General features: G+C 33.7%; 61 protein-coding genes (1 of these 61 only partly in view). 44 read left to right on the forward strand and 17 right to left on the reverse strand.

Annotated features, from left to right (window positions below):
- Positions 1-221: 221 nt before the first annotated feature.
- From DFQ06_RS17445 to DFQ06_RS17455, 3 genes are all read right to left on the reverse strand, one after another.
- The gene (locus DFQ06_RS17445) at positions 222-1,289 is read right to left on the reverse strand and encodes a Rossmann-like fold-containing protein (RefSeq protein WP_133969153.1); all 1,068 of its coding nucleotides are present in this window, start codon (positions 1,287-1,289) and stop codon (positions 222-224) included.
- A gap of 308 nt (positions 1,290-1,597) precedes the next feature.
- Positions 1,598-2,485, reverse strand: coding sequence for an NAD kinase (locus DFQ06_RS17450; protein ID WP_074938972.1), 888 nt, complete (start codon positions 2,483-2,485; stop codon positions 1,598-1,600).
- A gap of 4 nt (positions 2,486-2,489) precedes the next feature.
- Positions 2,490-3,149: a CBS domain-containing protein gene (locus DFQ06_RS17455; protein WP_042499084.1), complete on the reverse strand. Its 660-nt coding sequence runs from the start codon at positions 3,147-3,149 to the stop codon at positions 2,490-2,492.
- 88 nt (positions 3,150-3,237) lie between these two features.
- On the opposite strand from DFQ06_RS17455, the gene DFQ06_RS17460 reads away from it, so the two are divergent.
- The 6 genes from DFQ06_RS17460 to clpX all read left to right on the forward strand — a co-directional run bounded on the left by DFQ06_RS17460 (position 3,238) and on the right by clpX (position 8,929).
- Positions 3,238-3,951, forward strand: coding sequence for a pyridoxine 5'-phosphate synthase (locus tag DFQ06_RS17460; RefSeq protein WP_042505236.1), 714 nt, complete (start codon positions 3,238-3,240; stop codon positions 3,949-3,951).
- A gap of 84 nt (positions 3,952-4,035) precedes the next feature.
- Entirely contained in the window at positions 4,036-4,809 is a 774-nt protein-coding gene (locus DFQ06_RS17465) for an alpha/beta fold hydrolase (protein WP_042499087.1), read from the forward strand.
- 18 nt (positions 4,810-4,827) lie between these two features.
- On the forward strand, positions 4,828-5,181 hold the full coding sequence (locus tag DFQ06_RS17470; protein WP_042499089.1) for a phage holin family protein: 354 nt from the start codon (positions 4,828-4,830) through the stop codon (positions 5,179-5,181).
- A 292-nt stretch (positions 5,182-5,473) separates the two neighbouring features.
- Positions 5,474-6,802: a trigger factor gene (gene tig / locus DFQ06_RS17475; RefSeq protein WP_042499091.1), complete on the forward strand. Its 1,329-nt coding sequence runs from the start codon at positions 5,474-5,476 to the stop codon at positions 6,800-6,802.
- A gap of 146 nt (positions 6,803-6,948) precedes the next feature.
- Positions 6,949-7,623, forward strand: a complete 675-nt coding sequence (gene clpP / locus DFQ06_RS17480) for an ATP-dependent Clp endopeptidase proteolytic subunit ClpP (RefSeq protein ID WP_042499093.1) — start codon at positions 6,949-6,951, stop codon at positions 7,621-7,623.
- Positions 7,624-7,696: 73 nt separating this feature from the next.
- Entirely contained in the window at positions 7,697-8,929 is a 1,233-nt protein-coding gene (gene clpX, locus DFQ06_RS17485; protein ID WP_042505233.1) for an ATP-dependent Clp protease ATP-binding subunit ClpX, read from the forward strand.
- 146 nt (positions 8,930-9,075) lie between these two features.
- On the opposite strand, the gene DFQ06_RS17490 is transcribed toward clpX, so the two are convergent.
- Complete coding sequence (locus DFQ06_RS17490) at positions 9,076-10,491, reverse strand: fasciclin domain-containing protein (RefSeq protein WP_133969155.1); 1,416 nt, start codon at positions 10,489-10,491, stop codon at positions 9,076-9,078.
- 150 nt (positions 10,492-10,641) lie between these two features.
- Between DFQ06_RS17490 and DFQ06_RS17495 the strand changes: the two genes are divergently transcribed.
- On the forward strand, positions 10,642-11,520 hold the full coding sequence (locus DFQ06_RS17495; protein WP_042505231.1) for a MerR family transcriptional regulator: 879 nt from the start codon (positions 10,642-10,644) through the stop codon (positions 11,518-11,520).
- Positions 11,521-11,565: 45 nt separating this feature from the next.
- Here DFQ06_RS17495 and DFQ06_RS17500 read toward each other — a convergent pair whose 3' ends face one another.
- Positions 11,566-13,089, reverse strand: coding sequence for a GH3 auxin-responsive promoter family protein (locus DFQ06_RS17500; RefSeq protein WP_133969157.1), 1,524 nt, complete (start codon positions 13,087-13,089; stop codon positions 11,566-11,568).
- A 43-nt stretch (positions 13,090-13,132) separates the two neighbouring features.
- Here DFQ06_RS17500 and DFQ06_RS17505 point away from each other — a divergent pair, with 43 nt between their 5' ends.
- Entirely contained in the window at positions 13,133-13,924 is a 792-nt protein-coding gene (locus DFQ06_RS17505; protein WP_133969159.1) for a DUF2797 domain-containing protein, read from the forward strand.
- Between the two features lie 63 nt (positions 13,925-13,987).
- On the opposite strand, the gene rpsU is transcribed toward DFQ06_RS17505, so the two are convergent.
- From rpsU to DFQ06_RS17565, 12 genes are all read right to left on the reverse strand, one after another.
- Positions 13,988-14,182, reverse strand: a complete 195-nt coding sequence (gene rpsU / locus DFQ06_RS17510; protein ID WP_042499099.1) for a 30S ribosomal protein S21 — start codon at positions 14,180-14,182, stop codon at positions 13,988-13,990.
- Positions 14,183-14,219: 37 nt separating this feature from the next.
- Complete coding sequence (locus DFQ06_RS17515; RefSeq protein WP_042499100.1) at positions 14,220-15,083, reverse strand: sigma-70 family RNA polymerase sigma factor; 864 nt, start codon at positions 15,081-15,083, stop codon at positions 14,220-14,222.
- Between the two features lie 20 nt (positions 15,084-15,103).
- Entirely contained in the window at positions 15,104-15,442 is a 339-nt protein-coding gene (locus DFQ06_RS17520) for a hypothetical protein (protein ID WP_042505228.1), read from the reverse strand.
- A gap of 33 nt (positions 15,443-15,475) precedes the next feature.
- On the reverse strand, positions 15,476-16,990 hold the full coding sequence (locus DFQ06_RS17525; RefSeq protein ID WP_133969161.1) for a RagB/SusD family nutrient uptake outer membrane protein: 1,515 nt from the start codon (positions 16,988-16,990) through the stop codon (positions 15,476-15,478).
- Between the two features lie 16 nt (positions 16,991-17,006).
- Positions 17,007-20,264: a SusC/RagA family TonB-linked outer membrane protein gene (locus DFQ06_RS17530; RefSeq protein ID WP_133969163.1), complete on the reverse strand. Its 3,258-nt coding sequence runs from the start codon at positions 20,262-20,264 to the stop codon at positions 17,007-17,009.
- A 989-nt stretch (positions 20,265-21,253) separates the two neighbouring features.
- Complete coding sequence (locus tag DFQ06_RS17535) at positions 21,254-22,147, reverse strand: hypothetical protein (RefSeq protein ID WP_133969166.1); 894 nt, start codon at positions 22,145-22,147, stop codon at positions 21,254-21,256.
- Positions 22,148-22,158: 11 nt separating this feature from the next.
- On the reverse strand, positions 22,159-23,652 hold the full coding sequence (locus tag DFQ06_RS17540) for a SusD/RagB family nutrient-binding outer membrane lipoprotein (RefSeq protein WP_133969168.1): 1,494 nt from the start codon (positions 23,650-23,652) through the stop codon (positions 22,159-22,161).
- Between the two features lie 10 nt (positions 23,653-23,662).
- The gene (locus DFQ06_RS17545; RefSeq protein WP_042505224.1) at positions 23,663-26,770 is read right to left on the reverse strand and encodes a SusC/RagA family TonB-linked outer membrane protein; all 3,108 of its coding nucleotides are present in this window, start codon (positions 26,768-26,770) and stop codon (positions 23,663-23,665) included.
- Positions 26,771-27,240: 470 nt separating this feature from the next.
- Positions 27,241-28,380 carry a hypothetical protein gene (locus DFQ06_RS17550; protein WP_042499110.1) on the reverse strand — a complete coding sequence of 380 codons (1,140 nt, stop codon included), beginning with the start codon at positions 28,378-28,380 and terminating at the stop codon, positions 27,241-27,243.
- A gap of 26 nt (positions 28,381-28,406) precedes the next feature.
- Positions 28,407-29,834, reverse strand: coding sequence for a SusD/RagB family nutrient-binding outer membrane lipoprotein (locus tag DFQ06_RS17555; protein ID WP_074938986.1), 1,428 nt, complete (start codon positions 29,832-29,834; stop codon positions 28,407-28,409).
- An 11-nt stretch (positions 29,835-29,845) separates the two neighbouring features.
- Entirely contained in the window at positions 29,846-33,100 is a 3,255-nt protein-coding gene (locus DFQ06_RS17560) for a SusC/RagA family TonB-linked outer membrane protein (RefSeq protein ID WP_133969170.1), read from the reverse strand.
- A 117-nt stretch (positions 33,101-33,217) separates the two neighbouring features.
- Positions 33,218-34,912 carry a POTRA domain-containing protein gene (locus DFQ06_RS17565; protein WP_133969172.1) on the reverse strand — a complete coding sequence of 565 codons (1,695 nt, stop codon included), beginning with the start codon at positions 34,910-34,912 and terminating at the stop codon, positions 33,218-33,220.
- 281 nt (positions 34,913-35,193) lie between these two features.
- Here DFQ06_RS17565 and rpsL point away from each other — a divergent pair, with 281 nt between their 5' ends.
- The 36 genes from rpsL to DFQ06_RS17745 all read left to right on the forward strand — a co-directional run.
- Complete coding sequence (gene rpsL, locus DFQ06_RS17570; RefSeq protein ID WP_042499114.1) at positions 35,194-35,568, forward strand: 30S ribosomal protein S12; 375 nt, start codon at positions 35,194-35,196, stop codon at positions 35,566-35,568.
- A gap of 21 nt (positions 35,569-35,589) precedes the next feature.
- Positions 35,590-36,066 carry a 30S ribosomal protein S7 gene (gene rpsG, locus DFQ06_RS17575; RefSeq protein WP_042499115.1) on the forward strand — a complete coding sequence of 159 codons (477 nt, stop codon included), beginning with the start codon at positions 35,590-35,592 and terminating at the stop codon, positions 36,064-36,066.
- 3 nt (positions 36,067-36,069) lie between these two features.
- Positions 36,070-38,196, forward strand: coding sequence for an elongation factor G (gene fusA / locus DFQ06_RS17580; RefSeq protein ID WP_042499117.1), 2,127 nt, complete (start codon positions 36,070-36,072; stop codon positions 38,194-38,196).
- 12 nt (positions 38,197-38,208) lie between these two features.
- Positions 38,209-38,514 (forward strand): 30S ribosomal protein S10, encoded by a 306-nt coding sequence (gene rpsJ, locus DFQ06_RS17585; protein ID WP_007650482.1) that lies wholly within the window; start codon positions 38,209-38,211, stop codon positions 38,512-38,514.
- Between the two features lie 388 nt (positions 38,515-38,902).
- Positions 38,903-39,520 (forward strand): 50S ribosomal protein L3, encoded by a 618-nt coding sequence (gene rplC, locus DFQ06_RS17590; RefSeq protein ID WP_042499120.1) that lies wholly within the window; start codon positions 38,903-38,905, stop codon positions 39,518-39,520.
- Positions 39,520-40,149, forward strand: coding sequence for a 50S ribosomal protein L4 (rplD, locus tag DFQ06_RS17595; RefSeq protein ID WP_042499122.1), 630 nt, complete (start codon positions 39,520-39,522; stop codon positions 40,147-40,149). Before rplC ends, rplD begins: the two co-directional genes overlap by 1 nt.
- Positions 40,150-40,154: 5 nt before the next feature.
- Positions 40,155-40,445, forward strand: coding sequence for a 50S ribosomal protein L23 (gene rplW, locus DFQ06_RS17600; RefSeq protein WP_042499124.1), 291 nt, complete (start codon positions 40,155-40,157; stop codon positions 40,443-40,445).
- Positions 40,446-40,455: 10 nt separating this feature from the next.
- Positions 40,456-41,283 (forward strand): 50S ribosomal protein L2, encoded by an 828-nt coding sequence (gene rplB / locus DFQ06_RS17605; protein WP_042505216.1) that lies wholly within the window; start codon positions 40,456-40,458, stop codon positions 41,281-41,283.
- A 3-nt stretch (positions 41,284-41,286) separates the two neighbouring features.
- Positions 41,287-41,565, forward strand: coding sequence for a 30S ribosomal protein S19 (rpsS, locus tag DFQ06_RS17610; protein WP_042499126.1), 279 nt, complete (start codon positions 41,287-41,289; stop codon positions 41,563-41,565).
- A gap of 6 nt (positions 41,566-41,571) precedes the next feature.
- Positions 41,572-41,979, forward strand: a complete 408-nt coding sequence (rplV, locus tag DFQ06_RS17615) for a 50S ribosomal protein L22 (RefSeq protein ID WP_042499128.1) — start codon at positions 41,572-41,574, stop codon at positions 41,977-41,979.
- Between the two features lie 9 nt (positions 41,980-41,988).
- Positions 41,989-42,717, forward strand: coding sequence for a 30S ribosomal protein S3 (gene rpsC / locus DFQ06_RS17620; protein WP_042499130.1), 729 nt, complete (start codon positions 41,989-41,991; stop codon positions 42,715-42,717).
- Between the two features lie 20 nt (positions 42,718-42,737).
- Complete coding sequence (gene rplP, locus DFQ06_RS17625; protein WP_042499131.1) at positions 42,738-43,157, forward strand: 50S ribosomal protein L16; 420 nt, start codon at positions 42,738-42,740, stop codon at positions 43,155-43,157.
- Positions 43,158-43,170: 13 nt separating this feature from the next.
- The gene (gene rpmC / locus DFQ06_RS17630; protein WP_034043309.1) at positions 43,171-43,362 is read left to right on the forward strand and encodes a 50S ribosomal protein L29; all 192 of its coding nucleotides are present in this window, start codon (positions 43,171-43,173) and stop codon (positions 43,360-43,362) included.
- Positions 43,363-43,374: 12 nt separating this feature from the next.
- Positions 43,375-43,632 carry a 30S ribosomal protein S17 gene (rpsQ, locus tag DFQ06_RS17635; RefSeq protein ID WP_034043311.1) on the forward strand — a complete coding sequence of 86 codons (258 nt, stop codon included), beginning with the start codon at positions 43,375-43,377 and terminating at the stop codon, positions 43,630-43,632.
- A 2-nt stretch (positions 43,633-43,634) separates the two neighbouring features.
- A complete protein-coding gene (gene rplN, locus DFQ06_RS17640) occupies positions 43,635-44,003 on the forward strand; it encodes a 50S ribosomal protein L14 (RefSeq protein WP_042499135.1) in 369 nt (122 codons plus the stop codon).
- A gap of 16 nt (positions 44,004-44,019) precedes the next feature.
- A complete protein-coding gene (gene rplX / locus DFQ06_RS17645; RefSeq protein WP_042499137.1) occupies positions 44,020-44,331 on the forward strand; it encodes a 50S ribosomal protein L24 in 312 nt (103 codons plus the stop codon).
- Between the two features lie 2 nt (positions 44,332-44,333).
- Positions 44,334-44,885 (forward strand): 50S ribosomal protein L5, encoded by a 552-nt coding sequence (gene rplE / locus DFQ06_RS17650; protein WP_042505214.1) that lies wholly within the window; start codon positions 44,334-44,336, stop codon positions 44,883-44,885.
- A 3-nt stretch (positions 44,886-44,888) separates the two neighbouring features.
- Entirely contained in the window at positions 44,889-45,158 is a 270-nt protein-coding gene (rpsN, locus tag DFQ06_RS17655) for a 30S ribosomal protein S14 (RefSeq protein WP_042499141.1), read from the forward strand.
- A 70-nt stretch (positions 45,159-45,228) separates the two neighbouring features.
- Positions 45,229-45,627 (forward strand): 30S ribosomal protein S8, encoded by a 399-nt coding sequence (gene rpsH, locus DFQ06_RS17660; RefSeq protein WP_042499143.1) that lies wholly within the window; start codon positions 45,229-45,231, stop codon positions 45,625-45,627.
- Positions 45,628-45,645: 18 nt separating this feature from the next.
- Positions 45,646-46,188 carry a 50S ribosomal protein L6 gene (rplF, locus tag DFQ06_RS17665; RefSeq protein WP_042499145.1) on the forward strand — a complete coding sequence of 181 codons (543 nt, stop codon included), beginning with the start codon at positions 45,646-45,648 and terminating at the stop codon, positions 46,186-46,188.
- A gap of 10 nt (positions 46,189-46,198) precedes the next feature.
- Positions 46,199-46,555, forward strand: a complete 357-nt coding sequence (rplR, locus tag DFQ06_RS17670) for a 50S ribosomal protein L18 (protein WP_042499147.1) — start codon at positions 46,199-46,201, stop codon at positions 46,553-46,555.
- Between the two features lie 6 nt (positions 46,556-46,561).
- Complete coding sequence (gene rpsE, locus DFQ06_RS17675) at positions 46,562-47,086, forward strand: 30S ribosomal protein S5 (RefSeq protein WP_042499149.1); 525 nt, start codon at positions 46,562-46,564, stop codon at positions 47,084-47,086.
- 11 nt (positions 47,087-47,097) lie between these two features.
- Complete coding sequence (gene rpmD / locus DFQ06_RS17680) at positions 47,098-47,280, forward strand: 50S ribosomal protein L30 (protein WP_042499151.1); 183 nt, start codon at positions 47,098-47,100, stop codon at positions 47,278-47,280.
- Between the two features lie 11 nt (positions 47,281-47,291).
- A complete protein-coding gene (rplO, locus tag DFQ06_RS17685) occupies positions 47,292-47,744 on the forward strand; it encodes a 50S ribosomal protein L15 (RefSeq protein ID WP_042499153.1) in 453 nt (150 codons plus the stop codon).
- Positions 47,745-47,758: 14 nt separating this feature from the next.
- Positions 47,759-49,105, forward strand: coding sequence for a preprotein translocase subunit SecY (secY, locus tag DFQ06_RS17690; RefSeq protein ID WP_074938996.1), 1,347 nt, complete (start codon positions 47,759-47,761; stop codon positions 49,103-49,105).
- 8 nt (positions 49,106-49,113) lie between these two features.
- The gene (gene infA / locus DFQ06_RS17695; protein WP_007094967.1) at positions 49,114-49,329 is read left to right on the forward strand and encodes a translation initiation factor IF-1; all 216 of its coding nucleotides are present in this window, start codon (positions 49,114-49,116) and stop codon (positions 49,327-49,329) included.
- Positions 49,330-49,339: 10 nt separating this feature from the next.
- A complete protein-coding gene (gene ykgO / locus DFQ06_RS17700; RefSeq protein WP_013305171.1) occupies positions 49,340-49,456 on the forward strand; it encodes a type B 50S ribosomal protein L36 in 117 nt (38 codons plus the stop codon).
- Between the two features lie 2 nt (positions 49,457-49,458).
- Positions 49,459-49,833 carry a 30S ribosomal protein S13 gene (gene rpsM, locus DFQ06_RS17705; RefSeq protein ID WP_042499155.1) on the forward strand — a complete coding sequence of 125 codons (375 nt, stop codon included), beginning with the start codon at positions 49,459-49,461 and terminating at the stop codon, positions 49,831-49,833.
- A gap of 99 nt (positions 49,834-49,932) precedes the next feature.
- On the forward strand, positions 49,933-50,316 hold the full coding sequence (gene rpsK, locus DFQ06_RS17710) for a 30S ribosomal protein S11 (protein WP_042499157.1): 384 nt from the start codon (positions 49,933-49,935) through the stop codon (positions 50,314-50,316).
- 192 nt (positions 50,317-50,508) lie between these two features.
- Positions 50,509-51,114 carry a 30S ribosomal protein S4 gene (gene rpsD / locus DFQ06_RS17715; protein ID WP_042499160.1) on the forward strand — a complete coding sequence of 202 codons (606 nt, stop codon included), beginning with the start codon at positions 50,509-50,511 and terminating at the stop codon, positions 51,112-51,114.
- Positions 51,115-51,208: 94 nt separating this feature from the next.
- Positions 51,209-52,201 (forward strand): DNA-directed RNA polymerase subunit alpha, encoded by a 993-nt coding sequence (locus DFQ06_RS17720; RefSeq protein WP_042505212.1) that lies wholly within the window; start codon positions 51,209-51,211, stop codon positions 52,199-52,201.
- 58 nt (positions 52,202-52,259) lie between these two features.
- The gene (gene rplQ / locus DFQ06_RS17725) at positions 52,260-52,730 is read left to right on the forward strand and encodes a 50S ribosomal protein L17 (protein WP_042499162.1); all 471 of its coding nucleotides are present in this window, start codon (positions 52,260-52,262) and stop codon (positions 52,728-52,730) included.
- Positions 52,731-52,840: 110 nt separating this feature from the next.
- Entirely contained in the window at positions 52,841-53,947 is a 1,107-nt protein-coding gene (carA, locus tag DFQ06_RS17730) for a glutamine-hydrolyzing carbamoyl-phosphate synthase small subunit (protein WP_042499164.1), read from the forward strand.
- 155 nt (positions 53,948-54,102) lie between these two features.
- Positions 54,103-55,395, forward strand: coding sequence for a phosphopyruvate hydratase (eno, locus tag DFQ06_RS17735; protein WP_042499166.1), 1,293 nt, complete (start codon positions 54,103-54,105; stop codon positions 55,393-55,395).
- 172 nt (positions 55,396-55,567) lie between these two features.
- Positions 55,568-56,854 carry a citrate synthase gene (locus DFQ06_RS17740; RefSeq protein WP_042505209.1) on the forward strand — a complete coding sequence of 429 codons (1,287 nt, stop codon included), beginning with the start codon at positions 55,568-55,570 and terminating at the stop codon, positions 56,852-56,854.
- Between the two features lie 69 nt (positions 56,855-56,923).
- A protein-coding gene (locus tag DFQ06_RS17745) for a dimethylarginine dimethylaminohydrolase family protein (protein WP_133969174.1) crosses the window boundary here: on the forward strand, positions 56,924-57,671 show its 5' portion. The gene runs 167 nt beyond the window's last position; the window shows 748 of its 915 coding nt (coding positions 1-748); it begins with the start codon at positions 56,924-56,926; its stop codon lies beyond the right edge, outside the window.

Raw genomic sequence — 57,671 nt, forward strand, 5'->3', positions numbered from 1 at the left:
TGTTTTTATTTGAAATTATTGTTTTACGAATAATTAGAATTATGCTTTGGCTATTATGTTTTAGTAGAAGACAAGAGTTTTACATCGATGTAATAGGAGGCATTAATTGCTCTGAAAAGATAATAGATGAGTGGGTTTTTGAATTGAATTAACTTTAAGATGTTCTAGTTTTTAATAAATGAAAGCTCATTTTTGTTTTACATTGAATGAAGTAAGGATGGTTACATATTGGTTAATACCCATAGTTCAACTTCTTCAGTGCTTCTCCAATATTGATCCCTTTTTGTTTTAGATGAAGCCTTTTTTACCGATTTTTTATAACATTTTTCCAATTGAAATCTATTGCCATCAGCTAATTCTGTTTCTATTGGGTGTTCTTGTGATGCGTTTGTAATTTGTGCTAAGTTTGAAAATATAAGGACGAGCTTTCCTTGAGGTGCTAATCTTTGTTTTGCCGCTTCAAAAAAATCTGGGAATAAGGTTTTGTTGTAGTAAATAGCATTATCTATACTATTTATGTTATGAGTTTCTGGTAACCAAGGCGGGTTGAAAATAATAAGTTCGGTTTGGTTTTTCCATTTGCCAAATAAGTTTCCGAAGTCTAATTCTATTTTCCGAGAGAGTTTGGTGTTGCCCATGAACTCGCTTAGGGCAAAAATGGCATTTGGGTTTATATCGGTTGCAAATACTTTTTGAAAACCGTGTTGTACCATTAATAAAGATAGCACGCCACAACCTATGCCAATATCTATTGCCGATTTTTTTGCTCCGCTGTAGTGTTTTAGCCAGTTATCGAAAAGTGATAAATGCTCAAAACGTGTTGGGAAATACGTTCCATAATAAGGATGCATTTTATTGCGAAGTACTGGTATGGAAACACCGTTTTTATACCATTGCCAAGCACTATTTAAACCTTGTATTTGTGGAAACGTTAAAAAGAAGTGGTTGTTTTCGGGATAAAATTTTTCTAACCAGCCAATACTAGGCGATTTTTTTGCCGATAGTTTTTGGTCTGTAACCTCTAATAAAATAAGATTTGAAAGTTTAAAGTACTCCGAGCGATAGGCTTGCTGTTCTATAAATGATTTGTTTGGTAGTTTTAAGTTTAGATGGGTGTGAAGGTCTTTTAGTAGCGCCATGCCATCGCTATAAAAATCTTTTATAAGTATGGGTTTTCCTTTTACAAGGTTTTCAATAGTAAGTGCGATGTCGGTATCTCGCTTAAAGGATTTTAATGTTTTGCTAAAAGCAATAGGTGTGGGTTTATTTACTTTTAGATCGGTAAGCATAGGCGGATTTGGTTTTTCGATAAGGTAGGTAAACCATAATGCCTATTACTGCTATTTGAAATTAATTGAGTTCTTTCTTTTTTTGAAGGTATTGTGTAGGTGGTTGTAAATATTCTGAAAATCTAAAAACATTGCAAGTACCCGCGTTAGGGATTGATGCGGCATCCTTTTTTGTGCGCGCCTTATGTTTGCAAATGAAGACGCGCCTTATGGTTTAAGACTGTTTTATAGTTTTTGGCTAGGTGTATTGTGCACAATAAAAGATATAGCGGAAAGCCCGACCCTTGTGGTAACGCCCAAAAAGTGAATTATTGATTACGTTTATCTTCGCCCCAAAGTAGTTTTTTTCTAAGGGTTACTAGGAAGCTTTCGCTAGGTAAATCGATCATTTTTATTCTGAAATCGGCCTTTTTTATGGTGATTAATGTGCCATTATCTAAGGTTGCAATTCTAGAATCTAGAGAGACTAGGTGTTGTTCTTCACGACCATTTACTTTAAGTTGTATTTCGGTAGAATCTGGTATTATTAATGGGCGTGCACTTAAATTGTGCGGTGCTATTGGTGTTAATGCAAAACTGTTAGCTCCTGGTGTTATTACTGGTCCGCCGCAACTTAATGAGTAACCTGTTGAGCCAGTTGGTGTCGATACAATGAGGCCGTCGCTCCAATAGGAGGTTAGGAGTTCGCCGTCTAAATAAGTTTCTACGGTTATCATTGAGGTGGTGTTTTTTCTGCTTACTGCAATTTCGTTTAAAGCGAAATTCATAGATAATATATCGTCGTTTTCTGGCGATGTTTCTACAGAAAGTAAAGTGCGTTCGGATATTTTATAATTGCCATCTATAATGTTTTGCATGGCATTTTCTATCTGGTTTACTTGTATGGTTGCTAAAAAACCAAGGCGACCTGTGTTAATGCCAATTATTGGGATATCTAGATTTTTCACATAGGTTATGGCACGTAAAATTGTACCATCGCCACCAATACTTACTAGTAAATCGAAGGAGTTATCGAGTTTGTCGAAGGTTTTAAATGATGAATAGTCGCTTTCGTTTTGCGATTCACTTTTTATAAGATTCGAGAATTCGGTTTCAATATAGGCATCGAATTCTTTTTTGAGTAAATAGTTTAGAAGCGTTTCTACAGAGGTGGTAGTTGTTTTGTTGTAAAAACGTCCAAAAATTGCAACTTTCATAAAATTATATATCTAAGTACTTGTTTAAATAATCCGATCGTTCTTTTAGGCTTTCAATATAGCTGTCCTCTTCGTGGCCAGAAATAATATTATAACTGTAACGCCTGAAGGTTTGTATAATTTCGTTTAGGCCTGTGTTCCCTATTTTAAGCGTAACTTGTACTAAGTCGCTATTCATTTTAGATATAAATGCGCCAAGTAGTTTACCATCGTTAGATTCTACAATTTGGCTAATTTCACTAAAAGAGTAATCATTCACTCCTTTTTCAATAACCAACACCCCTCCAACTTCGGAGAAAAAAGGCGATTCGTTAAAAAGGCTAATCACATCGTTAAGTTCATAATACCCAAGATATTTATTTTGCTCACTTAAAACGGGCATAATATTGGTTGAGTTTTTAGCAAATGCTTCTAAAACATCGAGCCAAAGCGTATCGTGACGTACAAAGAAATCTTCGAAGGCGTATGGGTATTCCGATAGAGGTTTAGTGCTATCAAAACAATGTGCATCGGTTTCCGATAAACTGCCTAAATATGTTCCGTTTTTATCAGACACTGGAATATGCGAAAACGTTAACTGATTGAACAGTAATTGTAGTTCACTAATTTTACTAGTGTTCTGTAGTGGTTTTATATCGTTTATAATGTATTCCGAAAGTTTCATAACGCCCTTTTAATAGGTATGCAAATTAATCAAAAAAATAGCAATTATGCTTGTTCTACTTTGTATTTTTGTGTTTTAAAATGTATTTATGACAAAGTTAAGTGTTAATATAAATAAGATTGCCACGTTAAGAAACTCTAGAGGTGGTGATGTGCCTAATGTTGTTGGGTTTGCAAAAGATGTACAACGTTTTGGGGCAGAAGGTGTTACTATACATCCCAGGCCAGATGAACGACACATTAGATATCAAGATGCACGCGATTTAAAACCAGAAGTTTACACTGAATATAATATTGAAGGTAACCCTGTAGAATCGTTTTTAAAACTAGTTTTAGAGGTAAAACCAACACAGGTTACTTTGGTGCCGGATGCTGAAGATGCTATTACAAGTAATGCCGGTTGGGACACTATAAAACACAAAGATTTTTTAGTTGATGTTATTAAGGAATTCCAGAATAACGGTATTAGAACATCCATTTTTGTCGACCCTGTTTTAAAACAAATTGAAGGTGCTAAAGCTACCGGAGCAGATCGAATTGAACTATATACCGAGGCCTTTGCGCATCAATATGGTTTGGGTAACGAGGCTGCAATAAAACCTTACATTGAAAGTGCCGAATTGGCAAATAGTTTAGGTTTGGGTATAAACGCAGGTCACGATTTATCTTTAGATAATACAGCGTTTTTTAAGCAAAATGTACCGGGATTATTAGAAGTTTCTATAGGTCATGCTTTAATTGCAGAAAGTTTATATTTAGGCGTAGAGAATGTAATACAAATGTATTTACGTAAATTGAAGTAAATTATAGAGTTTAGATTTAGAAAATAGAATATATAGAAATAGGAGTGAGGTGCTGTTTGTACTTTAGAAGGATTTAAGACGTATATGGAAGAGAAAAGATTGTTACATTCAAATATTTTAGGTGAAGGAAAACCATTTGTAATTCTTCATGGATTTCTAGGAATGAGTGATAACTGGAAAACACACGGAAAACATCTTTCTGAACAAGGGTTTGAGGTGCATTTAGTAGATCAAAGAAATCACGGTAGAAGTTTTTGGGATGCTAATTTTAGTTATGAAGTGCTTGCTGAAGATTTGAAAACATATTGTGAAGCGCATAACTTAAAAGATATTACATTACTTGGCCATTCTATGGGTGGTAAAACCGCAATGCTTTTTGCTTGCGAATATCCCGAATTGGTCTCTAAATTAATAGTAGCCGATATATCTCCACGTTTTTACCCAGTACATCACGATGGGATTTTAGCAGGATTAAGTGCTTTAAATTTTGATGTTATAAAAACAAGAGGAGAAGCTGATACTGCTTTAAGTGGTTATGTTGATGATATTGGCACCCGACAGTTTTTATTGAAAAATTTGTATTGGATTGAAAAAGGAAAATTAGCATTGAGAATAAATCTTGATGTTTTAAAAGAAGAAGTATCAGAAGTTGGTGAAGCTTTACCAAGTTATTCTAATTTCGATAAGCCTGCGTTGTTTATGCGTGGTGATCGTTCGGAATATATAGGTGTTGGTGATGAAGCTATTATTAAAAATCATTTTTCTGATTTTGAAATCGTTACTATTGCAAACGCAGGGCATTGGTTGCATGCAGAAAACCCGAAAGACTTTTTTGCGGCTCTACTTAATTTTATTTAATCTTAAAATAAAAACATTATGAACACAATAATTAAACTTTTAGTAAACGCTATAGCTGTATTTGTATTAGCAAATGTGCTTTCCGGAGTTCAGGTAGATGGTTATCTTTCTGCAATAATAGTAGCATTGGTATTATCTATTTTAAACTTATTAATTAAACCTATTTTGGTTATTTTTACTTTGCCAGTAACAGTTATTACATTAGGCTTGTTTTTGTTAGTAATTAATGGGTTAATTATTCTTCTAGCCGATGAGTTTATTAGTGGTTTTTCTGTAGATAATATTTGGTGGGCTATATTGTTTAGTGTGCTTTTATCTATTCTTCAATCTATATTACAATCCTTTTTTACTACCGATAAAAAGAGCTCATAAATAAAGAAGAATTATTCAATTTGAAGTTAAGAAAACGCGAAGTGAATTAAAATGCTTGTGTTGGCGTGGTGTCCGTAAAGGAAACCTCATAAAATCAGCAAATTAAAAACTTTGTTAGGATGTAAAAATATTGTACTTTTGCATCCCGATTTTAGTTGCTAAAAAATCTAAGAATTATACAGATTAAATTTTTTACTAAAATTTGGTTTTTCTATTAACTTAGAAGAATTCAAAGAAATATAAGGTTTTAGACCTAATTGTTAAATGCCTTTTCAGGCTTATATCATTAAAAATGAATATTACAAGAGAAAACGTTGATGCATTAAATGCAGTGGTAAAAGTAGATATCGCTAAAGAAGATTATAGCGATAAAGTTGAAAAAATCTTATTAGATTACCGCAAAACAGCAAATATTCCTGGATTTAGAAAAGGGCATGTGCCAATGGGAATGGTGAAAAAACAATACGGAAAAGCAGTTTTGGTTGATGAAGTAAACAAACTTTTGCAAGATGCTTTAAACAAGTATTTAACTGAAGAGAAATTAGATGTTCTTGGACAGCCGTTACCTAAAACACAAGATGAAATTAATTGGGATGCCGATCAATTTTCATTTGAATTTGAATTAGGTTTAGCACCACAATTTGATGTTGAATTAAAGAGCAAAAAAGCCATCACACAATATAATATTGTTGCTGATGATAAAATGATTGATGAACAAATTGAACGTATTCAAAAACAATACGGAAAATTAATTCCTCAAGATGTTGTAGAAGCAGATAGTGAAATTACTGGTGCTTACACAAACGAAGAAAAAGAAATTGATAACACAGTAACTTTAACTTTAGATAAATTTAAAGGAAAAGCAACAGCAAAGCAGTTTGTTGGAGCTAAAGCTGGAGATGTTATTGTTTTAAAAACAAAAGGTCTTTTTGAAGATGATCACGATTTAATGCATGCATTAAAATTAGGTCACGATGAAGTACATGGTTTAGATATTGAAGTATCTTTTACTATTACTGAAGTTAACAAAAGAGAATTAGCTGATTTAGACCAAGAATTATTTGATAAGCTTTTTGGTGAAGGAGCAGTTAAATCTGTATCAGAAGTAAGAGCAAAAATTAAAGAAGATGCTGAAAAGCAATTCGTACAACAAGCAGATCAAAAGTTATTAAACGATGTAACAGAGCATTTAGTTGAAAATACTAAATTCGATTTGCCAGCTGAGTTTTTAACGAAGTGGATGCAAACTGCAGGTGAAAAAGAAATGGATGCTGACCAGGCTAAAGAAGAGTATGAGAAGTCTGAAAAAAGCTTACGTTACCAATTAATTGAAGGTAAGTTAATCGAGGCTAATAACGTGCAAGTAACTATGGACGATATTAAAAATCATGCAAGAGAAATGATTAAAGGACAAATGGCTCAATTTGGTCAAATGAATCCTTCTGATAAAGAGTTAGATGATATCGCAGCACGTGTATTATCAAACCAAGAAGAGGCACGTCGTATTTCAGAACAATTAGTAAGTCAAAAATTATTATCTGTTTATAAAGAAAAGGCAAACCTTAAGGTTAAAGAATTAAGTTACGAAAACTTTGTTAAAGAAGTTTACGGCGACAAATAAATAAATAATAAATGATTATCTTTAGGCGCTTAAATCTATTAGATTTAGGCGCTTTTTTATTCAAAAACAAATTATATAAATAGTTTTATTTAGCACAAACGCTTTTAAGTCAATGTGTTAAATTGAATTTAATATCAAAATAATATATGGATTACGCAAAAGAATTTGAAAAATTCGCGATAAAAGATCAAGGTATTAGCAGTACATACTACAATAAAATTATTAGTAGTATGTACCCAACTAATTTAACGCCAAACATTATTGAAGAACGCCAAATGAATATTGCCGTTTTTGATGTGTTTTCGCGTTTAATGATGGATCGTATTATTTTTCTAGGAACCGGAATTAATGATCAAGTTGCAAACATTGTACAAGCACAACTTTTATTTTTAGAAAGCACAGATGCTAATAAAGATATTCAAATTTACATTAACTCTCCAGGAGGAAGTGTATATGCTGGTTTAGGTATCTACGATACTATGCAGTTTATTAAGCCAGATGTAGCAACTATTTGTACAGGTATGGCTGCTTCTATGGGAGCTGTTTTATTATGTGCAGGTGCAAAAGGAAAACGTAGTGGTTTAACACATTCACGTGTTATGATTCACCAACCTTTAGGTGGCGCGCAAGGACAAGCTAGTGATATTGAAATTACGGCAAGAGAGATTTTAATCTTGAAAGAAGAACTTTACAACATTATTAGTAAGCATTCTGGTCAAGATTACGACAAAGTATACGAAGATAGTGATAGAGATTACTGGATGAAAGCCGATAAAGCTAAGGAATACGGTATGATCGATGAGATTTTAGCTCGTAATTAATAAAAAAACACTAACTTTAAAGTGTTGGTATAAAGGGGATTGAAATTTATATGCCTCAAAACAAGGAAGATTAATGGCAAAAGAAGAATTAGAATGTTCGTTTTGTGGTCGTAAAAAACCGGAAACAAATTTGTTAATAGCAGGATTAGATGCACACATCTGTGATAGATGTATTGAGCAAGCTCACGGTATTGTTATAGAAGAATCTAAACAAAACGATAGCAGCGATTTATCTGCGGAATTAAAACTACGTAAGCCTTTACAGATTAAAGAGTTTTTAGATGAGTATATTATTGGTCAAGACATGACTAAAAAAGTAATGTCTGTAGCCGTTTATAATCACTACAAACGCTTATTGCAGCCACCAACAAATGATGATATTGAAATTCAAAAATCAAACATCATTATGGTTGGGCAAACCGGTACAGGTAAAACCTTAATGGCGAAAACCATTGCGAAAATGCTTAACGTACCTTTAGCTATTGTAGATGCAACTGTATTAACAGAAGCTGGTTATGTAGGTGAAGATGTAGAAAGTATTTTAACACGTTTATTACAAGCAGCCGATTATAATTTAGAAAAAGCTGAAAAAGGGATTGTTTTTATTGATGAAATTGATAAAATAGCACGTAAAAGTGACAACCCTTCAATTACTAGAGATGTCTCTGGTGAAGGTGTACAACAAGCTTTATTGAAGTTATTAGAAGGTACTGTTGTAAACGTGCCACCAAAGGGCGGGCGTAAACATCCAGATCAAAAATTCATTGAAGTAAATACTGAAAATATTTTATTTATTGCAGGTGGAGCTTTCGATGGTATTGAAAGGCATATTTCAAAGCGACTAAATATGCAGGCAGTGGGGTATAGTGCTTCTATGTCTGACGAGAATGTGGATCAAAGTAATTTGTTACAATACATAATTCCGAAGGATTTGAAAGATTTCGGTTTAATTCCTGAAATTATTGGAAGGCTTCCTGTGTTAACGTATATGGATCCTTTAGATTCTAAAACATTAAGAGCCATTTTAACAGAGCCTAAAAATGCTATTATTAAGCAGTATAAAAAACTGTTTAATATGGATGAAGTAGAGTTTTCTATTAGTGATGGAGCTCTAGACTTTATTGTTGGTAAAGCTATTGAGTATAAATTAGGAGCAAGGGGATTACGTTCTTTATGTGAAGAAATTTTAACCGATGCTATGTTTGAATTACCAAGTAGCGAGGATAAAAAGTTAAATGTGACTCAAGCTTACGCTGAAGAAAAACTTACAAAAACAACCATTAAAAAACTGAAAGCAGTTTCTTAAAGTTAAATTGTATTATAATTTAAAAAGCCATTTGTAAATATATTTACAAATGGCTTTTTTATGTTATATAAACATAAAAAAAACCGACTCTAACACATTGTTAGGGTCGGCCTTAAAGTCAACTAGTTTTAGGGAATAAGTTAACTTTAGTTATTGATCATTACTTTATTGATAGCATGTATTACACCATTTCCGGCTTGTACATCTACAGCTATAATCCCAATATCTGTAGATCCAGATCCATCGGTAATATTAGCAATATTATTTCCTGTTCCAGGTAATGTAATGGTAATATCATCGCCTTCAATTGTAGTTGCTGTTGTATCACCAGGATTGTTTAACATGCTAGATGTTACGTTTGCTTCTTTTATTACATGGTGTAATAATATTTGCGTTAACGGTCCTTCTTCTGGAACTGCAGCTAAAGCAGCAAAGGCATCATTTGTTGGTGCGAAAACCGTAAAGTTTGGATTTAAGTTATCAGAGTTTCCTGTTTCTGTTCTTGAAAGTACAGCTGCAAAATCTGTAGCAGGCGTTAAAGTTGTTAAAGCTTCTACTAAAGTAGAGAACGTTGGGTCTGCAAGTGCAAAGGTTACCACAGTTGGTATATCGATAACCGTATCTACTGCGTGAATGATACCATTAGTTCCAATAACATCTGCTTGTATTACACTAGATATTCCGTTAAACATAACGCCATTAGTTGTGTTGTAATATAAACTTAATGGACTTTCTCCAGGTCCAGTTGCTCCTGTGTTGGTATATCCAGCCTCTAGATCTACTAAAGCCGTCGAAGTTATAGACGAACCAATAATAACATGATTCAGTAATATTTGAGATAAGGCAGCAGTATCAACGTCTCCTAGTGCTGTACCATCTAAAAAGGTGTTAAAAGCGGTATTAGTAGGTGCTAAAACTGTAAATGGTCCATCGCCACTAAGTACGTTAACTAAATCACCATCAGCACTACCTAAAGCTGCTACTAAATTGGAGAAGTCTGAGTTTGCTACAGCAAGATCTACAATGCTTGGTAATCCTAAAACAGCATCTATAATATGTACTGTTCCATTAGATGCACTAACGTCTGCTGCTGTAACTGTTGCAACGTTGTTGAAAGTAACTCCATTAGTTGCATCAAAATAAATACTAATATTCTCATCTCCTGCTCCAGTAGCACTTCCCGAAGTATATCCAGATCCTAAAGAAACTAAATCACTAGCAGATACATCGGCCATGATTACATGGTTAAGCAGAACTTGAGATAATACATCTGTTGGTACCTCTTCTAAAGAAGCAAATCCGTTATCAGATAAGAAAGTTGCAAAGGCATCATTAGTAGGTGCTAAAACTGTAAATGGTCCGTCTCCACTTAATACGGTTGCTAAATCTCCATCAGCTCTAAGTAAGGCAGCTACTAATGAGCTTAAACTCGGAGTTTCTTGTGCCAATTCTACAATGTTTGGTGTTGCGGCTGGTGTTTTAGTGCCATCGTCATCACTACTACATGATGTTGCTATTAATGATAGACTAAAAAGTGCGATAAAAAAGTGTTTCGTTTTCATAATGTCTAATTTATTTTATTTTTTGTTAGACAAATATATGTAAAAATTTAATATTGTCAAACAATTTTGATAAAACGTTAGACAAAACAGGTTTTTAATCGAAGTGTAATTATTATTTTTTGTTTAAGTTTGTGTAGTAAATATTTAGACATGAGCAAGTATACAATGGCACAAATAGTGGCTTTAACTGGTATTAAAGCACATACTTTGCGTAAGTGGGAGACTAGATATAATTTCTTGGATCCGGAACGTACAGATACTAATATTCGTTATTATTCTGATAATCAATTGAAGAAATTATTGAATATTGCTGTCCTGACCCGGAATGGTTACCGCATTTCTAAGATTGATAAAATGACGGATGATGAAATTCATAAAACCATTTCTGATGGAATTACTGAAGGAAATTATGAAGATGAAATTAGTGCTCTCGTTATTAGTATGCTCGATATGGACGAGGTTTCTTTTAATGACGTGCTAAGAACTCAAATAGTTAAAAAGGGTTTATTGGCAACAGTAACAGAATTAGTGTATCCCTTTCTTAATCAAGTAGGAGTACTTTGGGGAATTAATAAAGTCATGCCAGCTCAAGAACATTTTATTTCGAATTTAATTAAGCGGAAAATGTTCGCTTCAATTGATGTTCTTGCTTATCCTCCAAAAGGTGCTCCAAGTATATTAATGTTTTTAACTGAAGATGAATATCATGAAATAGCACTTTTACTTGCGTATTATATAGCCCGAGAAATGGGATGGAATGTATACTATTTAGGTCAAGATGTGCCTACGGAAAATATTAAACAAGTTATAAAAAAAGTAAAGCCAAACTTAATGCTGTCTATGTTTGTAACACCAACAGAGCAACCCGCTAAAGTAAAAGTTGAAGCGATACTAGAGCAAGGAGATGTGCCTTTGCTTATTTCTGGTAATCCAACAAATTTGGAAGGTATTATGGATGATAAAAGAATTATCTATTTATCACATCCAAATGATTTAATTAAGAATTTAAAGGTAATAAAACCTGCTTAAGTTTATAAGCAGGAGGAAGGGTTTCTCGTTTTTCTTAAAATGAATTTAAGCATACAAAACATTTAATTCTAGAAGTTCATTGATGTAATCTCTAGTATTTGAAAGTCGTGGAACTTTATGTTGACCACCAAGTTTGTTATTTTGTTTAAGCCAATCGTGAAATAAATTTTTTCTGGCTATGGTGATTTTTGGTTTATTTAAAGTAATACTATTATAACGCTTCGCTTCATAATCTGAATTTAAAGCCTTCAACGCATTGTCAAAAAGTTCATTAAAGTAATCGATATCTGTAGGCGGGGTTTTAAATTCTATAAGCCATTGGTGCGCACCTTTTTCTTTTCCTACCATAAAAATAGGGGCAGCGGTATAATCTACTATTTCTGCTTCAGTTTTGGCACACACATTTTTTAGAGCTTCTTCTGCATTTTCTATAATAAGCTCTTCACCAAAAACATTAATATGGTGTTTAGTGCGGCCAGAAACTTTTATCCTGTAAGGACTTAAGGAAGTAAACCTAATGGTGTCGCCAATTTTGTATCGCCACAATCCGGCATTGGTTGTTATTATAACTGCGTAATTTTTATGTAACTCAACTTCGCTTAACGGAATTGCCTTTTCTTCGGATGTGGCATAAATGTTCATAGGGATAAATTCATAGAAAATGCCGTAATCTAACATTAGTAATAATTCATTCGAATCATTTCTATCCTGAATAGCGAAAAAACCTTCCGAAGCATTATAAATTTCATAATACTTAAAATCCTTTTGAGGTAATATTTTTTGGTATTGATCTTTATAAGGCGTAAAACTTACTCCTCCGTGAAAATAGACTTCTAGGTTTGGCCAAACCTCGTGTAAACTTTGTTTTCCAGTAGTTTCTAGAACATTATTTAAAAGCACAAGCATCCAAGAAGGAACGCCAGCTAAACTTGTTACTTTTTCATTTATAGTTTCGTTTACAATGGCTTGCATTTTGTGTTCCCAATCGCTCATTAAAGAGACTTTGTTGCTAGGAGTACTGCTGTATTCGGCCCAAAATGGCATATTATCAATTAAAATTGCCGATAAATCTCCGAATACGGTGCCGTTTTGTCTAGAGAGTTCTTTACTTCCTCCTAAGCGTAAACTTTTGCCTGTAAATAATTGCGAATCTTCGTTGTTATTTAAGTACATACAAAGCAAATCCTTACTCGCCGCATAGTGGCAATTTTCTAGAGATTGCTCGCTTACGGGTATAAATTTACTTTTAGCTCTGGTTGTGCCGCTAGATTTAGCAAACCATTTTATAGGTGTTGGCCAAAATAAATTATTCTCTCCATTACGCGATCGATCTATAATGTCCTGCCATCCGTCGTAATTTTTGATTGGTACACGTTCGGAAAATGTTTTGTAATTTTTTATAGACCTAAAATCGTATTGTTTACCTAATTCAGTGTCTTTAGCCGTGTACAGTAGGCTTTGTAGTAATTCATTTTGAACTTCATTTGGGTATTTTAGGAACAATTCTATTTGATGAAATCGTTTTTTTAAAAACCAAGAAGCAATTGAATTTACTATAGGGATTGGCATAATTATTTTTATCTTTAATTTTTTAAAAATAAGACTTTTTTTTATGACTTACCAAGGTGTTTTGACAAAAATGGAAACCGAATTTTCTAACCCGATTCAGTATTATTTGGTTTTTGATTCTGATTTTATAAATATGAATCAATTACTAGGAAAAACGATATCTATTGAATTTGTAAAATACCAATGTTTAAACTGTGGATTAGACAAACCAATATTCCGCCAAGGCTATGATAAGCAATGTTTTTATAATACCGCACAAACTGGAGATTGGATTATGCGACCGGAATTAAGCACAGCGCATTTGGGGCAAGAAGATCGCGATTTGGAATATGAAAAACGTGTGCAATTACAGCCACATATTGTTTATTTAGCGAACTCTAGTAATGTGAAAGTTGGGGTAACGCGAAAAACGCAAGTACCTACACGTTGGATCGACCAGGGGGCACACGAAGCATTGGAAATTGTAGAAGTGCCTAATAGGTATTTAGCGGGCGTTACAGAGGTTGCTTTAAAGTCTTATGTAGCAGATAAGACAAACTGGCGTAAAATGCTTAAAAACGATAATGAAGACGAGAATTTAATAGAATGGCGGGATCATTTAAAACAATACATTCCAGATGAAGCTGCTCAGTACTTTATTGAAAATAATACTGAAACTCATTTAGACTTCCCAGTAGATAAATATCCGCTTAAGCCTAAGAGTCTAAATATTAAAAAAGATTTAAAATATATAGGGAAGCTAGTTGGTATAAAAGGTCAATATCTCATTTTTGAAGATGAAACCGTGTTTAATATAAGATCTAACGAAGGTATAGTAGTAAAAATATCCGTTTAATTAAAAAATCCCATTACGACATAATCGAATGGGATTTTTTATAAGCTTCAAACTAAGCAAAGACTAAATTTCTTCTTGGTCTCTTAAGTTTTGAATGTAAGCTGCTTTCTTTACTTGACGACGTCTTTTTACAGATGGCTTAGTGAAAAACTGTCCTTCACGTAAATTCTGCATCACTTTGATGTTACGGTGTTTTCTTTTGTAGCGTTTTAAGGCACGCTCTATATTTTCACCATCTTTTACAATAATCTTTAACATAGATACTCTTTTAATTAATTGATTTTAAGTTTTAGGCTTATCCTAAATACGTTTTTAATACTTTACTTTTTGAGGTTTGTCGTAATCTACGAATACCTTTTTCTTTTATTTGTCTTACACGTTCCCGTGTTAAACCAAAAGAGTCACCAATTTCCTGGAGGCTCATAGGTTGTTTTTTACTAATACCATAATAATGACGAATAACCTCTGCTTCTTTTTCCGAAAGGGAATTTAAAGCACGGTTAACTTCTATATTCAAAGCGTCTTGCATTAAACCAGAATCTGGTCTAGGCGATTCGCTAGAATTCATTACATCATACAAGTTTGATGTTTCACCTTCTTGAAAAGGAGCATCCATAGAAACATGGCGCCCAGATATTTTCATAGACTGTTTAACATCGGTTAATGAAAGATCTAATTTGCTTGCAATTTCTTGCGCACTTGGTGGTCTTTCATTCTCTTGTTCTAAAAATGAATAGGCTTTATTAATTTTATTAATCGAGCCAATTTTGTTCAAAGGTAATCTAACTATTCGAGATTGTTCAGCTAAAGCTTGAAGAATTGCTTGACGAATCCACCAAACGGCATAAGAAATAAATTTAAATCCTCTGGTTTCGTCAAAGCGTTTCGCCGCTTTCACTAGGCCAGCATTGCCTTCGTTGATTAAATCGGGTAGAGTTAGCCCTTGATTTTGATATTGTTTTGAGACTGAAACTACGAACCTTAAATTAGCGGTTGTGAGTGTATCTAGAGCTTTTTGGTCGCCATTTTTAATTAATTGGGCTAGTTCGACCTCTTCTTCAGCAGTGATTAGTGGTATTTTACTAATGTCTTGAAGATATTTGTCTAGGGATTTTGACTCGCGGTTGGTAACTTGTTTCGTAATTTTTAATTGCCTCATGTAGTGTTTTTAAAGTTATACTAAAGGATAATATAACTAATTTGACGAGAAAACCTAATTGTTAGAGGTTTATCTTTAATTATGATGAAAATTGTAAAGTTTTCATTTGTTTTAACTTCGCTGCTGCTCAAAATTATTACTAGCGGATCGGAAGTTAAATATGGATCAAAAGGAATCGTTACCCTAGAAACTATTTTATAATTGGATAAATTTTGAGTTGAGATTATAGCTAAACCTTGAGCTTCAATGATTTTTTTAATTCTAATTAGTAAACCAGACGTGGTGTTATATTTACAGAATGATATAAATTGAAAATCCCCAAGAGTTTCAAACTCTTGAGGATTTTTAACTTTAACCATTGTCGGTTATTTATAGCAATGTGCTATAGCTAATTAGTTGATAAATGGATTGTTTTGTACTTCTAATAAAGGAATTTCCAAAGTAAGACGATCGTCATTATAAGGAATTACTTCGCCTGCTAAGTATAAATGGTTAGTACCTCTTACAACATTCGCTTTGTTTCTTTTAAGAGCAAGTAAACTTTTTCCTTCGGCAAAAAACTCAATACGTGTTTGTAAGTATATTTCATCTATTAGTGCTTGTCCGGTTAAGGTGTCAACATAAGCATAGTCAGCTGCTGAGTCAAAACGTTCAGCTAAAATTTGCTTTAAACGAGTTTTAGCATCTTCTTCAGCTCCTATTTTTGCATTCATTTCGGCAGATAACATGTATAATTCATCAATACGCATGTAGATGTAATCATCTTCAATAACTCTTTGACCACCTCTAACTCTTGCAGCATTGTAAAACTTCTTGAAAGGAATTAATATATCTGAATCTTGTAATTGGTTTACCTCATCGTCAATATCTGCTTGAGTAGCAAATTGAATTTTACGTTGATCTGTATCTTTAATTTGATCGTATAATCCTTGATCAATTGCTTTTTTATCACCAGCCCATTGGTAGCTATATGTGTAGATATCCATTTGGCCCCACCATGATATCAAATCTAAGCCAGTATCAGTTGTGATATCTGCACCCCATAACCAACTTGGAGTTTCTACAGAGTTGAATCCTCCAATAGTTTCTGCCTTTGTTGTAATAGGAAGACCTGAATTTGCTATAACTTTTTCAGCTAAATCTCTAGCTAAAATATCTGTAGCGTTAGTATCCATAGATCCGTAAACATAAGCTAATAATGTGTTTGCAACATCTTCATTAACTTCAAATAATTCAGCTCTGCTGTAACCTTCTAAAAGTGTTGCTGCTTGTTCTAAATCATCTATCATTTGTGCATAAACCACTTGAGTTTCGCTTTGTTCTAAAGCATCTCCATCTGTGTTTATGTATAATGGCAATACTTTAGAAGTCGGAGTGTATTCTGGGATATAAAGCTGAGTTAAGTAAAAGTACGCATATGCACGCATAGCTTTAGCTTGTCCCATTGTTGTTTTATTGGAGTCTGTAATAGTAGCATCGTTACCTCCTAATGCATCAATAATTTTGTTTGCAGATCCAATAATTCTGTAGTAGTATCTCCAAGCTGAATAATTTGCTCTTGTATACGTGTTATCCACAGTAACTAATAATGGTGCAAAACTGCTATATCTGTTATATCCATTTGCTGTTAGAGCTAAATCTCCTGAAAGGAAATCTGAATAAATGTCATTACCTTTTTGTCCAAAATCGGCATGATCAGTTGTTCCTCCAGTTCCCGTTGTGTACATAGAATTGAATAGACCACTAAGTGTACCGGCTAGTATGCCTGGGTATATTTCTCCAGTTTCACCAACATCCGAAATGGAAACGTATTGTGTCGGAGTTTCTTCAAGAAAATCTTCTCCACAACTAAAGGTAAACGTAGCAACCGCTACTACCAAAAGTGATTTTATATATTGTGTTTTCATATTATTTTTTTTTTAATTAGAATTTAATTCTTGCTCCTACCGTAATTGTAGATAATGGTGCGTAAGTATATGACGTTGTTGCTCCAGTCTCAGAAGTATTAGGATTAAAACCTGCTCTAGCACTGTTAATAAATAAATTATCACCCGAAACCCATAAGTTGATAGATTTGATTGTGTTATTTACTAGGAAGCGAGATGGTAAGTTATATCCAATTCTAGCATTGTTTAAAGATATGTAATCTGTTGAAGTAATGAAACGGGAAGACGTTGAGTTTACTTGAGTATTTACATCACTTATTAATTTAGGAACGTTAGTAACATCACCAGGAGCTTTCCAGCTGTCTCTAATATCTGTAGACCAGTTGTTAGAACCTGCTTGATCATTACTTACTAATCTAGCATAAGCAGCATCATAACCGTAACCACCTAAGCTATATGCAAATTGCGTACTAATTGTGAAATCTTTGATTCTTGCATTAAGTCTAAAAGCACCTCGGATATCTGGTATTGCAGAGTGTCCTGTGTATTTTTGAGTAGCATCGGCGTAAACATTTGTTGTTGTTTTCTTGATGTCTGTGTTGTTTGGATTATCATTTTGGTATTGAGATAAACTAGCGATAGATTCACCTGAATCTACAACGTCATTACCATTAGCATCAAAATAATATTGATTCCAAAGTGGATCTCCATTAGCAGTATCTACACCAGCCCATTCTCTAATATAAAAATCATATAAGCTATGTCCTTTTGAACGACCATAATTTCCACTTTGATCTAGCGTTTTTTCAAGACCAGTTGCTGTTTCAATAGGCATTTGTGTTAATTCATTATTTAATATCTCACCGTTAAAAGCAAAGTCTAAACTGTAGTCAGCTTTGTCAATGATATGTGTAGTGATATCAAATTCTAATCCTCTATTTACCAAAGAACCGTCATTAACTGTAATTAAAGATTCCGAAGAAGAAGGAGCTAATCGCTTATCAAATACTAAATCGTCAGTATTCTTAACGTAGTAATCAATGTTAGCATCAACGACATTATTGAAAGCTGTAAATTCAATACCTGTTTGAAACATTTTTGATGTTTCCCAGGTTAAATTAGGATCTTGAATAGAGTTAGGTACTAAAGAAATACCACCTAATAAGTTGTTTATTTCATAAGTGTTTTGTCCACTGTAGTAATCTGCACCAGCTTCATCACCAACTAAACCATAACTCGCTTTTAATTTTAAAAAGTTTATTGAGTTAGAACCTTTTAAGAATTTCTCATTACTCATTACCCATGAAGCTCCTACTGAACCAAATGTGCCCCATTTATCTTTAAAGAATCTTGAAGAACCATCTCTTCTGATAGACCCTGTTAAGTAGTAAGTATTGGCAAAGTTGTAGTTTGCTTGCGCGAAGTAACTTTCAATAGATCTTTGTAATCTGTATCCTGTAGGAGGAGAAGAACTTACAACATAGTTGTTTGCTTGATCAAGTCCGTTTTGAAGGTTTACAACATTAGATTTACTAACTGTAGCATATTCGTATTTGTTCTTGTTTGTTTCGTGTGCAGCTAAAATGCTTATGCTGTGAGATCCAAAAGTATTAGAATATCTAAGTAAGTTTAATAAGTTTTGTGTAATATCGGTTGTGTTCACTTTAAATAAACTACCGCTTTGTCCGGCTGCTGATCCATAAAAAGGATTGTTTATTACATTTCTAACTCTATTGTAATATTGAACACCATAACGTGTTTCATAAGTAAGGTTCTTAGTGATATCAAATTTCATTGAGAAACTACCATTTACCGAATGACGATTGTTACCATCTTGGTCATATTGAGAATCTGCAATAGCATTGGTTAATCCACCAAAACCTCTATTTACACCGTAATCATACTGGTTTCCACCATATTTTGTGTCTGGTATTGTATTACCATCAGAATCTCTTGTGAATAATGGGTAGATTGAAGGAATGTTATCTGAAAACCAAAATACACTACCTGAATCTTCAGATTGTCCATTTGCTAAAGTTTCACCATAAGTATATCCTAAATTAGCAGTAGCTGTTAACCATTCTTTCGGTTTATGGTTTACGTTTAATCTTGCAGAGTAGCGTTTGTAAGATGAATTTTTTAAGAAACCTTTTTGATCTAAATATCCAAAAGATGAAAAGTACTTTGTTTTCTCAGTACCACCACTCATTTTTAAGTTAGCTTCAGTTAAGAAAGATGCTTGGAAACCATAATCAGCCCAGTCTTCAGGAGTGTATTTCGTTGTTACACCAGCACGAACTTTTCCAGTTGCAGGATCAATTAATTCTGAAACGTTATTTACGTTATAGTTGTTGTATTCTGAGTTAATACCTCTAGCAGAGTATAAATATTCATTCGCATAAGCAACAGCATCATTATTTGGGTCAAAACTTAACGTTCTGTTTCCCATAGCCATCCATGATAACTCTACATATTCGTTAGCGCTATCGATAACGTCATATCTAGGAATTAATTGAACATTTACACCAGTTTTTACATCAACTTCCACTGAAGAAGTTCCTTTTTTCCCTGATTTTGTAGTTATCAAAATAACTCCATTTGCACCTCTAGCTCCGTAAATAGCAGTAGCTGTAGCATCTTTTAAAACTGTTGTAGTTTCAATATCGGAAGGGTTTATTGAGTTTAAACTCCCGTTATCAAAACGATCTCCATCAGAATCAAAAGAAGATGTTGTCATTGGAACACCATCAACTACATATAAAGGATCTCTGTTTCCGTTTACAGAACCAAAACCTCTAATACGTATTGTTGCAACAGTACCTGGTTGACCTGAAGTGTTAATTACATTTACACCAGCAACCTCACCTGCAAGGGCTTGAGATACATTTGAGAAGGTTTTAGCTTCTAATACACCCGCTTTGATTTCTTTAATAGAACCAGAAAAGGCTTGTTTTGTACTTGTACCGTAACCAACAATTACAACTTCTTCTAAAGCTGCTGCATCTTCTTGCATTGTTACATTAACGGTGTTGGACTGTCCAACCTTTACTTCTGTGCTAGCATATCCAACAAAGCTAATTACAAGAACTGCTCCTTGATTAGCCTTAATAGCATATGCTCCATCGAAATCTGTTGAAGTACCTGTTGAAGTACCTTTTACTAAGACTGTAGCTCCTGGTAACGGTAAACCAGAATCATCTGATACTGTTCCTGAAATTGTCTTTTCTTGTGCAAACGTTAGTTGCACAACAAACGCTAATAGTAGCGTTAGTATTCCACTAAACTTTTTTTTCATTTTATAATTATTTGAATTAGTCGGTGCCAAAAATCACTATAAAAAGTTAATAAAACAATAAATAATGGTTAAAATTGTTGTTTTGTGTTATGATTTTGTAGAAAAACTTGTAAAAGAGTTGAAATCTGTAGTTTGACTGAAGGAAAGTTAATATTTAAGAGATTTATTTGGTAATTTGTTAATGCCTTTTAGTAAATTTTTAATTGTTTGAATAACTTTTTCTACTATTAGGGTTAAATATTTTTCTTTCAAATTTAAAGAGAAAAGGTTTCGGTGTCTTACTGTTTATTATTAAATAATAGTAAATGGTTTTAAAAGATAAGTAAGTGTTATTTTTAATAACGAATAATAATGTTTAATCTTAATTAATGGTTTAAATCAATCTCCTTTTTAAGTTTACTTAATTGAAAACTTGAAATGAAGCTGAACCTCTTAAATTACCTTCTCTTTTAAGTATAGTCTGTATTGTTGCGAGTTAAAGTAGATGCTTCTGGTCTGGCTAAATCATCTCCGTATGCACTATATACTACTAAGCTGTAACATCGCCCATCGCATAATGTTATAGAGATGCTAGTTGAAGCAGTTTAATCTAGAAAAGCTGTACTCGTACTGGGAACAACTATGACCTTCAACGTCAAAAATCTCATAAGATATTTCACTTCCATAGCTATCAAAAGTAAAATCAAGAGTACTATTTACTTCTAAGTCGCAAGTTTGCTTGGCTTTGGATATTAAGTTAAACCTGACATGTTACTTGGGTTTACACCGTTAGTAGGGATTAACTTAAAGGCATTAAAGGAATTTAAGGTAATAATCTGCTATGGCTATAGTAAATATTCCTTTATTACTGTTTGCATATATAGTGAATGATGTAGGGATATTGTAAAACATTAATTGTTTGTTTTTTAAAAAATACTGTATAAAATAAAACGGTCGGTAAACATTTTGTTTACCGACCGTTTGGATACTAAATATAACTTTATTAAAAATTAGTTTTGTCTCACTAATTTTTCTAAGAATTCTCTAGTTGCACCTGTTCCTCTGTCATAACCTGTAGTTAATTCTACAATATGTTTTCCATCAGACATAAGTGTTTGTTTGTTTGTTGTATCATCACATGTAACCATTTCAAATACGCTTTTTGCACAATTCATGATTGGAGACCCGTTTAGTAACGTTGGTTCTCCTGCAAGATCAGTATCCAAAACAGTAATAACGTTTGTATCTGGATCTACAGTAAAGTAAAAATCATTATCATCTGGCCAAAATGCAATACCAACATGTTTGTATAAATCTGGAGATACGGCAGCAATAGATACAGTACCTGAATAGTTTGCAATAAAAGATCCAGAATTCCAATATTCACCTACTTCAACATCATAAGTTCCTGCTAAAGTAGTTTCAGGAAGTGCTTTTAATGTTAAAGCGATTGAGTTAACATCTGATACAGCTTCTGAAGATTCAACGATTTCTAAAACGATGTCCTTAAAATCGAAAGGAACAAGATTACCTGTTAATACAACTATCGATGCATTGGCAGTTTTTTCACCTGCAGGAATTGTAAATGTAGTTTCACCTAATTCAAACTCAACACCTTCTTTTGCTGGTGAATCTGGGCTAGCTGCAATAGTAACCGTTACATCTCTGTCTAAAGGAACATTTTTTCCTCCAAAGAAAGTAATTGGAATTTCATAATCTATTGATGTAACAGCAGGATCTAAAATAATGTTTAGTTCATCTGTTGTGTTTTCAAATTGAGCCAATATTGGACCTTGTCCAAAATCGATTTTTGTGTCGTCTAATAACGCATCACAAGAACTTAGGGTGATAAGACTCCCTAGAGCTAGGACAAAAAATGTCCTGATAAATTTAATTTTTTTCATTTTTATATTTTTTATTTCCAAAATGGAGCGTTAGTAAATACATCGTCTGCAGTTTGTGTAGGTACGTTGTTCACGTTTCTTGCGTATTCTGAAGATGGGTATAATAATCTTATTGGTCTAACACCATCAGATTCAGCAGGAATAGGTAATCCAGCAGGGTAACCTGTTCTTGTTAAATCAATCCAAGATTCGATAGAAGATGTTCCATTTAATGCTACCCATTTTTGAGTGATGATAGCTTGGATTTTGTCTGTTGAATCATCCCAACTAACATTAATGATATCTTGGTTATAATAGGTTTGAGCTTCAGTTTCAGCATCTTCAACACCTAATTGTACGAAAGAAGCAGTAATTGCAGCTTCATATAAAGCTTGAGCAGCAGCATCTCCACCTGGTAAGTATCCTCTTACAGTAGCTTCTGCTTGTACAAATAGAGCTTCAGCTTCAGACATGACAATTTGATCCTGATCTGCACTAACTAATAATCCAGGTCCTACTTTTGATAAATCATCAGATGTAAATCCTACACCAGGTAAAATAGTAGACTGTTCAGCTCCTTTATAACCACCATTAGCAGCTTCTTCATAAAGTCTTTCTAGTCTTGGGTCGTTTGCATTTGTTAAAAAAGCAAGTGCATATTCTGAAGCAACAGTAAAATCTTTTCTGTTTTGTTGTGCTCCGTTTGGCTGTACAAAATAATCGAAGAATGGACTCTGTTGATTGTCACTAGCTGTATAGCCAGGGTTAACACCTGCAGTAGCATGTATAAAACCTCCACCATTAGCAGTAATATCTGCTATTTGAGAAGCGATGTAAGCATCTTGACCAGTGTTGCTCATTCTTACAAGCATTCTTAATCTGATACTGTTAGCAAATTCTACCCAGTAATCCATGTGACCTTCAAATAAAATATCTTGAGTTCCAGGGTCTTCTGCTGCAGCAGAATTATTAATTAAATCTACAGCAAGACCTAAATCTTCGATTACACTTTTGTATATGGTCTCAGCGTCATCATAAGCAGGAGTTGTATTGTCTCCTCTTAAATTAGCTTCAGTATAAGGTACATCACCATATAGGTCTACTAACATTTGGTATTGAAAACCTTTTACAATTTTAGAAATTGCTTTGTAGTTAGAATAGTCAACAGCTCCAGAAGGATCTTCGTAATTTTCAATGTAAGTAAGGTTTTTGAAAATTGTAGCGTACGAAGTTTCAAAAATATTTGAAAAGTCGTCAGCACTAAAGTTATATCTACTGTATATAGCATTCGCAGACCAGTTAGAAGGTGTAGCCCAGTTAACAACTAACTGATTCCCTAAATAGGTCATTGTACGTCCGTTTAATTCTCCGAAATCTTCAAGAGCAACTGGTAGTGTTAAACTAGGAGTCGATATTGATGGATCATTAGGATTTTCGTTGACATCTAAAAAGTCATCGCAACTCACACTAACTATCGCTAGAGCAAAAAGGGATAAAATTGCTTTTTTCATTTTTATATTTTTCATTTTTATTTTTTTAGAATGTTAAGTTTACACTCATACCAAACTGTCTTGTAGGAGCTGTTTGATTTTGGTCACCTACACCAACTGCATTACCAGTGGTAAAGTTAAATTCAGGATCTGTAGTAACATTTGAAGCTGGTCTCCAAGTCACTAAATTTCTACCAAAAAGTCCGATAGATAAATCATCGACACCCATTGCTTTTAAGGCATCACCATCGAAAGTATAAGATAATAAAACTTCTCTAAGTTTTAATGTAGTTGCATCAGAAACATAGTTTTCTTTGATTTCACCATATGAATCCCAGAAAGCGTTACCACCACCACTTGTTAATCTATTATCGTTAGCTACATAACCACCATTACCATCAGAGTAAGAAGAGTTAGGGAAAACGAAAGGTTGTCTTCCTGCAGTAGCACTGTGTTGAGATAAACCTGTAAATTCGATAGCATCTACAATAGCATTGTAAAATACGTGACCTGTTCTATAATCTGTAACTGCATATAAGTTCCAGTTTTTATAGCTAATGTTTGTGTTAAGACCTAATATGTAATCAGGAGTTGTTTTACCTTGGATTTGGTTTGTTGGATCTTGAATTGGATCTCCATCATCACCAACAATAATTCTTCCTTGATCATCTTTTAAGTAAGATGTTGTTCTTAATTGTGGGTAAGGTTCTCCTACTTTAGCAATAACTTGAGCAGAATCAAAACCTCCAAGACTTAATTCATCAACACCATCAGCTAAAGAAATAACTTCAGACTTAATTGCTGCATAAGTTAAACCAACATCCCATTTAAAGTTGTCTGACTTTAAAATGACTCCGTTCAAGTCTAATTCTATACCTAAGTTTTCAATTTCACCTACGTTTACTACAGCTGTAGATGCTCCAGAGGCATAAGATATACCTGCATTTACGATTTGGTCTGTAGAGTTTGTTTTATATCCTGTTATGTTAGCAGTAAGTCTGTTTTTGAAAAAACCAGTTTCTAAATTTACTTCTAAAGAAGTTGTAAATTCAGGGTTTAAAGCAGGACTTGGCACTGTACTAGATTGAGATAAACCAACTGTTGTTCCATAAGGGAAGCCTGTTGGAGCAAAGAAGGTACCTTGAGTTCTGTAAAGCCCTGGATCGTTACCAGTTTTTGTTAAGTTAACACTTGCTTTTAAGTAGCTTAAGCCTCTGTCAGATGTAATATCGAAAGCATCTGTTGCAGCAAATGATAAACCTGCACCATAGTAAAAGAAAGAGTTACCATCTTTAGGTAAGGTTGAAGACCAGTCATTTCTACCAGTAGCAGATAAGAATAAGTAATCTTTAAAGCCTAAAGTGAAATCTCCATAAACACTCATTCTTCTATAGTTACGTGTTCTTTGGTTGCCAGAACCAGAGTCAGGGAAATCACCAGCTAAAATATTACCTGTAATTGTTGAAATGTTATAGAAATCAGGGATAATTAAGTCGTTTCCTGCAACTGCTATAGCGTTATCATCTTCGATTCTTGTGTTTTGTCCAGTAGTTAATTGAACATTGAAATCTTCAGAAATATCTTTGTTAAATTTTAACATGAAATCTGAGTTTAATCTAGAGCTTGTTAGCATAGCATCTGCTGTACGTGCACCATACTCATCCATTCTAGCATACGTATTTTCTAATTCGAAAGCGTATGTAAATGCTCCATATTCTCTTTTAGTAGTAGTATTAGATCCTGTATAACCAACATTTAAAGATGCAGTTAACCAATCTGTAATTTCATAATCAGCGAAAGCAAGAACGTTAAATTCATTGATATCACTTTTCAATCTTTGCGTGTCTACAATAAAGTAAGGATTTTCATAGAAAGCAAAGTAAGATGTTTCATTTCTTGTAAACTCTCCTGTTCTCCAGTTTTTCAATTGCTCCATTGGTAAGTGTAATGGAGTGTTTATAATATTCCAGTATAATGGTCTATCTTGACGTCCACCTGCTCCAACTACGTTTGAATGAGATCTAAAGAAAGATAAGTTACCACCAACACTTAGTTTGTTGTATTTTTTACTTCCTTTTAATCTAAAGTTTGTTCTGTTGTAAGCATCGTTAGGAACAATACCTTCAGTGTTTGTTTGATCTAAAGACATTAAAAATGTTCCATTATCATCACCACCACTTACAGTTATACCATGTCTCACTGTGCTACCTTGTCTGAAGAAATCTTTATGGTTATCTTCAATTGGTGTAAAAGGCACTTGCCATACATCTCCATTATCTAAAGTTTCACTAGCGTCAACTAAACGACCATCAAAACGAGGTCCCCAAGCAACATTTTCTAGAGGGAATAAAGTTCCATCAGGAAATCCACCAACACCAAATTCATTTTGGAATTCAGGTAAATAAGCAGCGTTTTCTACTTGGTAAGATCCGTTGTAAGTAACTTTTAATTTTCCTTTACCAGTTTTAGTTGTTACTAAAACAACACCGTTTGTTGCTTCAGAACCATAAAGTGCAGCTGCATTTGCTCCTTTAAGAACACTTACATTTTCAATGTCGTTTGGGTTAATACGGTCTAAAACACCTCTGTCTGATGGGAAACCATCAATAACAACAAGTGCTTCGTTGTTTCCTAATAAAGATCTGTTACCCCTTAATACAATTCTAGTACTTGGGTTAACACCGTTATTAGTTGTGTTAATTTGTAAACCTGCAACTTTACCAACCATTGCAGTTGTTACATTAACTGCTTTAGTTTTGGTGATGTCTTCATTTTTTAAAGTTGATACAGAGTAGGAAAGCTCTTTTGCATTTCTTTTAATACCTAATGCTGTAATTACAACTTCATCTAAAGCAGCGGCATCTTCTGCCATTGATACGTTAATTGAATTGGACGATCCAACAGCAATTTCTTTCGATGCATATCCAACAAAACTAAAAACCAAAGTAGCGCCTTGATTTGCTTTAATTGCATATTTTCCATCGAAATCTGTTGAAGTACCTGTTGAAGTACCTTTAACTAAGACTGTAGCTCCGGGTAACGGTAAACCAGAATCGTCTGATACTGTTCCTGAAATTGTCTTTTCTTGTGCAAACGTTAGTTGCACAACAAACGCTAGTAATAGCGTTAGCATTCCACTAAACTTTGTTTTCATTTTATAATTATTTGAATTAGTCAATGTCAAAAATCATAATAAAAAGTTAATAAAACAATAAATAATGGTTAAAATTTGCTTTTTAGATGTCAATTTTACTGAAAATTGTGGTGTTTGTTAGGAAATTGTAGTTAGATTTAATGAAATGATAAAAATATACATGCTAAATTTAGTATTCTGTAATTTGTTTAGTGTGAAGATTAAAAGATATTAATAAGAGTTTCTTCAAAACGCAGTCTTTGTGTAAGATTTTAACTATATAACAGCTGGTGTTATGGTGGTTAGCTATCAGTTTTTATTGAAAAGTTTTAATTAGCGAAATTTTATTCATGTTTGATTTGATAAGAATTACCTATTTATAAAATAGTTTGGTACCTATTGAAAAGGTATTAATTTTGAAAAGTCGATCACAAAAAAAAGAGACTATCTTTTCAGATAATCTCTTTTTAACATTTTGCAATTAAATTGTACTATTTTATTTCGGCTTCACCAAATTCAATATTAAGTTCAGTTAGGCTTGTTCCTCCGTTCGTTGAAACAACATCTCCTATTTTTATCATACCGTACTCCGTAACATCACGTGTAATTTTGTAGATATATAAATCGCCATTTGTAGCATCGGTAACTTCTGTTTCTTTTGTTCCAGCGTCATAAAGTCTTTGGGCTATTAGTAAATCTTTTTCTGCAAAAAGTTTGTCTATAGTATTATAGTATTCACTTTCACCAGATAAATCTCCAACTTTTACAAAATCTATATCAGTTGTTCCCTCTTTTTCAAAACCAGTAGGGCTTTTAAATTTAATTTCCGCATCTTCATTATTAGTGTCTGTGTAAAAAGTAGCAGTGTCTAAGTTTAATTTATTCTTGGTAAGATCTGAACTTAATATAACTTTTGAACTTGTATCAAAAGTTTGACTTATTATAGGTATATAGGTTTCTAGTGAATCTGTAAGTGTTCCACTGGTAGCTATAAATCTATAATATAATGTGTCTTTTACAGCAAGATTGTATCCGTAAGATGTATCTGTGAAATTGGTGAAAATAATAGTGTCACCATCTACATTTAAAGGAGAGCCAAGTGGAGTAGTAGGAGCGTAAGTTCCTTCTTTTCCTTTTTTCCACTCTAGAGATATGTTATCTATTACTGCAGATTTTGTAGATGCTTCAAATATTAAAGTATCTTCCACTGCTGTGTCATAAATAATGGCGTCTAACCCTTTTTCTAAAGAAAGTGCTTTAGTTATTTTTACAGTAAAATCTTTTGAATAAGGATTTCCATTAGAAAGTGTAGAAACAACGTTAATATCAATTCCGTCTTCTTCATTTCCAATTAATGTGCCTAGAAGAGACGAGTTGAAGGTAGCTGTTTCTGCAGAAACATTTGCATTAACAGTGTTTGCTCCTTTTGTCACCGCCATATCTGTAACAATAACATCATCTGCTGTGATAATCGAAAATTCCATAGTATGATTTTCGTCTAGATTACTTATGCTAGACGTCTTTAATATTACGTTAGCGCCTAAATCTGCATAGTCAATTTCTCCCTCGTCTTCGTTACAAGAAATTAGTATGCATATAGGTAAAATAAAAAATATTTTAAGTTTTTTCATAATTTATATTTTTATGACTGTTTTAATTAAAGTTTATCAAAAAATAGTTTCGTTTCTAATTCATCTCCACCAATACTTGTGCTAGCGGCGTTTAAATTAGCTCCGTTCAAAGAAAGTTCAACCGTTGGATATGTAAATCTGTAAGGGGGTTGATCGTTATTTGTTTCAGCATCTGCAGGCGCTGTTAATACTGGAAAATCTAGACGTCTCCATTCAGTCCAGGATTCAAAACCTCTATTGTAAAGCGCTAGCCATTTTTGAGTTCCAATTTTCTGTTTATAATTACCTGCAGCGCTACTGTATGCTACGCTTCCTTGACCTAAGTAAGTGTCAACTTCTGCATCAGTTCCTCCCCAATATTTAATAGAGGCAGCGATTGCGTTATTGTAATTTGTTTCTGCAGTTCCTGTAATAAAGCCTCTTTCAATAGCTTCTGCTAATAAAAATTCAACTTCAAAATAAGTCATTAATGGAGCTTCCAATGTTGGATCTTTTCCAATTTTGTCAGACACGTGAGAGTATTGACTGAATGAGTTTAATTCTCCAGAAATACCACCTTTATAAACACCGTTATATAATGTGAAATAATCATCTCTGCGAGGATCGTTTAATGTAGTCATCATATCCACAATAGTATTTGTAGGAACATAATCATCACGACCAGATAATACTAATGCTGCGTAAACAGGGTTTGTATATGGTGCGGCAGTTTCAAAAGCTATTTTCATGTCATCATCAGCAGAAGTGAAAACACCCGCAGCAACTGCAGCGCTAACCACTGTTTCTGCTTTTGCAGGATCTGAATCGGCTATTAACATACCCATTTGAAGTTTCAATGAGTTCGCAAATTTTAACCATTTTTCAATATCTCCGTTGTAAACAATATCTTCTGATGCTGAAAAACCAACTTCATCAGTTATAAATTTAGAGATTACATTTGTATCTAGTCTGTCTAATAAATCATTGAAAACAGTTTCTTGATTATCAAAAACAGGATTTAAAATATCGATGTCTAATGCCTCTGTATATGGGATGTCTCCAAATGAAGTTACTAAAACGTAGTAAGTATAAATCTCATAAAGTTCTATAGTTGCTATTTTATTTGTTTGCACATCTGGAAGACCTGAAACTAAACTTTTAGATTCTTTAAAGTTTTTTAAAACATCACGATATAAAGTTTCCCAATGAAACTCGTCAATATTTCTTGTTTTTAAATCATAATTAGCTTCATCAGTATACGTTGTTTCTGTCCAGTTTTGAACAATAAGACGAAAAATGTTCTCATTAACACTTGTTTCCGTCATTTGATTAAATAACTTGTACTGTGCGCTTGTAAAAAGAGATGCATCAGTGGTTACTGCAAAATCTTTTTTGTTTACGTTAAGCTCTTCTAAATCTTTAGTACAAGAAAGTGCGACTAAAGCCAAAAGTGCGATTATTATATTTTTTTTCATTTTTCTATGTATTAAAATTGAAGTTTAACATTAAGTGCGTAGTTCTTCGTTGTAGGCAAAGAACCAGATGAAAGACCTTGAATATTACCAGCCCCAAAACCTGTTTCAGGATCTGCATCAGGAATGTTTTTGTGGATAATCCATAAGTTAGAACCTACAAGAGTTATAGATAGATTATCTAATGATAACTTAGATGTAATATCTTTTGGGAAGTTATAAGATAAACTAGCCTCACGTAATTTCACAAAAGAGGCGTCGTAAACAAATTCACTTAATGGTAGTGTTTGGTAACCTGTGCTTCCAAAACCACTAGCGTCTAACCTTGTTGTATTTGGTGTTCCATCTTCTAAAACACCTTCGTAGATAAACCCACCACCATTAGATAGTGTGTTTCTTACAGGGTTACCTAAATCGTTAATAAAATCTGAACTAGCTAAAACTCCTGTAGCTTGCCCATAACGTTGATCTAAAGAGAACATGTCTCCACCGCTTCTAATATCTATAAAGAAGCTAAATGTTAAGTTTTTATAAGAAAGCGTGTTTCTTATACCTCCTAACCAATCAGGATTACCATTACCGATAATTTGATCTGAAGCAGTAGCTAATGGTACACCATCTGCATCTATTACTTTTTGACCATTTTCATTGTACGTATAATCGCTTCCTTTTAAAGCTCCGTAAGATTCACCTATTCTTGCTACAACCTGAGCGTTAAAAGAACCTAATAATAATTCGTCTAATCCTTCAGCTAAAGACACAACAGTGTTTTCGTTCTTAGACCAGTTTACATTAACTTTCCATTTAAAATTGTCTGTTATATCAAATTCGGTAAAAGCAGATAGTTCAATACCTTTGTTTTCTAATTCTCCAGCGTTTATAATCTTACTTAAGTAACCCGTAGTTTCACTTACTGAAACTGGTACAATTTGATCCGTTGTATTTGTTTTATAATAAGCAATATCAAAACCAAGATTTGCTTTTTCTAAAAACTTCATTTCTAAGCCTATTTCATAAGATCTTGAAATTTCTGGTTTTAAATCTGGGTTTTTCTTTGAATTACTTACGGCAGCAGCAGCATTTCCTTGGAAAGATGTTAAACTTGTGTAAGTGTCATTAATTTGATCAAAACCTGTAGCGTTTCCAATTTGTGCCCAGTTAGCTCTTAATTTACCGAACTTGATTGCTGGTACATCTATGTTTTGAGAAAATATATAAGATCCAGAAACTGCAGGGTAGTAGTATGAGTTGTTAGCAGCAGGTAGTGTAGATGTTTTATCTCTTCGTAAAGTACCTTCTATAAATAAGAAGTTTTTGTAACCAAGGGTTGCTCCAGCATAAAAACTTTGAACTTCTATTGTTTCATCTCTTTCTTTAGGGTTAGGTAATGCATCAGTTGAATTTTGAAGTGAATATACACCAGGTACTTTAAGTCCACCGTTTGTAGCGGCAGTAACCATGTTTAACGTGTTATTTCTAATGTTTCCACCTAAAAATGCGCTAAAATCTAAATCATCAGTAATGTCTTTAGAGTAGTTTAAAATCACATCTAAATTTGTTTCTCTAGAATTAATGTTTCTTCTTAAGTATCCTGAAGTTTGGTCATTTCTATTATAACTACCATCACTTCCTTCATTAATACCAAAAGCAGTAGGTACAGATCCAACAGCTCTTCGTTCTTCTTGTATTTCACTATATTGATCTACAGACGCTTTTCCTGTTATACTAAGGTCTTCTATAATGTCATATTTTAATTGAGCGTATCCTGTAAATCTATTTCTACCATCACTTTGATAGTTTTCGTAACGTGTCCAATATGGATTATCCCAATATATCGGTGTTAAGTCTGTTGGAGATTTTGGGTTCCATGTAATATTTTCACCTGTTTGAAAATAAGCTTCTCTTTGTCTTTGGTAATCAACATTATTTTGTCCCCATTGGCGCATAAAACCAACAATATTATCATTGTATCCTGTTGAGTTTCTACCTACAGTTTCGGTGTTAATGTATGTAGCATATCCCGTTGCTTCAAGTTTATCTGTTAATTGGGCAGTTGTAGCTAAAGAGAATGTGTTTTTGTTTTGAGAACTATTAGGAAGTAATCCACTAGCGTCATAATTAGAGTATGATAGTCTAAATGATCCGGCATCGAATCTTTTCGATACAGAAACAGAATTTGTAAAAGACGTAGGAGTTTGAAAGAAGGTTAATGGTCCGTTCTTTGAAGCTTCCCAAGGTCTTGCAACTCCGTAGGTGTCTGTTAATTGAGGGTATAATGCATCCCATTGAGTTAAGTATAAACTAGAGTCAAATTTAGGGCCAAAAGAAGCATCATCGTTTACGTTAGCGTAGTTATCAATAATTCCATCTCCATTAAAGTCTGATGATTCGAAATTATAATCGTTTCCGCCATAACCAGCTCCATAACCAGTTTGAAATTCAGGAAAAGTACTTCTGTCTATACTTCCAGTACTGACATTAGAAGATATTGTTACAGAGTAATCTTTAGTGTTAGATCCTTTCCCTTTTTTAGTGTTAATAACTATAACACCATTTGATGCTCGAGAACCGTATAAAGCTGTTGCAGCAGAACCTTTTAAAACATTCATAGATTCGATGTCGTCAGGGTTTAAATCCGAAACAGGGTTACCATAATCGTAACCAGTAGCTCCTTGAGATTGAGTTCCTGTGTTTGTGTTTCTATTAGAAATAGGTACACCATCAATAACAAATAAAGCCTGGTTTGATCCTGTTAGCGAGGTTTGACCTCTAATAACAACATTGGTAGAACCACCAAGGTTATTAGTTCTTTGTATAGAAAGACCAGCAACCTTACCAGAAAGTTGATTAAGAACATTGGCTTCTTTTACAGTAGAGATTTCTTCGTTTCCAATTTCCTGAGTTGCATACCCTAAAGATTTTTTACTTCTTTTAATACCTAATGCGGTTACAACAACTTCATCTAAAGTTGCCGCATCTTCGTCCATTGTTACGTTAATAATTTTGGATGCTCCAACAGTTATTTCTGTTTTAGTATATCCAACAAAACTAAAAACAAGGATTGCTCCTTGGTTAGCCGTTATTGAATAATTACCATCGAAATCACTTGAAGTTCCTGAAGAAGTTCCTTTTACTAAGACAGTAGCTCCGGGTAAGGGTAAACCTGCGTTGTCTGAGATTACTCCCGAAATTGTCTTTTCTTGTGCAAATGTTAGATGCACAACAAACGCTAGTAACAGCGTTAGCATTCCACTAAGCTTTGTTTTCATTTTATGATTATTTGAATTAATTAATGTCAAAAATGACTACAATATGTAGGAAAAACAATAAAAAATAGTTAAAATCTATTATTTAGGTAACAGTTTTATGTATAAATCAAAATAAGACTAAAAAATTGTAGTTAAACTTATATGAATCTTAGAATTCGCTATCTTAAATTTCTGATTCTGTAATTTGCCGTTAGCGTAATTTAATTTAAAAACACCAGCTTTAGTTAAAATTCCAAATCCGAAACCGTATCCAAAGAGTTTTTCTTGGGTATTTAAAATGTTGTTTTCTAAATATGCTGCATCTATTATAGAGTGAACATAAATAGAGTTGCTAATTTGGTATCTATATTCTGTGTTTAGTAGTCCATAGGTTGAAGCGTAAAGGCTATTCTCTTCAAATCCTCTTATTGAGTTTATGCCTCCAAATCTTGCTAGTTCATTTTCAAGATAGTTGTCTGAAGATAGTAAGGAACCATTTATTCGTGTGTAAAAACTGTTGGTAGAGTTTAAATTGAAAATTTTAGAAGCATCAATATATAGTTGAGTTTGTTTTCTTGATGAATTGGTTTGTTCGCGATTCCCAAAGTTCGTTTCAAAATAAAAATTACTATTAATAGGGAAAAGCAAATTATAAGATTGAGGTTTTATATACTCATAAGCTATAGTGTAATAAGATGTTTTGTAATCTGTAATGTTCGATGTGTTGATTGTGGATAGTAAATTGTTAGATTCTAAATTGGTTATACCCGTATAGATTTTATGCTTAGAGTTTATTTGGTAATGGAGTTTTATAGATTGATCTACGGTTGTAAAAGAAGAATCGCGCTTAAAAATTTGTAATTCAAAATCTAAACCTATTGGTGTTTTAAATATATAAGGAAGGGTTGCATTAACATTAAACGTTTTTTGGTCATTTTCATCACTTTTGTAAAGTAGCCGAAACGATTCGCCAAAATTTAAGTTGTTGGTTAAGTTTAAATTTAAATATCCGTCGAACTCAATATTGTTGGTTTCTTCATTGGTTCCAAAACCTAGAAAGCCATCAAAATTATTGCTTTGCGATTTTTCTAGATATAGATAAAGTGATGTTGAATCTTTCGAGAACAAAACTTCTGGTGATTTTATTTGGCTAGCGAAACGTAAATCATTGAGTTGTTCTGTTTTGTTTTTTATTGTTGTAATGTCAAAAGCTTGGTTTTTCTTTATTTTCAAATAGTGCTTTAAATAGGAGCGAGGGAATTTTTCGTAACCTTTAATAATTATTTCGTTAACTAATCTTTTTTCTTTGGGAGAGTCAATGTTTAAATTGGCTTTCAAATAAGTTTTATTTTCGATTGAAATGTTGTCGAGATGTAATGTTGAGAAGGGAAAGCCGTCTTCTGTTATTTTCGCATTGATAAATTTTAGCGCATTTTCTATTTGTTTAAAAGGTAATTCAAAGTAATTGTCAAAAACTTTAGTTGAAATTTGATGTAAGATGTTTTTGTTAATTAATTGATTGTTGTAATAGACGTGGACTGTTTTGTATTTTGTTCTTAAATTTATAGTGGTAGAAAATAGAGAGTCGTTTATTTTTGAAACTTCAGAAGTTTCATGTTCAATGTATCCTTTTTTAAAAAGGCTGTTTTGAATAAATTCAATTTCGGATTTAATCGAAAAATAATCTTTGTGAGTTTTTAAATAGTTTAGAGAATCTATAATCTTTGTTTCGGTCTCATTACTTCCGTTTATTTCTAAAAATAAAGTTTGACAAAACACTTCCGTAGAAAAGGTTAAATATATTAATATAAAGGTAAAGAGTGTTTTTTGCAAAATGAAGTTTCTGATTAAAATCTGATTTTTAGTTTAACTTTTTGTTGATTCAACTTTTTAATTTTGAGTGTTTTTAGAAAATTTTAGAAGGTTATCTCTTTTCATGTATTGATGTGTATTCTTTATGTAAATCTAACGGAAAAAGCGCAAAATTAATATCTTGAAGCCTTCTTTTTTGTAAAACTCTTAAAAATTAACGAATTACGATTTGAATAATTAATTTTAATTACTACATTTGCACCCCTCTAAGAAGAGGATTAACAAAAATTATATAGAAATATATGCCAACAATTTCACAATTAGTACGAAAAGGAAGAGCCAAAATAACCAAGAAGAGTAAATCGGCTGCTTTAAATTCGTGTCCACAAAGACGTGGTGTGTGTACTCGTGTTTACACAACGACACCTAAAAAACCTAACTCAGCAATGCGTAAGGTAGCAAGGGTTCGTTTAACAAACGGTAACGAGGTTAATGCATACATCGGTGGTGAAGGACACAATTTACAAGAGCACTCGATAGTATTGGTTAGAGGTGGAAGGGTAAAAGATTTGCCAGGAGTTAGATATCACATCGTTCGTGGTGCCTTAGACACAGCAGGTGTTGCAGGTAGAACACAACGTAGATCTAAGTATGGTGCAAAACGCCCTAAGAAGTAATTAAAACTTTAAGAAGAAGACATGAGAAAAAGAGCAGCGAAAAAAAGACCGCTTTTACCAGACCCTAAATTTAACGACCAGTTAGTGACTCGTTTCGTTAATATGATGATGTGGGATGGAAAAAAGTCGGTAGCTTTTAAAGTATTCTACGATGCGATTGCAATTGTAGAAGAAAAGAAAACAGACGAAGAAAAAACAGCTTTAGAAATCTGGAAAGATGCCTTATCTAACGTTATGCCTCACGTAGAAGTACGTAGTCGTCGTGTTGGGGGAGCAACATTCCAAATTCCAATGCAAATTCGTCCAGACCGTAAAGTATCTACGGCAATGAAATGGTTAATTAGCTATTCAAGAAAAAGAAACGAAAAATCTATGGCTTTACGTTTGGCTTCAGAGGTTTTAGCAGCAGCTAAAGAAGAAGGGTCAGCAGTTAAGAAAAGAGTAGATACTCACAAAATGGCAGAGGCAAACAAAGCATTCTCTCACTTTAGATTCTAAGACATGGCAAGAGATTTAAGATTAACAAGAAATATAGGTATTGCTGCACACATTGATGCAGGAAAAACTACAACTACAGAACGTATACTTTATTATACAGGAGTTTCTCATAAAATTGGTGAAGTACATGATGGTGCTGCAACAATGGACTGGATGGAGCAAGAGCAAGAACGTGGTATCACAATTACGTCTGCAGCTACAACTTGTGAGTGGAAATTTCCAATAGAAAATGGTGAGCCAACTGCAGATGCAATGGATTACCACTTCAATATTATTGATACTCCTGGTCACGTGGATTTTACTGTAGAGGTAAATAGATCTTTACGTGTATTAGATGGTTTAGTATTCTTATTTAGTGCAGTTGATGGTGTAGAACCACAATCTGAAACTAACTGGAGACTTGCAGACAACTATAAAGTGCCAAGAATTGGTTTCGTTAATAAAATGGACCGTCAAGGATCTGACTTTTTAGGTGTTTGTCAACAAGTAAAAGATATGTTAAAATCAAATGCGGTGCCAATCGTTTTAAACATTGGTGACGAAGATGATTTTAAAGGTATTATCGATTTAGTAAAAAACCGTGCTATTGTATGGCATGATGAAACTCAAGGAGCAACTTTTGATGTTATTGAGATTCCTGAAGATTTAAAAGAAGAAGCTCGTAAATACCGTGCATTACTTATTGAAGAAGTTGCTGGTTATGATGAGAACTTATTAGAGAAATTCATGGAAGATGAAGATTCTATTACAGAAGACGAAGTGCATGCTGCACTTAGAGCTGCTGTTATGGATATGGCTATCATTCCAATGATTTGTGGATCTGCTTTTAAAAATAAAGGTGTACAATTTTTATTAGATGCGGTTTGTCGTTACTTACCTTCTCCAATGGATAAGGAAGGTATTAGAGGAATGAATCCTGATACTGAAAAAGAAGAATTACGTAAGCCAGATGTAAAGGAGCCATTTGCTGCTTTAGCTTTTAAAATTGCTACTGATCCTTTTGTAGGTCGTTTAGCATTCTTTAGAGCATATTCTGGTCGTTTAGATGCAGGTTCTTACGTGTTAAATAACCGTTCTGGTAAAAAAGAACGTATTTCACGTATCTACCAAATGCATGCTAACAAGCAAAATGCAATTGACTTTATTGAAGCTGGAGATATTGGAGCTGCTGTTGGATTTAAATCTATCAAAACAGGAGATACACTTTCGGATCAAGCGCATCCAATTGTTTTAGAATCTATGGATTTCCCTGATCCCGTAATTGGTATCGCAGTGGAACCTAAAACTAAGGCTGATGTTGATAAATTAGGTATGGGCTTAGCTAAATTAGCTGAAGAAGATCCTACATTTACTGTACGTTCAGATGAAGCTTCAGGACAGACTATTATTTCTGGAATGGGTGAATTACACTTAGATGTAATTGTAGATCGTTTACGTCGTGAATTTAAAGTTGAAGTAAACCAAGGTCAACCACAAGTTGAATATAAAGAGGCTATTACTGCTTCTGCAGATCATAGAGAAGTTTATAAGAAACAATCTGGTGGTCGTGGTAAATTTGCTGATATCGTGTTTACGGTTGAACCAGCTGATGAAGGCGTAGTAGGTCTTCAGTTTGAATCTGTAATTAAAGGTGGTAACGTTCCTAAGGAATTTATCCCTTCAATTGAAAAAGGATTTAAAATGGCAATGGTTAATGGACCTTTAGCAGGTTACGAAATAGATGCTATGAAAGTAACATTGAAAGATGGATCTTATCATGATGTGGATTCAGATCAACTTTCTTTCGAATTAGCAGCTAAATTAGGGTTTAAAAACTGTGCTAAAGCGGCTAAAGCTGTAATCATGGAGCCAATCATGAAACTTGAGGTTATTACTCCTGAAGAAAACATGGGTGACATTGTTGGAGATTTAAACAGAAGACGTGGTCAAATGAGTGATATGGGTGATAGAGCTGGTGCAAAAACTGTAAAAGCTACTGTTCCATTATCAGAAATGTTTGGTTATGTTACTACTTTAAGAACATTATCTTCTGGTAGAGCAACGTCAACAATGGAATTTTCACACTATGCTGAAACACCTTCTAATATATCAGAAGAAGTGATTAAAGCAGCTAAAGGAGAACAATCTTAAAAAGTTAAGAAAATGAGTCAAAAAATTAGAATAAAATTAAAGTCTTACGATCATAACTTAGTAGACAAGTCTGCTGATAAGATTGTAAAAACCGTAAAAAGTACAGGTGCTGTTGTAACTGGTCCAATTCCATTACCAACTCACAAGAAAATTTTCACTGTTTTACGTTCACCTCACGTTAACAAGAAGTCTAGAGAACAATTTCAATTAAGCTCTTATAAGAGATTATTAGATATTTACTCTTCATCTTCTAAAACCATTGATGCTTTAATGAAATTAGAGTTGCCAAGTGGTGTTGAAGTAGAGATTAAAGTATAATTTGATTATAAGCTTAGGCTTGTATAGATTAAATATTGAAGACATCAGGATATTTTTTATCCTGATGTTTTTTTTTGGAATTGAAAATAAGCATTGATTTCATTAGGTTTTATGGGGTTTTGAAAGAATGATTGGAATATACACTTTGAAATGAGATGTATTAATTATATGGTTATTACGTTTTTATACAGAATTAATTGAAAATCATTTTTTTAAACGGAAATAAAACTCTACATTTGCATGCTCAAAATATGGAGTTTTACTCCGTATTTACATGTCCCACCAATGCGGTTGCGGGAAAAACGGTAAAAATACACTTCAAGGCTGAAACGTATTTTCAGCCTTAAATGTTTTTAATAAATAGTAAATCATTAATAAATAATTAAATATGTCTGGGTTAATTGGAAAGAAAATCGGTATGACCAGCATCTTCGATGAAAACGGGAAAAATATTCCTTGTACAGTAATCGAAGCTGGGCCATGTATCGTTACCCAAGTCAGAACTGAAGAGGTTGACGGCTATGAAGCTATTCAACTTGGTTTCGATGACGCGACAGAAAAAAGCGCTACTAAAGCTGACTTAGGTCATGCTAAAAAGGCGGGTACTTCTGTGAAACGCAAAATCGTTGAATTCAAAAGTTTTGATTCGGAGTACAAATTAGGTGATGCAATCACTGTTGATCATTTCGCTGAAGGCGAATTTGTTGACGTTGCTGGTACATCAAAAGGTAAAGGATTTCAGGGTGTTGTAAAACGTCATGGTTTCGGTGGTGTAGGTCAAGCTACTCACGGTCAACATAACCGTTTAAGAGCGCCAGGATCTATTGGAGCTGCATCTTATCCTGCTCGTGTTTTTAAAGGCATGAAAATGGCAGGTAGAATGGGTGGAGACACAGTTAAAGTTCAAAATTTAAAAGTTTTAAAAGTAGTTGCTGAAAAGAATCTACTTGTGGTAAAAGGATGTGTTCCTGGCCATAAAAACTCTTATGTAATTATTAGAAAATAATGAAAGTAGCAGTTTTAGATATAAACGGAAAAGACACAGGTAGAAAGGCAGACCTTTCTAGCGATGTGTTTGCTATTGAGCCTAATAATCACGCGGTATACTTGGATGTTAAACAATACTTAGCAAACCAACGTCAAGGAACTCACAAGGCTAAAGAAAGAGCTGAGATTTCTGGATCTACTCGTAAGATTAAAAAGCAAAAAGGTACTGGTACAGCTCGTGCAGGTTCTATTAAGTCTGGTGTATTCAAAGGTGGTGGTCGTATGTTCGGTCCAAGACCGAGAAATTACAGCTTTAAACTTAATAAGAATCTTAAGAGATTAGCTCGTAAATCAGCACTAAGTATTAAAGCAGGAGAGAAATCGATTGTAGTTTTAGAAGATTTTAACTTTGAATCTCCAAAAACTAAAAATTTTACAGCTGTTTTAAAAGCTCTTGATTTAGAAAACAAAAAGTCACTGTTTGTATTGGGTGAGGCTAATAAAAACGTATATTTGTCTTCTCGTAATTTAAAAGGCTCTGAAGTAATAACTTCTTCAGAAATAAGCACTTATAAAATACTAAATGCAAATCAAGTGATTCTTTTAGAAGGCGCTTTAGAAGGAATTCAAACAAACTTAAGTAAATAGAAACAATGAGTATCTTAATTAAACCTATAATCACAGAAAAGGCGACAGCTAATAGCGAGTTGAGAAACTGCTATACGTTCTCAGTGAAGACTAAGGCGAACAAGGTAGAAATCAAAAAAGCGGTGGAAGCTGCTTATGGTGTTTCTGTTGAAAAAGTTCGTACTATAAATGTCCGTCCAGATCGTAGTACCAAGTTTACTAAAACTGGTATTCAACATGGTAAAACAAATGCAGTTAAAAAAGCAATTGTACAACTGGCGGAAGGTGAAATGATTGATTTATACAGTAACATGTAATTAAAGACAGATGTCAGTAAGAAAATTAAAACCAATCACCCCAGGACAGCGATTTAGAGTAGTAAATGGATATGATGCCATTACTACTGATAAGCCGGAAAAGAGTTTACTCGTTCCGAACAAAAGATCTGGTGGTAGAAACAGTGAAGGAAAAATGACTATGCGCTACATTGGTGGTGGTCATAAAAGAAAGTATCGTATTATCGATTTTAAAAGAGACAAAGCTGGGATTCCTGGTGAAGTTGCTTCAATCCAATACGATCCAAACAGAACAGCTTTTATTGCATTATTGAATTATCAAGATGGCGAGAAAAGATATATTATTGCGCAAAATGGACTTCAAGTTGGGCAAAATGTAGTATCTGGTAAAGAAGGTATTGCTCCAGAAATTGGAAATGCAATGCCATTAAGTGAAATTCCATTAGGAACTATAATTTCTTGTTTAGAGTTACGTCCTGGTCAAGGTGCTGTTATGGCGCGTAGTGCAGGAGCTTTTGCTCAATTAATGGCAAGAGATGGTAAATTTGCTACGGTAAAATTACCATCTGGTGAGACAAGATTAATTCTTGTTAACTGTATGGCAACTATCGGTGTTGTATCTAACTCTGATCACCAATTATTAGTAGGTGGTAAAGCAGGTAGAACAAGATGGTTAGGTAGAAGACCTCGTACTAGACCAGTAGTAATGAATCCAGTTGATCACCCAATGGGTGGTGGTGAAGGTAAATCTTCAGGTGGACATCCTCGTTCTAGAAATGGTATACCAGCTAAAGGTTACAGAACCCGTTCTAAGACTAAAGCAAGTAATAAATATATTGTAGAACGTAGAAAGAAATAAGACATGGCAAGATCACTAAAAAAAGGACCTTACGTTCATTATAAATTAGAAAAGAAAGTAGCTGTTAATGTTGAGTCTAACAAGAAAACAGTTATCAAAACTTGGTCTAGAGCAAGTATGATAACTCCGGATTTCGTTGGACAAACTATCGCAGTACACAATGGCCGTCAATTTGTTCCAGTATATGTTACTGAAAACATGGTAGGTCATAAATTAGGAGAATTTTCACCAACACGTTCATTCCGTGGACATGCAGGTGCTAAAAATAAAGGTAAAAAGTAGTAAGCTATGGGAAGTCGTAAAAAACAAATGGCAGACGCTATTAAGGAAGCAAAAAAACACGTTGCTTTTGCTAAACTTAATAACTGTCCTACATCACCGAGAAAAATGCGCTTAGTAGCTGATTTAGTAAGAGGCGAAAAGGTAGAACATGCACTTAATATTTTAAAATTCAACCAAAAGGAAGCTTCTGGACGTTTAGAGAAATTGTTATTGTCTGCAATTGCAAACTGGCAAGCAAAAAACGAAGAAGCTAATTTAGAAGAGGCTGAATTGATTGTAAAGGAAATAACTGTTGACAGCGGATCTATGTTAAAAAGATTACGTCCAGCACCTCAAGGTCGTGCACACAGAATTAGAAAACGTTCAAACCACGTAACAATCGTTGTTGGAGCAAAAAATAACACACAAAGCTAAGATAGAAGTATGGGACAAAAAACAAATCCAATCGGAAATCGCTTAGGTATTATCAGAGGATGGGAATCTAACTGGTACGGAGGTAATGATTATGGAGATAAGCTTGCCGAAGACGATAAAATTAGAAAATACGTTCACGCGCGTTTATCTAAAGCTAGTGTTAGTAGAGTAATTATCGAAAGAACTCTTAAACTTGTAACCGTTACTATCACAACGGCTCGCCCAGGTATCATTATTGGTAAAGGCGGTCAAGAGGTAGACAAGTTAAAAGAAGAACTTAAGAAAATTACTGAAAAAGAAGTTCAGATCAATATTTTTGAGATCAAAAGACCTGAACTTGATGCATTTTTAGTAGGATCAAGCATCGCTCGTCAAATTGAAAATAGAATTTCATACAGACGTGCAATTAAGATGGCTATTGCTGCTACAATGCGTATGAATGCTGAAGGGATTAAAATCCAGATTAGTGGTCGTTTAAACGGGGCAGAGATGGCACGTTCAGAACACTACAAAGAAGGACGTATTCCTTTATCAACCTTTAGAGCCGATATTGATTATGCTTTAGTTGAGGCACACACTACTTATGGTAGATTGGGTGTAAAAGTATGGATCATGAAAGGTGAAGTATATGGTAAAAGAGAACTTTCTCCGCTTGTTGGATTATCTAAGAAGCAAGGAAAAGGTGGAGCCGGAGGACGTGGCGGAAACAGAGATAACAAACCTCGTCGTAGAAAGTAATTTTTTATAAATAAAGAAAAATGTTACAGCCTAAAAGAACAAAATTTCGTAAGCAACAAAAGGGACGTATGAAAGGTAATGCCGGAAGAGGGCACCAACTTTCAAGTGGAACTTTTGGAATAAAATCGTTAGACTCGAATTTTTTAACATCACGTCAAATTGAAGCAGCACGTATCGCAGCTACACGTTACATGAAAAGAGAAGGGCAACTTTGGATTAAGATATTTCCAGACAAGCCTATTACAAAGAAACCTCTTGAAGTACGTATGGGTAAAGGTAAAGGTGCCGTAGAATATTGGGTAGCTGTTGTTAAGCCAGGAAGAGTATTATTTGAAATAGGTGGAGTGCCTTTAGACGTTGCAAAAGAAGCATTACGTTTAGCAGCACAGAAACTACCTGTAAAAACTAAGTTTTTAATCGCTAGAGATTACGAAGCATAATTTATTTGATATTATGAAACAATCAGAAATTAAAGAATTATCTGTAGCTGAGTTACAAGAGAAACTTGGTGAAACAAAAAAGAGTTATTCAGACCTAAAATTGGCTCATGCAATATCTCCTTTAGAAAATCCAATTCAATTACGTTCTATAAGAAGAACTGTAGCTAGAATTGCGACCGAATTAACTAAAAGAGAATTACAATAATTCTGCTGAAAGATGGAAACAAGAAATTTAAGAAAAGAACGTATAGGAGTTGTTACTAGTAACAAAATGCAAAAATCAATAGTTGTTGCAGAGGTTAAAAAAGTAAAACATCCTATGTATGGAAAATTCGTATTAAAAACGAAAAAGTACGTAGCACACGACGAAACAAACGACTGTAATATTGGTGATAAAGTAAAGATCATGGAAACAAGACCTTTATCTAAATCTAAATGTTGGAGATTAGTAGAAATCCTAGAAAGAGCTAAATAATTATGTTACAACAAGAATCAAGATTAAAAGTAGCAGATAACACCGGAGCAAAAGAAGTTTTAGTCATCCGTGTTTTAGGAGGAACTAAAAGAAGATATGCTTCTGTAGGAGATAAAATAGTTGTTTCTGTTAAAGATGCAACTCCTAATGGAAACATTAAGAAAAAAGCAGTTTCTACGGCAGTTGTTGTGCGTACAAAGAAGGAAGTAAGAAGACCAGATGGATCTTATATAAGATTTGATGATAACGCTTGTGTTTTATTAAACCCAACGGGTGAGATGAGAGGAACACGTGTTTTTGGTCCTGTTGCTAGAGAGCTTCGTGATAAATCATTCATGAAGATTGTATCATTAGCACCAGAGGTGCTTTAATACAGAAAATATTAAGATGGGAAAGCTTAAAATAAAAACTGGAGATACTGTAAGAGTAATTGCTGGAGATCACAAGGGATCGGAAGGTACTGTTCAAAAAGTATTAATAGAAAAGAACAAAGCGATTGTTGAGGGTGTAAACATGGTTAAGAAACATACTAAACCAAGTGCACAAAATCCTCAAGGAGGAATCGTAGAAAAAGAAGCAGCTATTCATATTTCTAACTTATCTTTGCTAACTTCGAAAGGAGAAGCAACTAGAGTTGGTTACAGAGTAGAAGGCGATAAAAAAGTAAGATTTTCATTAAAATCTAATGAAGTAATATAGTTATGGCATATTCACCAAGACTTAAAGAAGAGTATAAAAGCAAAGTAATTGCAACTCTTACAGACGAATTTGGATATAAAAATGTGATGCAAGTTCCTAAACTAACTAAGATAGTAATATCTAAAGGTGTAGGTGCTGCAGTTGCAGATAAAAAACTAATCGACTACGCAGTAGAAGAATTAAGTATTATATCCGGACAAAAAGCTATTTCGACATTATCTAAAAAGGATGTTGCAACGTTCAAATTACGTAAAGGTATGCCAATTGGGGCAAAAGTTACTTTACGTGGAGAACGTATGTACGAATTTTTAGATCGTTTAGTTACTTCTGCACTTCCACGTGTTAGAGATTTCAACGGAATTAAAGCTACAGGATTTGACGGACGTGGTAATTACAATTTAGGAATTACTGAACAAATTATTTTTCCAGAGATAAATATTGATAAAGTTAATAAAATCTCAGGAATGGATATTACATTTGTAACGACTGCCGAAACTGATAAAGAAGCAAAATCATTATTAACCGAATTAGGATTACCTTTTCAAAAGAACTAAGATATGGCTAAAGAATCAATGAAAGCCCGTGAGGTAAAAAGATCAAAAACAGTTGCTAAGTATGCTGAAAAACGTAAAGCTTTAAAAGAAGCTGGAGATTACGAAGCATTACAAAAGTTACCTAAAAATGCATCTCCTATTCGTCAACATAATAGATGTAAATTAACAGGAAGACCAAAAGGATACATGAGAACTTTTGGTATTTCACGTGTAACATTCAGAGAAATGGCCAATCAAGGTCTTATCCCTGGTGTAAGAAAAGCTAGTTGGTAATATTATTTAAATAATCGGATTTTAGGTTCAACACCAACGTTGAAAACCGAAATCACAAAATCAATTCATTATGTACTCAGATCCAATTGCGGATTATTTGACAAGAATTAGAAACGCGGTGCGTGCTAACCACAGAGTGGTAGAGATTCCAGCATCTAATTTAAAAAAAGACATCACTAAAATATTATTCGAACAAGGATATATTTTAAGTTACAAGTTTGATGACTCTTCAGTACAAGGTTCTATTAAAATAGCACTTAAGTACAACAAAGAGACAAAAGAGCCGGTAATCAAAAAACTTCAACGTATTAGTACTCCAGGTTTACGTAAGTATGCTAGTTCTAATGATATGCCTAGAATCTTAAATGGACTTGGTGTTGCTATTGTTTCTACTTCTCACGGAGTAATGACTGGCAAACAAGCCAAAAGAGATAATGTAGGTGGCGAAGTATTATGTTACGTTCACTAATTTTTAAACCAGAAAGAAATGTCAAGAATAGGAAATAATCCAGTAGCCATTCCAGAAGGTGTAACAGTTGACGTTAAAGATAACGTAGTAACTGTAAAGGGAAAATTAGGTGAATTAACACAAAATTACGATTCTATTGAAATTAAAGTAGAAGATGGTAATGTGATGGTAGCACGTTCTTCAGATTCGAAAGATCAAAAAGCCAAACATGGTTTATACAGATCTTTAATGAATAACATGGTAGAAGGTGTATCTAAAGGTTGGACTAAAGAATTAGAATTAGTTGGTGTAGGTTATAGAGCATCAAACCAAGGACAAAAATTAGACCTTGCCTTAGGATTTTCTCATAACATTGTTTTAGATATTGCTCCAGAAGTAAAGGTTGAAACAGTTTCAGAAAAAGGAAAAAACCCAATTATAAAATTAACGTCATTCGATAAACAATTAGTTGGTCAAGTAGCTGCTAAGATACGTGGATTTAGACCACCAGAGCCTTATAAAGGAAAAGGTGTGAAGTTTGTTGGTGAAGTATTAAGAAGAAAAGCTGGTAAATCAGCATAATAATTTAGTTATGGCATTGACAAAGAACGAAAGACGACTAAGAATAAAAAACAGAATTCGCAAGGTAGTTTCTGGAACAGAAGCTAGACCTAGATTAGCTGTTTATAGAAGTAATAAAGAAATTTATGCTCAGGTAGTTGATGATGTAAACGGTAAAACGATAGCATCTTCTTCTTCTAGAGATAAAGACATAAGTGCTGCAAAAGGTAATAAATCTGAAATCGCTGAACTAGTTGGTAAGGCATTAGGAGAAAAAGCTTTAAAAGCGGGTGTTGAAACTATTGCTTTTGATAGAGGTGGATATTTATACCACGGAAGAATTAAATCATTAGCTGATGGCGCTAGAGCCGCAGGACTTAAATTTTAAGAAATTATGTTCAAAAAATATAAAAGCGCAGAATTAGTAAAACCAGGTGGATTAGATCTTAAGGATCGTTTAGTTGGTGTGCAAAGGGTTACTAAAGTAACTAAAGGTGGTAGAGCATTTGGTTTTTCGGCAATCGTTGTGGTTGGTGATGAAGCTGGTGTTGTAGGACAAGGTTTAGGTAAATCTAAAGATGTAGCTAGTGCAATTGCAAAAGCTGTTGAAGATGCTAAGAAAAACCTAGTTAGAATCCCTATCATTAAAGGAACTTTACCTCACGAACAAAAAGGTAAATTTGGTGGAGCAAGAGTAAATATTATTCCTGCTGCTCCTGGTACAGGTGTAATTGCTGGTGGTGCTGTACGTACAGTATTAGAGGCCGTTGGTATTCACGATGTATTATCTAAATCTCAAGGATCTTCAAACCCTCATAACGTAGTAAAAGCAACTTTTGATGCTTTATTACAATTAAGAGATGCGAATGCCATTGCAAGAGACAGAGGTATTTCACTTCAACAAGTTTTTAACGCTTAATAACGACAGAGATGGCAAAAATTAAAGTAACAAAGGTTAAAAGCGCAATCAATCGTACGCTAAGACAAAAAAGAACTTTAGAAGCTCTTGGTCTTAAAAAGATTGGTCAGGTAAAAGAGCATGAAGCTACACCAAATATTCTTGGTATGGTTGCTAAAGTTTCACATTTAGTTTCTGTTGAAGAAACAAAATAATATAACTGAAAATGGATTTAAGTAATTTAAAACCTGCAGAAGGTTCAGTAAAAAATCAAGGAAAAAGAATAGGTCGTGGACAAGGTTCTGGTAAAGGTGGGACTGCTACACGTGGTCACAAAGGTGCTAAATCTCGTTCTGGATATTCTAAGAAATTAGGTTTTGAAGGAGGTCAAATGCCTCTTCAAAGACGTGTTCCTAAATTTGGTTTTACAAATATTAACCGTATTGAGCACCAAGGTATCAATTTAGATACTTTGCAACAATTGGTTGATGACAAGAAAATTGAAGGTACAGTTGATTTTGAAACATTATTCACAAACCGTTTAGTAGATAAGAACGATTTAGTTAAGATCTTAGGACGTGGAGAATTGAAAGCAAAATTAAAAGTAACTGCTCATAAGTTTACTGCTTCAGCAAAAGCTGCTATTGAAGCTGCTGGAGGAGAAGCTGTAACTTTATAAGACTTATTTTAAGTATGAAATTTATAGAATCGTTAAAAAATGTTTGGAAAATAGAGGAACTAAGAAACAGAATTCTTATTACATTAAGTCTGTTATTAGTTTATCGTTTTGGAGCTCAAATAGTTTTACCTGGAATTGATGCTACGCTATTAGGTAGTTTAGCTGATAAAACAGATAGTGGAATATTAGGGATTCTTAATGCCTTTACTGGTGGTGCTTTTGCTAATGCTTCGGTATTTGCTTTAGGTATCATGCCTTACATTTCGGCTTCTATTGTTGTTCAGTTAATGGGGATTGCAATTCCTTATTTGCAAAAGCTTCAAAAGGAAGGCGCAAGTGGTCAAAAGAAAATCACTCAAATTACGCGTTGGTTAACAATAGCAATTTGTTTGTTACAAGCGCCTGGATATTTAGCTAGTTTACCAGCTTTAGGTATTCCTGAAAGCGCATTCTTACTAGGGCAAGGTCCATTATTTTATTTTTCATCTGTATCAATTTTAGTTACTGGTTGTATATTCGCTATGTGGCTAGGAGAGAAAATTACAGATAAAGGTATTGGTAATGGTATATCTCTTTTAATTATGGTTGGTATTATCGCAAGATTACCACAAGTGTTTTTACAAAATGCCGCTACTAGATTAGAAGGTAATAATGTAATGCTTATTCTTTTTGAATTAGTAATTTGGTTTGTAATTATCCTTGGTTCTATTATGTTGGTTATGGGAGTTAGAAAAATTGCCGTACAATATGCTAGAAGAACAGCAACAGGAGGTTATGAAAAAGCTGCAATGGCTGGATCAAGACAATATATTCCGTTAAAGCTTAATGCATCTGGTGTAATGCCAATTATATTTGCTCAAGCGATAATGTTTGTTCCTAGTTTAATTGGTGGTTCTTCATTCTTAAAAGAAACTGCAACCGGAATATGGATGCAAACTAATTATTCTGATATATTCGGTTTTTGGTACAATGTTACATTTGCTTTATTAATTATTGTGTTTACATATTTTTATACTGCAATTACCGTTCCAACAAACAAGATGGCAGACGATTTAAAACGTAGCGGTGGATTTATCCCGGGTATACGTCCAGGATCTGAAACATCTGAATACTTAGATAAAATAATGTCTCAAATTACCTTACCAGGTTCTATATTTTTAGCTCTATTAGCTGTATTTCCGGCGTTTATTGTTAAACTTATGGGAGTACAACAAGGTTGGGCTTTATTTTTCGGAGGAACATCATTATTAATTATGGTTGGTGTTGCAATTGATACTATGCAACAAATAAATTCTTATTTGTTAAATAGACATTATGATGGTTTGATGAAGACAGGTAAAAATAGAAAAGCAGTAGCTTAATATATACTATGGCAAAACAAGCAGCAATAGAGCAAGACGGAACAATTATAGAAGCATTATCTAATGCGATGTTCCGAGTGGAATTAGAAAACGGTCACATTGTGACAGCACACATCTCTGGTAAAATGCGTATGCATTACATTAAGTTATTACCAGGTGATAAAGTGAAATTAGAAATGAGTCCTTATGATTTAACTAAGGCTCGAATAACTTATAGATACTAATACGAATACGATGAAAGTAAGAGCATCAGTTAAAAAGAGAAGTGCAGATTGCAAGATCGTGCGCAGAAAAGGCAGACTTTACGTGATAAACAAAAAGAATCCTAGATTTAAACAAAGACAAGGGTAATTATGGCAAGAATTGCAGGTGTAGACATACCGAAAAACAAAAGAGGAGTAATTTCCTTAACTTATATCTACGGAGTAGGTAGAAGTAGATCAAAAGAGATTTTAGCTGAAGCTAAAGTTGATGAAAGTATTAAAGTTCAAGATTGGAATGATGACCAAATAGCAGCCATTCGTGATGCTGTTGGAACATTTACAATTGAAGGTGAATTACGTTCTGAAACTCAATTAAACATTAAGCGATTAATGGATATTGGATGTTACAGAGGTATTCGTCATAGATCTGGTCTTCCATTAAGAGGGCAACGTACTAAGAACAACTCTAGAACCAGAAAAGGTAGAAGAAAAACTGTTGCTAACAAGAAAAAGGCAACTAAATAATAATTAGTCTTTGGTATTTAGACGTTGGAAGGAATCTGTTTGAAATTATAATAGTTTAGGATTCTAGCGACTATCACTAAAACTAAAAGCTAAAAGAAAATGGCAAAAACAAGCACAAAAAAACGTAAAGTTATTGTTGATGCAGTTGGAGAAGCTCACGTTACAGCTTCTTTCAATAACATCATTATTTCACTTACCAACAAAAAAGGAGACGTAATTTCTTGGTCTTCTGCTGGTAAAATGGGATTTAGAGGGTCGAAAAAAAACACACCTTATGCAGCTCAATTAGCTGCTGAAGATGCTGCAGGCGTAGCAACTGAAGCTGGTTTAAAGAAGGTAAAGGTTTATGTTAAAGGACCTGGAAATGGTAGAGAATCTGCTATTCGTTCTATTCATAATGCAGGTATTGAAGTAACAGAAATTATTGATGTTACACCATTACCACATAATGGATGTCGTCCTCCAAAAAGAAGAAGAGTTTAATCACGTTTTAAATAGCGTGCTTTAAATGAAGCAAGTATAAAAAATTAATATCACCTCGTATGTAGGTGGTATTAATTTTTTGTGTAAATTTGCAAACTGAAATTATTAACAAGTATCAATACGGGAGATCAACGATTATCGAAGGATAAGATTAAGACCTTAATTCATAATCACTCTTAAAAACAATTTATTATGGCAAGATATACTGGTCCTAAAACTAAAATAGCTCGTAAATTTGGCGAGGCAATTTTTGGAGAAGATAAATCTTTTGAAAAAAGAAATTATCCTCCAGGACAACACGGAAACGCTAGACGTCGTGGAAAAAAATCTGAATACGCAATCCAATTAATGGAAAAACAAAAAGCTAAATATACTTATGGTATTTTAGAGCGTCAATTTAGAGGTTTATTTAAGAAAGCAAGGGCTGCTCAAGGTATTACAGGTGAGGTTTTATTACAACTTTGCGAGTCTAGATTAGACAATGTAGTATTTAGAATGGGAATTGCTCCAACAAGAAGTGCTGCTAGACAATTAGTATCTCACAGACATATTACGGTTAATGGTGAATTGGTAAATATACCTTCTTATTCATTAAAAGCTGGAGATGTTGTTGCTGTTAGAGAAAAGTCTAAATCACTTGAAGCGATCGATAGGTCTCTTTCAAACTCAAGTCAAGTATTCGAATGGATTACTTGGAATACGGCTACTATGCAAGGTACTTATGTTTCTGTTCCTGCTAGAATCCAAATTCCAGAAAACATCAACGAGCAATTCATCGTCGAATTATACTCTAAATAATAATTAATTATATTGGTATTTAGCCAAAGGATTTATTAGTCTTCTTCATACTTTTAAATCGCGCAACTAAATAACAATTAAAACGAAGAACAATATGGCAGTATTTAATTTTCAGAAACCTGATAAAGTAATCATGATTGATTCTACTGATTTCGAAGGTAAATTCGAATTCAGACCATTAGAACCAGGTTACGGTCTAACAGTAGGTAATGCACTTAGAAGAGTTTTATTATCTTCTTTAGAAGGTTTTGCTATCACGTCTGTTAGAATAGAAGGTGTAGATCATGAGTTTTCAGCAATTGCTGGAGTAGTGGAAGATGTAACAGAAATCATCTTAAACTTAAAACAAGCTCGTTTTAAAAGACAAATTGAAGATATTGATAACGAGTCTATCTCTATTTCAATTTCTGGTCAAGATAAAATTACAGCTGGTGATTTTCAGAAGTTTATTTCTGGTTTCCAAGTATTAAATACAGAATTAGTAATCTGTAACTTAGACCCAAAAGTTAATTTCAATATGGAAATTACAATTGAAAAAGGTAGAGGATATGTTCCTGCTGAAGAAAATAAGAAAGCTTCTGCACCAATTGGAACTATTTTTACTGATTCAATTTACACGCCAATAAAGAATGTTAAGTATAGTATTGAAAACTATCGTGTTGAGCAGAAAACTGATTATGAAAAATTAGTTTTTGAAATCATTACTGATGGATCAATTACTCCACAAGACGCTTTAACGGAGGGCGCTAAAACATTAATTCACCACTTCATGTTATTCTCTGATGAGCGTATCACATTAGAAGCTGATGAAATTGCACAAACTGAAACTTATGATGAGGAATCTCTTCACATGCGTCAGTTACTTAAAACTAAGTTAATCGATATGGATTTATCGGTTCGTGCTCTTAATTGTTTAAAAGCTGCTGAAGTAGATACTTTAGGTGACTTAGTATCTTTCAATAAAAATGATTTAATGAAATTCAGAAACTTCGGTAAGAAGTCTTTAACTGAACTAGAAGAGCTTGTAAATGTTAAAGGTTTAAACTTCGGAATGGACTTAAGTAAATATAAATTAGATAAAGATTAATTAATCATATTTTGCTCCTCGATGTCGAGTTTAGTAGCAAGATGATAACACAAATGTCATGAGACACGGAAAAAAAATAAACCACTTAGGTAGAAAAACTGCCCACAGAAAATCAATGTTAGCTAATATGGCTTGTTCTCTAATAGAGCACAAACGTATTAATACAACGGTTGCAAAAGCAAAAGCTTTAAAACAATTTGTTGAGCCAATGATTACTAAGTCTAAAGAAGATACAACACATAACAGACGTATTGTGATGGCTCGTTTAAGACAGAAGGAAGCTGTAGCAGAATTATTCAGAGATGTTGCTGCTAAAATTGGTGACAGACCAGGTGGATATACAAGAATTATTAAACTTGGAAATCGTTTAGGTGATAACGCTGATATGGCAATGATAGAGCTTGTTGATTATAACGAGATTTATAACGCTGATAAAGCTAAGAAGAAAACAACAAGAAGAAGTAGAAGAGGTGGTTCTAAGCCAGCTGCTGCGCCTGTTGAAACTCAAGCATCAAACGAAGAAGAATAAATGTTAATAAGCATTTAATATATTAAGGATAAACTATTTTAGTTTATCCTTTTTTTTGCGCAAATTTGTAAAACTTTTGTTCCTTATGTAAGGAATTTTATCTCAACTATATGAAATATCAAAAAAGACAAAAAGCCATCATTCTATTAGCCGATGGTACCATTTTTTACGGTAAGGCAGTTGCAAACAAGCAAGGCACTGCATTTGGAGAAGTATGTTTTAATACTGGAATGACCGGTTATCAAGAAATTTTTACAGATCCATCGTACTATGGTCAATTAATGGTTGCCACCAATGCACATATTGGTAATTATGGTACTAATAAGAATGAAGTGGAGTCTGACTCTATTAAAATTGCTGGACTTATTGTTAAAAACTTTAGTTACGAGTATTCTAGAGATGACTCTGATGGCTCATTAGAGGAGTTTTTAGATAAGAATAATCTTCTAGCTATATCTGATGTAGATACACGTGCCTTAGTAAGTTATATTCGTGACAACGGAGCTATGAATGCGGTTATTTCCACCGATGTAGATAATGTTGAAGGTTTAAAAAAACAATTAGCAGAGCAGCCTAAAATGGAAGGTTTAGAGTTAGCTTCTAAAGTTTCTACTAAAGAACCTTATTTCTTTGGAGATGAAAACGCAACTTATAAAGTAGCAGCTTTAGACATTGGTATCAAAAAGAACATCCTTAGAAATATAGCAAAAAGAGATGCTTACATAAAAGTCTTTCCTTATAATGCTAAATTTGAAGAGTTGGAAGCTTTTAATCCCGATGGTTATTTCTTGTCTAATGGGCCTGGAGATCCAGAACCTTTAGTAGAAGCTCAAGAAGTTGCTAAAGAAATTATAAAAAGAGACTTACCTTTATTTGGTATTTGTCTTGGACACCAAGTCATTGCTTTGGCAAACGGAGTATCTACATATAAAATGCATAATGGACATAGAGGAATTAACCATCCTGTAAAGAATATTAAAACAGGTAAAGGAGAAGTAACCTCTCAAAATCATGGTTTTGCTGTTAATAGAGAAGAGGCTGAAGCAAATGCCGATTTAGAAATTACACACGTACATTTAAATGATGATACAGTAGCTGGTTTGGCAATGAAAAATAAAAACTGTTTTTCTGTACAATACCATCCTGAAGCAAGTCCAGGACCACACGATTCAGATTATCTTTTCGATCAGTTTATCGAAAACATTAAGAATAAATAATTTTAAGAAACCTCAAATAGTCAACCGATTATTTGGGGTTTTCTTTTACTAAAACGTTGTAGATATGTTTTTACAAATTTCTTCTAAAACATATAAAAAATAACAAGATTTAACCGTAAATTTGAAATAATTAAAAGATTAAAATAAACAAAATTATGAGCATAATAATTAATATTCACGCTAGACAAATTTTAGATTCTAGAGGAAATCCTACTGTTGAAGTAGATGTTGTAACAGAAAATGATGTTTTAGGAAGAGCTGCTGTACCATCAGGAGCATCAACAGGAGAACATGAAGCCGTTGAGTTAAGAGATGGTGGTGATGCTTACATGGGCAAAGGTGTTTTAAAAGCCGTTGACAATGTAAATTCTATTATTGCTCAAGAATTATTAGGTGTTTCTGTATTCGAACAAAATCTAATCGATAAGATTATGATTGAGTTAGACGGAACTCCAAACAAATCTAAACTAGGAGCCAATGCTATTTTAGGTGTGTCTTTAGCAGTAGCTAAAGCAGCAGCAGGAGAGTTAGGTTTACCTTTATACCGCTACGTAGGTGGTGTTTCTGCTAATACGTTACCATTACCAATGATGAACATTATTAACGGTGGTTCTCATAGTGATGCTCCAATTGCATTTCAAGAGTTTATGATTATGCCTGTAAAAGCTAAAAACTTTACACACGCTATGCAAATGGGAACGGAAATTTTCCATAACCTTAAAAAAGTATTACACGATAGAGGTTTAAGTACTGCTGTTGGTGATGAAGGTGGTTTTGCTCCAAACCTAGCAGGAGGAACAGAAGACGCTTTAGAAACTATTGCAAAAGCTGTTGAAAATGCTGGTTACAAATATGGCGAAGAAGTAAAAATCGCATTAGATTGTGCTTCTGCTGAATTTTTTGAAAACGGACAGTACGATTATAAAAAATTCGAAGGTGATTCTGGAGTTGTAAGAACTTCTAAAGAACAAGCAGAATATTTAGCTGAATTAGTATCTAAATATCCAATTATCTCTATTGAAGATGGTATGGATGAAAACGATTGGGAAGGTTGGAAATACCTAACTGAATTAGTTGGTGATAAAGTTCAATTAGTTGGTGATGATTTATTTGTAACTAACGTAGAGCGCTTATCTCGTGGTATTAAAGAAGGTATTGCAAATTCAATTTTAATTAAAGTAAACCAAATTGGAACCTTAACTGAAACTATTGCAGCTGTAAATATGGCACACAATGCTGGTTACACTTCTGTAATGTCTCACCGTTCTGGTGAAACCGAAGATAACACTATTGCAGATTTAGCAGTAGCATTAAACACAGGACAAATTAAAACAGGATCTGCGTCTCGTAGTGATCGTATGGCTAAATACAACCAATTACTTCGTATTGAAGAAGAATTAGGTGAAGTAGCTTATTTTCCTCAAGAAAATGCATTCAAAATAAAGTAAACTTCATTTTAAGTTTATAAGTAAAAAGCGATTATTTTTTAATAATCGCTTTTTTATTTCCTATAGATGTTAATAATTCTTAAATCGACGAAATCGTTTGCGATATTCTCAAATAAATAAATAGATATTTTGTAAATTAGCGCAACTTAAATTAAAACTTTTTTAAAAAATTATGTCAGATAAAGCTATACTAGAAATAAACGGCAAAAAACACGAGTTCCCGTTAGTAACAGGAACAGAAAATGAAGTAGCCATGGATATTAAAACGCTTAGAAGCGTTACTGGTGGTGTAACAACAATAGACCCAGGTTATAAAAATACAGGATCGTGTGAGAGTGCTATTACATTTTTAGATGGTGAAAAAGGTATCTTGAGATACAGAGGGTATTCTATTGAAGAGTTGGCTGAAAAAGCAGACTTCTTAGAGGTAGCATTTCTTTTAATCTTTGGAGAGCTTCCTAATAAGGCTCAACTTGATAAGTTTCACGATGATATCAAGAAAAACTCAATAGTTGACGAGGATGTTCATAAAATTTTGGATGCATTTCCTAAATCAGCACACCCAATGGGCGTGTTATCATCTTTAACAAGTGCATTAACAGCTTTTAACCCAAGTTGTGTTAATGTAGATTCTGAAGAAGATATGTACCAATCTGTAGTACGTCTTTTAGGTAAATTCCCTGTTTTAGTAGCATGGACAATGCGTAAAAAGAGTGGATTACCACTTGATTACGGAGATAAAAATTTAGGTTATGTTGAGAACATCTTAAAAATGATGTTTAAAGAACCTAACGAGGAGTATACTCAAAGCAAAATATTAGTAAATGCCTTAGATAAATTATTAATCTTACATGCAGATCATGAGCAAAACTGTTCTACATCCACAGTAAGAATTGTTGGTTCATCTCATGCCGGATTATTTGCTTCTATTTCTGCTGGTATTTCTGCACTTTGGGGACCACTTCATGGGGGAGCTAACCAAGCAGTTTTAGAAATGCTTGAAGGTATTAAAGCAGATGGTGGAGATACTAAAAAATATATGGCAAAAGCTAAAGACAAGGAAGATCCTTTCCGTTTAATGGGCTTTGGTCACCGTGTTTATAAAAACTTCGATCCACGTGCAAAAATAATTAAAGTTGCTGCCGATGAAGTATTAGGAGACTTAGGAGTAGAAGATCCTATTTTAGATATCGCTAAAGGTCTTGAAAAAGAGGCTTTAGAAGATCCGTATTTCGTTGATAGAAAATTATACCCGAACGTAGATTTCTATTCAGGAATTATATACAGAGGTATGGGGATCCCAACAGATATGTTTACAGTAATGTTTGCATTAGGTCGTTTACCAGGATGGATAGCGCAATGGCGTGAAATGCGTTTAAAGAAAGAACCAATTGGTCGTCCAAGACAGTTATATGTAGGTGAAACTTTAAGAGGTTTTAAACCTTTAGAGGAAAGATAAAATAGTGTTTTATAAAAATAAAGAAAGGTCTATAACTTAATTGTTATAGACCTTTTTTATATTTACAACATGATAAAACTTAATATTAAAAACGAAACATCTAGACTTCGCGCTGTTATTTTAGGAACAGCTAAAAGTAATGGCCCTATACCGGCTGTAGAAGATTGTTATGACCCTAAAAGTGTGGAGCATGTATTATCTGGTACTTATCCAAAAGAAGCTGATATGATTACTGAAATGGATGCCGTTTTAGAGGTTTTTAAAAAGTACGATGTAAAAGTTTATCGCCCAGAAGTTATTGAAAATTGTAACCAAATTTTCTCTAGAGATATTGCTTTTGTAATTGAAGATAAAATAATAAGAGCTAATATTTTACCAGATAGAGAAGAAGAGGTAGAAGCTATTCAATATATCTGCGATCAAATAGATGTAAATAATAGAATTATTCTACCAGAAGATTGCCATGTTGAGGGGGGAGATGTGATGCCGTGGAACGATTATATTTTTATTGGTACATATTCTGGTGAAGATTATCCGGATTTAATTACAGCGCGCACCAATATGGATGCTGTTATTGCCATACAAGAATTGTTTCCAGAAAAAACAGTAAAATCTTTCGAGCTTAGAAAATCAAATACTAATGCCAAAGAAAACGCTCTGCATTTAGATTGTTGTTTTCAACCAATAGGAAAAGGAAAAGCTATCATTCATAAAAATGGTTTTTTAGTTCAAAAAGAATACCAATGGTTAGTCGATTTCTTCGGAAAGGATAACGTTTTTGAAATCACTAAAGATGAAATGTATCAAATGAATAGTA

Source organism: Algibacter lectus, from assembly GCF_004368925.1.
In the GTDB taxonomy this organism is placed as follows: domain Bacteria; phylum Bacteroidota; class Bacteroidia; order Flavobacteriales; family Flavobacteriaceae; genus Algibacter; species Algibacter lectus.

Coding starts and splice junctions, on each gene's coding strand:
- tig (WP_042499091.1), top strand. CDS start 5,474: ATGAATATTACAAGAGAAAACGTTGATGCATTAAATGCAGTGGTAAAA.
- DFQ06_RS17720 (WP_042505212.1), top strand. CDS start 51,209: ATGGCAGTATTTAATTTTCAGAAACCTGATAAAGTAATCATGATTGAT.
- DFQ06_RS17740 (WP_042505209.1), top strand. CDS start 55,568: ATGTCAGATAAAGCTATACTAGAAATAAACGGCAAAAAACACGAGTTC.
- infA (WP_007094967.1), top strand. CDS start 49,114: ATGGCAAAACAAGCAGCAATAGAGCAAGACGGAACAATTATAGAAGCA.
- rpsL (WP_042499114.1), top strand. CDS start 35,194: ATGCCAACAATTTCACAATTAGTACGAAAAGGAAGAGCCAAAATAACC.
- rpsN (WP_042499141.1), top strand. CDS start 44,889: ATGGCTAAAGAATCAATGAAAGCCCGTGAGGTAAAAAGATCAAAAACA.
- eno (WP_042499166.1), top strand. CDS start 54,103: ATGAGCATAATAATTAATATTCACGCTAGACAAATTTTAGATTCTAGA.
- rplR (WP_042499147.1), top strand. CDS start 46,199: ATGGCATTGACAAAGAACGAAAGACGACTAAGAATAAAAAACAGAATT.
- secY (WP_074938996.1), top strand. CDS start 47,759: ATGAAATTTATAGAATCGTTAAAAAATGTTTGGAAAATAGAGGAACTA.
- rpsS (WP_042499126.1), top strand. CDS start 41,287: ATGGCAAGATCACTAAAAAAAGGACCTTACGTTCATTATAAATTAGAA.
- rplW (WP_042499124.1), top strand. CDS start 40,155: ATGAGTATCTTAATTAAACCTATAATCACAGAAAAGGCGACAGCTAAT.
- clpX (WP_042505233.1), top strand. CDS start 7,697: ATGGCAAAAGAAGAATTAGAATGTTCGTTTTGTGGTCGTAAAAAACCG.
- DFQ06_RS17500 (WP_133969157.1), bottom strand. CDS start 13,089: ATGCCAATCCCTATAGTAAATTCAATTGCTTCTTGGTTTTTAAAAAAA.
- DFQ06_RS17545 (WP_042505224.1), bottom strand. CDS start 26,770: ATGAAAACAAAGTTTAGTGGAATGCTAACGCTATTACTAGCGTTTGTT.
- rpsQ (WP_034043311.1), top strand. CDS start 43,375: ATGGAAACAAGAAATTTAAGAAAAGAACGTATAGGAGTTGTTACTAGT.
- DFQ06_RS17450 (WP_074938972.1), bottom strand. CDS start 2,485: ATGAAAGTTGCAATTTTTGGACGTTTTTACAACAAAACAACTACCACC.
- rpmC (WP_034043309.1), top strand. CDS start 43,171: ATGAAACAATCAGAAATTAAAGAATTATCTGTAGCTGAGTTACAAGAG.
- DFQ06_RS17515 (WP_042499100.1), bottom strand. CDS start 15,083: ATGAGGCAATTAAAAATTACGAAACAAGTTACCAACCGCGAGTCAAAA.
- clpP (WP_042499093.1), top strand. CDS start 6,949: ATGGATTACGCAAAAGAATTTGAAAAATTCGCGATAAAAGATCAAGGT.
- rplE (WP_042505214.1), top strand. CDS start 44,334: ATGGCATATTCACCAAGACTTAAAGAAGAGTATAAAAGCAAAGTAATT.
- rpsC (WP_042499130.1), top strand. CDS start 41,989: ATGGGACAAAAAACAAATCCAATCGGAAATCGCTTAGGTATTATCAGA.
- rplV (WP_042499128.1), top strand. CDS start 41,572: ATGGGAAGTCGTAAAAAACAAATGGCAGACGCTATTAAGGAAGCAAAA.
- rpsG (WP_042499115.1), top strand. CDS start 35,590: ATGAGAAAAAGAGCAGCGAAAAAAAGACCGCTTTTACCAGACCCTAAA.
- rplO (WP_042499153.1), top strand. CDS start 47,292: ATGGATTTAAGTAATTTAAAACCTGCAGAAGGTTCAGTAAAAAATCAA.
- rpsK (WP_042499157.1), top strand. CDS start 49,933: ATGGCAAAAACAAGCACAAAAAAACGTAAAGTTATTGTTGATGCAGTT.
- rplD (WP_042499122.1), top strand. CDS start 39,520: ATGAAAGTAGCAGTTTTAGATATAAACGGAAAAGACACAGGTAGAAAG.
- rplP (WP_042499131.1), top strand. CDS start 42,738: ATGTTACAGCCTAAAAGAACAAAATTTCGTAAGCAACAAAAGGGACGT.
- DFQ06_RS17455 (WP_042499084.1), bottom strand. CDS start 3,149: ATGAAACTTTCGGAATACATTATAAACGATATAAAACCACTACAGAAC.
- DFQ06_RS17550 (WP_042499110.1), bottom strand. CDS start 28,380: ATGAAAAAACTTAAAATATTTTTTATTTTACCTATATGCATACTAATT.
- rpsH (WP_042499143.1), top strand. CDS start 45,229: ATGTACTCAGATCCAATTGCGGATTATTTGACAAGAATTAGAAACGCG.
- DFQ06_RS17555 (WP_074938986.1), bottom strand. CDS start 29,834: ATGAAAAAAAATATAATAATCGCACTTTTGGCTTTAGTCGCACTTTCT.
- DFQ06_RS17460 (WP_042505236.1), top strand. CDS start 3,238: ATGACAAAGTTAAGTGTTAATATAAATAAGATTGCCACGTTAAGAAAC.
- rpsM (WP_042499155.1), top strand. CDS start 49,459: ATGGCAAGAATTGCAGGTGTAGACATACCGAAAAACAAAAGAGGAGTA.
- rpsJ (WP_007650482.1), top strand. CDS start 38,209: ATGAGTCAAAAAATTAGAATAAAATTAAAGTCTTACGATCATAACTTA.
- DFQ06_RS17465 (WP_042499087.1), top strand. CDS start 4,036: ATGGAAGAGAAAAGATTGTTACATTCAAATATTTTAGGTGAAGGAAAA.
- DFQ06_RS17495 (WP_042505231.1), top strand. CDS start 10,642: ATGAGCAAGTATACAATGGCACAAATAGTGGCTTTAACTGGTATTAAA.
- DFQ06_RS17445 (WP_133969153.1), bottom strand. CDS start 1,289: ATGCTTACCGATCTAAAAGTAAATAAACCCACACCTATTGCTTTTAGC.
- carA (WP_042499164.1), top strand. CDS start 52,841: ATGAAATATCAAAAAAGACAAAAAGCCATCATTCTATTAGCCGATGGT.
- rplF (WP_042499145.1), top strand. CDS start 45,646: ATGTCAAGAATAGGAAATAATCCAGTAGCCATTCCAGAAGGTGTAACA.
- DFQ06_RS17490 (WP_133969155.1), bottom strand. CDS start 10,491: ATGAAAACGAAACACTTTTTTATCGCACTTTTTAGTCTATCATTAATA.
- DFQ06_RS17525 (WP_133969161.1), bottom strand. CDS start 16,990: ATGAAAACACAATATATAAAATCACTTTTGGTAGTAGCGGTTGCTACG.
- rplX (WP_042499137.1), top strand. CDS start 44,020: ATGGGAAAGCTTAAAATAAAAACTGGAGATACTGTAAGAGTAATTGCT.
- rplB (WP_042505216.1), top strand. CDS start 40,456: ATGTCAGTAAGAAAATTAAAACCAATCACCCCAGGACAGCGATTTAGA.
- DFQ06_RS17535 (WP_133969166.1), bottom strand. CDS start 22,147: ATGAAAAAAATTAAATTTATCAGGACATTTTTTGTCCTAGCTCTAGGG.
- rplC (WP_042499120.1), top strand. CDS start 38,903: ATGTCTGGGTTAATTGGAAAGAAAATCGGTATGACCAGCATCTTCGAT.
- rpsD (WP_042499160.1), top strand. CDS start 50,509: ATGGCAAGATATACTGGTCCTAAAACTAAAATAGCTCGTAAATTTGGC.
- DFQ06_RS17530 (WP_133969163.1), bottom strand. CDS start 20,264: ATGAAAAAAAAGTTTAGTGGAATACTAACGCTACTATTAGCGTTTGTT.
- DFQ06_RS17560 (WP_133969170.1), bottom strand. CDS start 33,100: ATGAAAACAAAGCTTAGTGGAATGCTAACGCTGTTACTAGCGTTTGTT.
- DFQ06_RS17505 (WP_133969159.1), top strand. CDS start 13,133: ATGACTTACCAAGGTGTTTTGACAAAAATGGAAACCGAATTTTCTAAC.
- DFQ06_RS17520 (WP_042505228.1), bottom strand. CDS start 15,442: ATGGTTAAAGTTAAAAATCCTCAAGAGTTTGAAACTCTTGGGGATTTT.
- DFQ06_RS17470 (WP_042499089.1), top strand. CDS start 4,828: ATGAACACAATAATTAAACTTTTAGTAAACGCTATAGCTGTATTTGTA.
- rplN (WP_042499135.1), top strand. CDS start 43,635: ATGTTACAACAAGAATCAAGATTAAAAGTAGCAGATAACACCGGAGCA.
- DFQ06_RS17540 (WP_133969168.1), bottom strand. CDS start 23,652: ATGAAAAATATAAAAATGAAAAAAGCAATTTTATCCCTTTTTGCTCTA.
- rpsE (WP_042499149.1), top strand. CDS start 46,562: ATGTTCAAAAAATATAAAAGCGCAGAATTAGTAAAACCAGGTGGATTA.
- fusA (WP_042499117.1), top strand. CDS start 36,070: ATGGCAAGAGATTTAAGATTAACAAGAAATATAGGTATTGCTGCACAC.
- rpsU (WP_042499099.1), bottom strand. CDS start 14,182: ATGTTAAAGATTATTGTAAAAGATGGTGAAAATATAGAGCGTGCCTTA.
- rplQ (WP_042499162.1), top strand. CDS start 52,260: ATGAGACACGGAAAAAAAATAAACCACTTAGGTAGAAAAACTGCCCAC.
- rpmD (WP_042499151.1), top strand. CDS start 47,098: ATGGCAAAAATTAAAGTAACAAAGGTTAAAAGCGCAATCAATCGTACG.
- ykgO (WP_013305171.1), top strand. CDS start 49,340: ATGAAAGTAAGAGCATCAGTTAAAAAGAGAAGTGCAGATTGCAAGATC.